Annotated in this window: 47 protein-coding genes and 1 pseudogene (2 of these 48 only partly in view); 22 read left to right on the forward strand and 26 right to left on the reverse strand. The window is 72.5% G+C overall.

Features of this window, described 5'->3' with window-relative positions:
- The 6 genes from ACIG3E_RS16380 to xylB all read right to left on the reverse strand — a co-directional run.
- On the reverse strand, positions 1-290 hold the 5' end (the start) of the coding sequence (locus tag ACIG3E_RS16380; protein ID WP_399616206.1) for an aldehyde dehydrogenase family protein. 1234 nt of this gene lie to the left of the window's left edge; 290 of the gene's 1524 nt are visible here — the first part of the coding sequence; its start codon is at positions 288-290; its stop codon lies off the left edge, out of view.
- A gap of 136 nt (positions 291-426) precedes the next feature.
- On the reverse strand, positions 427-1704 hold the full coding sequence (locus tag ACIG3E_RS16385) for a GAF domain-containing protein (protein WP_399616208.1): 1278 nt from the start codon (positions 1702-1704) through the stop codon (positions 427-429).
- 147 nt (positions 1705-1851) lie between these two features.
- Positions 1852-2436, reverse strand: a complete 585-nt coding sequence (locus ACIG3E_RS16390; RefSeq protein ID WP_399616771.1) for an N-acetylmuramoyl-L-alanine amidase — start codon at positions 2434-2436, stop codon at positions 1852-1854.
- 181 nt (positions 2437-2617) lie between these two features.
- Positions 2618-2974 carry a hypothetical protein gene (locus ACIG3E_RS16395; protein ID WP_399616210.1) on the reverse strand — a complete coding sequence of 119 codons (357 nt, stop codon included), beginning with the start codon at positions 2972-2974 and terminating at the stop codon, positions 2618-2620.
- A 646-nt stretch (positions 2975-3620) separates the two neighbouring features.
- Positions 3621-4820, reverse strand: a complete 1200-nt coding sequence (locus ACIG3E_RS16400; protein ID WP_399616212.1) for an ROK family protein — start codon at positions 4818-4820, stop codon at positions 3621-3623.
- A complete protein-coding gene (gene xylB / locus ACIG3E_RS16405) occupies positions 4817-6268 on the reverse strand; it encodes a xylulokinase (RefSeq protein WP_399616214.1) in 1452 nt (483 codons plus the stop codon). The genes ACIG3E_RS16400 and xylB overlap by 4 nt, the downstream gene beginning before the upstream one ends.
- A gap of 252 nt (positions 6269-6520) precedes the next feature.
- On the opposite strand from xylB, the gene xylA reads away from it, so the two are divergent.
- Both xylA and ACIG3E_RS16415 read left to right on the forward strand, forming a co-directional pair.
- Positions 6521-7687, forward strand: coding sequence for a xylose isomerase (gene xylA / locus ACIG3E_RS16410; protein WP_399616216.1), 1167 nt, complete (start codon positions 6521-6523; stop codon positions 7685-7687).
- A 326-nt stretch (positions 7688-8013) separates the two neighbouring features.
- On the forward strand, positions 8014-8316 hold the full coding sequence (locus tag ACIG3E_RS16415) for a hypothetical protein (protein ID WP_399616218.1): 303 nt from the start codon (positions 8014-8016) through the stop codon (positions 8314-8316).
- 28 nt (positions 8317-8344) lie between these two features.
- Here ACIG3E_RS16415 and ACIG3E_RS16420 read toward each other — a convergent pair whose 3' ends face one another.
- Positions 8345-9703 carry an esterase-like activity of phytase family protein gene (locus tag ACIG3E_RS16420; RefSeq protein ID WP_399616220.1) on the reverse strand — a complete coding sequence of 453 codons (1359 nt, stop codon included), beginning with the start codon at positions 9701-9703 and terminating at the stop codon, positions 8345-8347.
- Between the two features lie 97 nt (positions 9704-9800).
- Here ACIG3E_RS16420 and ACIG3E_RS16425 point away from each other — a divergent pair, with 97 nt between their 5' ends.
- Entirely contained in the window at positions 9801-10088 is a 288-nt protein-coding gene (locus ACIG3E_RS16425; protein WP_399616222.1) for a hypothetical protein, read from the forward strand.
- 111 nt (positions 10089-10199) lie between these two features.
- Here the strand turns inward: ACIG3E_RS16425 and ACIG3E_RS16430 are convergent, their stop codons facing one another.
- The gene (locus ACIG3E_RS16430; protein WP_399616773.1) at positions 10200-11519 is read right to left on the reverse strand and encodes an SWF or SNF family helicase; all 1320 of its coding nucleotides are present in this window, start codon (positions 11517-11519) and stop codon (positions 10200-10202) included.
- A gap of 44 nt (positions 11520-11563) precedes the next feature.
- The gene (locus ACIG3E_RS16435; protein ID WP_399616224.1) at positions 11564-14434 is read right to left on the reverse strand and encodes an SNF2-related protein; all 2871 of its coding nucleotides are present in this window, start codon (positions 14432-14434) and stop codon (positions 11564-11566) included.
- Positions 14435-14684: 250 nt separating this feature from the next.
- On the opposite strand from ACIG3E_RS16435, the gene ACIG3E_RS16440 reads away from it, so the two are divergent.
- Both ACIG3E_RS16440 and ACIG3E_RS16445 read left to right on the forward strand, forming a co-directional pair.
- The gene (locus ACIG3E_RS16440; RefSeq protein ID WP_399616226.1) at positions 14685-15740 is read left to right on the forward strand and encodes a fatty acid desaturase family protein; all 1056 of its coding nucleotides are present in this window, start codon (positions 14685-14687) and stop codon (positions 15738-15740) included.
- Positions 15741-15893: 153 nt separating this feature from the next.
- Positions 15894-16076: a hypothetical protein gene (locus ACIG3E_RS16445; protein WP_399616228.1), complete on the forward strand. Its 183-nt coding sequence runs from the start codon at positions 15894-15896 to the stop codon at positions 16074-16076.
- A gap of 43 nt (positions 16077-16119) precedes the next feature.
- Here ACIG3E_RS16445 and ACIG3E_RS16450 read toward each other — a convergent pair whose 3' ends face one another.
- Both ACIG3E_RS16450 and ACIG3E_RS16455 read right to left on the reverse strand, forming a co-directional pair.
- Complete coding sequence (locus ACIG3E_RS16450; RefSeq protein ID WP_399616230.1) at positions 16120-16974, reverse strand: hypothetical protein; 855 nt, start codon at positions 16972-16974, stop codon at positions 16120-16122.
- A 478-nt stretch (positions 16975-17452) separates the two neighbouring features.
- On the reverse strand, positions 17453-17728 hold the full coding sequence (locus tag ACIG3E_RS16455; protein WP_399616232.1) for a hypothetical protein: 276 nt from the start codon (positions 17726-17728) through the stop codon (positions 17453-17455).
- Between the two features lie 97 nt (positions 17729-17825).
- On the opposite strand from ACIG3E_RS16455, the gene ACIG3E_RS16460 reads away from it, so the two are divergent.
- Positions 17826-18731, forward strand: a complete 906-nt coding sequence (locus ACIG3E_RS16460; protein WP_399616234.1) for an oxygenase MpaB family protein — start codon at positions 17826-17828, stop codon at positions 18729-18731.
- Here the strand turns inward: ACIG3E_RS16460 and ACIG3E_RS16465 are convergent.
- The gene (locus ACIG3E_RS16465) at positions 18720-19241 is read right to left on the reverse strand and encodes a helix-turn-helix transcriptional regulator (protein ID WP_399616236.1); all 522 of its coding nucleotides are present in this window, start codon (positions 19239-19241) and stop codon (positions 18720-18722) included. The two genes, ACIG3E_RS16460 and ACIG3E_RS16465, sit on opposite strands and share 12 nt — an antisense overlap.
- A 160-nt stretch (positions 19242-19401) precedes the next feature.
- On the opposite strand from ACIG3E_RS16465, the gene ACIG3E_RS16470 reads away from it, so the two are divergent.
- Entirely contained in the window at positions 19402-20157 is a 756-nt protein-coding gene (locus tag ACIG3E_RS16470) for an alpha/beta fold hydrolase (protein WP_399616776.1), read from the forward strand.
- A gap of 42 nt (positions 20158-20199) precedes the next feature.
- Here ACIG3E_RS16470 and ACIG3E_RS16475 read toward each other — a convergent pair whose 3' ends face one another.
- A complete protein-coding gene (locus tag ACIG3E_RS16475; protein WP_399616238.1) occupies positions 20200-20799 on the reverse strand; it encodes a class I SAM-dependent methyltransferase in 600 nt (199 codons plus the stop codon).
- A 354-nt stretch (positions 20800-21153) separates the two neighbouring features.
- Between ACIG3E_RS16475 and ACIG3E_RS16480 the strand changes: the two genes are divergently transcribed.
- From ACIG3E_RS16480 to ACIG3E_RS16500, 5 genes are all read left to right on the forward strand, one after another.
- Positions 21154-21927: an MHYT domain-containing protein gene (locus ACIG3E_RS16480; RefSeq protein WP_399616241.1), complete on the forward strand. Its 774-nt coding sequence runs from the start codon at positions 21154-21156 to the stop codon at positions 21925-21927.
- Between the two features lie 63 nt (positions 21928-21990).
- Positions 21991-24495 carry a nitrate- and nitrite sensing domain-containing protein gene (locus ACIG3E_RS16485; RefSeq protein WP_399616243.1) on the forward strand — a complete coding sequence of 835 codons (2505 nt, stop codon included), beginning with the start codon at positions 21991-21993 and terminating at the stop codon, positions 24493-24495.
- Complete coding sequence (locus ACIG3E_RS16490) at positions 24492-24926, forward strand: roadblock/LC7 domain-containing protein (protein WP_399616245.1); 435 nt, start codon at positions 24492-24494, stop codon at positions 24924-24926. The genes ACIG3E_RS16485 and ACIG3E_RS16490 overlap by 4 nt, the downstream gene beginning before the upstream one ends.
- A gap of 18 nt (positions 24927-24944) precedes the next feature.
- Positions 24945-25361 (forward strand): DUF742 domain-containing protein, encoded by a 417-nt coding sequence (locus tag ACIG3E_RS16495; protein WP_399616247.1) that lies wholly within the window; start codon positions 24945-24947, stop codon positions 25359-25361.
- The gene (locus ACIG3E_RS16500) at positions 25342-25956 is read left to right on the forward strand and encodes a GTP-binding protein (RefSeq protein ID WP_399616249.1); all 615 of its coding nucleotides are present in this window, start codon (positions 25342-25344) and stop codon (positions 25954-25956) included. The genes ACIG3E_RS16495 and ACIG3E_RS16500 overlap by 20 nt, the downstream gene beginning before the upstream one ends.
- 109 nt (positions 25957-26065) lie before the next feature.
- Here ACIG3E_RS16500 and ACIG3E_RS16505 read toward each other — a convergent pair whose 3' ends face one another.
- Positions 26066-26494, reverse strand: coding sequence for a PPOX class F420-dependent oxidoreductase (locus ACIG3E_RS16505; RefSeq protein WP_399616251.1), 429 nt, complete (start codon positions 26492-26494; stop codon positions 26066-26068).
- A 93-nt stretch (positions 26495-26587) separates the two neighbouring features.
- On the opposite strand from ACIG3E_RS16505, the gene ACIG3E_RS16510 reads away from it, so the two are divergent.
- Positions 26588-27001 carry a roadblock/LC7 domain-containing protein gene (locus ACIG3E_RS16510; protein WP_399616252.1) on the forward strand — a complete coding sequence of 138 codons (414 nt, stop codon included), beginning with the start codon at positions 26588-26590 and terminating at the stop codon, positions 26999-27001.
- 132 nt (positions 27002-27133) lie between these two features.
- Entirely contained in the window at positions 27134-28207 is a 1074-nt protein-coding gene (locus tag ACIG3E_RS16515) for a DUF6397 family protein (RefSeq protein WP_399616254.1), read from the forward strand.
- A gap of 79 nt (positions 28208-28286) precedes the next feature.
- Here ACIG3E_RS16515 and ACIG3E_RS16520 read toward each other — a convergent pair whose 3' ends face one another.
- From ACIG3E_RS16520 to ACIG3E_RS16530, 3 genes are all read right to left on the reverse strand, one after another.
- Positions 28287-28853 (reverse strand): tetratricopeptide repeat protein, encoded by a 567-nt coding sequence (locus tag ACIG3E_RS16520; RefSeq protein ID WP_399616256.1) that lies wholly within the window; start codon positions 28851-28853, stop codon positions 28287-28289.
- Positions 28854-28957: 104 nt separating this feature from the next.
- The gene (locus tag ACIG3E_RS16525; RefSeq protein WP_399616258.1) at positions 28958-29857 is read right to left on the reverse strand and encodes an acyl-CoA thioesterase; all 900 of its coding nucleotides are present in this window, start codon (positions 29855-29857) and stop codon (positions 28958-28960) included.
- Positions 29858-29894: 37 nt separating this feature from the next.
- The gene (locus ACIG3E_RS16530; protein WP_399616260.1) at positions 29895-32468 is read right to left on the reverse strand and encodes a DEAD/DEAH box helicase; all 2574 of its coding nucleotides are present in this window, start codon (positions 32466-32468) and stop codon (positions 29895-29897) included.
- Between the two features lie 61 nt (positions 32469-32529).
- Between ACIG3E_RS16530 and ACIG3E_RS16535 the strand changes: the two genes are divergently transcribed.
- Complete coding sequence (locus ACIG3E_RS16535) at positions 32530-33324, forward strand: metal-dependent hydrolase (protein WP_172381561.1); 795 nt, start codon at positions 32530-32532, stop codon at positions 33322-33324.
- Positions 33325-33640: 316 nt separating this feature from the next.
- On the opposite strand, the gene ACIG3E_RS16540 is transcribed toward ACIG3E_RS16535, so the two are convergent.
- The 3 genes from ACIG3E_RS16540 to ACIG3E_RS16550 all read right to left on the reverse strand — a co-directional run bounded on the left by ACIG3E_RS16540 (position 33641) and on the right by ACIG3E_RS16550 (position 39964).
- Complete coding sequence (locus ACIG3E_RS16540) at positions 33641-35134, reverse strand: MFS transporter (RefSeq protein ID WP_399616263.1); 1494 nt, start codon at positions 35132-35134, stop codon at positions 33641-33643.
- Between the two features lie 1117 nt (positions 35135-36251).
- Positions 36252-38033 carry an ABC transporter ATP-binding protein gene (locus tag ACIG3E_RS16545; RefSeq protein WP_399616265.1) on the reverse strand — a complete coding sequence of 594 codons (1782 nt, stop codon included), beginning with the start codon at positions 38031-38033 and terminating at the stop codon, positions 36252-36254.
- Positions 38030-39964 (reverse strand): ABC transporter transmembrane domain-containing protein, encoded by a 1935-nt coding sequence (locus ACIG3E_RS16550; RefSeq protein WP_399616267.1) that lies wholly within the window; start codon positions 39962-39964, stop codon positions 38030-38032. Before ACIG3E_RS16550 ends, ACIG3E_RS16545 begins: the two co-directional genes overlap by 4 nt.
- Positions 39965-39990: 26 nt before the next feature.
- Here ACIG3E_RS16550 and ACIG3E_RS16555 point away from each other — a divergent pair, with 26 nt between their 5' ends.
- Both ACIG3E_RS16555 and ACIG3E_RS16560 read left to right on the forward strand, forming a co-directional pair.
- Positions 39991-40137, forward strand: coding sequence for a hypothetical protein (locus ACIG3E_RS16555; RefSeq protein WP_399616269.1), 147 nt, complete (start codon positions 39991-39993; stop codon positions 40135-40137).
- 149 nt (positions 40138-40286) lie between these two features.
- Positions 40287-41021, forward strand: a complete 735-nt coding sequence (locus tag ACIG3E_RS16560) for a L,D-transpeptidase family protein (RefSeq protein ID WP_399616271.1) — start codon at positions 40287-40289, stop codon at positions 41019-41021.
- Positions 41022-41054: 33 nt separating this feature from the next.
- Here ACIG3E_RS16560 and ACIG3E_RS16565 read toward each other — a convergent pair whose 3' ends face one another.
- The 3 genes from ACIG3E_RS16565 to ACIG3E_RS16575 form a co-directional block, all read right to left on the reverse strand.
- The gene (locus ACIG3E_RS16565) at positions 41055-42500 is read right to left on the reverse strand and encodes a Gfo/Idh/MocA family protein (RefSeq protein WP_399616273.1); all 1446 of its coding nucleotides are present in this window, start codon (positions 42498-42500) and stop codon (positions 41055-41057) included.
- 161 nt (positions 42501-42661) lie between these two features.
- Positions 42662-45604, reverse strand: a complete 2943-nt coding sequence (locus tag ACIG3E_RS16570; protein ID WP_399616275.1) for an FAD-binding and (Fe-S)-binding domain-containing protein — start codon at positions 45602-45604, stop codon at positions 42662-42664.
- Positions 45605-45675: 71 nt separating this feature from the next.
- Entirely contained in the window at positions 45676-46119 is a 444-nt protein-coding gene (locus ACIG3E_RS16575; RefSeq protein WP_399616277.1) for a MarR family winged helix-turn-helix transcriptional regulator, read from the reverse strand.
- A 469-nt stretch (positions 46120-46588) separates the two neighbouring features.
- On the opposite strand from ACIG3E_RS16575, the gene ACIG3E_RS16580 reads away from it, so the two are divergent.
- The 4 genes and pseudogenes from ACIG3E_RS16580 (at position 46589) to ACIG3E_RS16595 (ending at position 53515) form a co-directional block, all read left to right on the forward strand.
- Complete coding sequence (locus ACIG3E_RS16580) at positions 46589-48388, forward strand: ABC transporter ATP-binding protein (protein ID WP_399616279.1); 1800 nt, start codon at positions 46589-46591, stop codon at positions 48386-48388.
- 43 nt (positions 48389-48431) lie between these two features.
- Positions 48432-49262 (forward strand): endolytic transglycosylase MltG, encoded by an 831-nt coding sequence (mltG, locus tag ACIG3E_RS16585; RefSeq protein ID WP_399616281.1) that lies wholly within the window; start codon positions 48432-48434, stop codon positions 49260-49262.
- Positions 49263-49426: 164 nt separating this feature from the next.
- Positions 49427-51190 (forward strand): annotated as a pseudogene (locus tag ACIG3E_RS16590) (M4 family metallopeptidase); the annotation flags it as partial.
- A 1047-nt stretch (positions 51191-52237) separates the two neighbouring features.
- Positions 52238-53515: a S8 family peptidase gene (locus ACIG3E_RS16595; protein WP_399616778.1), complete on the forward strand. Its 1278-nt coding sequence runs from the start codon at positions 52238-52240 to the stop codon at positions 53513-53515.
- On the opposite strand, the gene ACIG3E_RS16600 is transcribed toward ACIG3E_RS16595, so the two are convergent.
- Entirely contained in the window at positions 53491-54684 is a 1194-nt protein-coding gene (locus ACIG3E_RS16600) for an FAD-dependent monooxygenase (RefSeq protein ID WP_399616283.1), read from the reverse strand. The genes ACIG3E_RS16595 and ACIG3E_RS16600 overlap by 25 nt on opposite strands.
- 377 nt (positions 54685-55061) lie before the next feature.
- Between ACIG3E_RS16600 and ACIG3E_RS16605 the strand changes: the two genes are divergently transcribed.
- Positions 55062-55460, forward strand: a complete 399-nt coding sequence (locus ACIG3E_RS16605) for an STAS domain-containing protein (RefSeq protein ID WP_399616285.1) — start codon at positions 55062-55064, stop codon at positions 55458-55460.
- Between the two features lie 39 nt (positions 55461-55499).
- On the opposite strand, the gene ACIG3E_RS16610 is transcribed toward ACIG3E_RS16605, so the two are convergent.
- Together ACIG3E_RS16610 and ACIG3E_RS16615 are read right to left on the reverse strand one after the other, a co-directional pair.
- Complete coding sequence (locus ACIG3E_RS16610; RefSeq protein WP_399616287.1) at positions 55500-56603, reverse strand: NAD(P)-binding domain-containing protein; 1104 nt, start codon at positions 56601-56603, stop codon at positions 55500-55502.
- Positions 56604-56652: 49 nt separating this feature from the next.
- Positions 56653-56827 carry the final stretch of an LLM class flavin-dependent oxidoreductase gene (locus tag ACIG3E_RS16615; RefSeq protein WP_399616289.1) on the reverse strand. It continues 1034 nt past the right edge of the window, so only the last 175 of its 1209 coding nucleotides appear in the window; the start codon falls outside the window, past its right edge — the gene reads right to left on this strand; the stop codon is at positions 56653-56655.

Below are 56827 nucleotides of genomic sequence, written 5' to 3' on the forward strand. Positions count from 1 at the left end.
TCGAGGTTGGCCTCCATGCGGTCCGCGATCTGCCGCAGGACGGCCGCGCGCTCACCGGGGGAGGTACGCCCCCACGCGGGCGCGGCGGCGTGCGCCGCGTCCAGTGCCCGCTCCACGTCCTCGGCCGTCCCTCGGGCGATCTCCGTGAACGGCTGCCCGTTGACCGGGCTCGGGTTCTCGAAGTACTGCCCCCGCGCCGGCGACACGTACTCGCCCCCGATGAAGTGGTCGTACCTGGCCTGATAGGACACGACCGCGCCCTCGGTACCGGGCGCCGCGTAACGGGCCATGTGACTGCCTCCCCGGACACGCTGCCCGCCGTTGGGCAGCTCTCGGCGGGAGCGTACGGAGGGCGAGGTTGCAAGTACGTTGCGTGCCGCCCGTAGTGCCCGGGCTCCGGTGGTGGGCGTACGCCGTGCCGTGGACCTACGGTCGCCGCGTGGGGTCGAAGCCGTCCGCCGTGAGCTCCTGGTCGAGCGACCGCACGCGGGCCAGCACCGGCGGCGTCGGGCGCACCGCGGCCAGGGCCCGCCACACCTCCACGTCGTCCTCGCCCCACGGCGCGTGCGCCCAGTCCGACAGCAGGTCCGGATCGCCGCGGACGATCAGCGCCGCCCGCATCTGGTCCGCGAGCCGCCGCCGCAACCGCACCACCGCGGGCGCCTGGGCCCCCGGCAACAGCGGCCCCGCATAGACGGAGAACGCCGCCGTCACCGCCCCGCACCCCAGCCGCCGCTCCACCACGTCCGCATCCGACGTGACCGGCACCGCGAGGCGGTACGGCCGCGACCGCAGCACCTCAGGGCCCAGCACCTGCCGCAGCCGCGTCAGCTCCGCCCGCAACGTCACCGGCGTCACCGCCTCGTCCTCGTACAGCGCGCACAGCAGTTCGTCCCCGGTGAGGCCCTCGGGGTGCCTGGCCAGCACCACCATGATCTCGCTGTGCCGTCGGCTCAGGCGCCGCTTGCGTCCGCCCACGAGAACCAAGGCCTCGTCCCGGCCGAGCGCCGTCAGCTCCAAGGTGTCCGCGGGGTCCACCTCGGGTGCGAGCAAGGCCAGTTGGGACTCCGCGGCCCGCGCCACCGCCTGGACGAACGCCAGGCTGTGCGGATGGGCGAGGCCGTCCCCGCCGGTCACGTCGACGGCCCCGAGCAGCCGCCCGGTGCGCGGGTCGTGCACCGGTGCGGCCGCACACGTCCACGACTGGACCTCCCGGACGAAGTGCTCCGTGGCGAACACCTGCACCGGCCGGTCGACGGCCACAGCCGTCCCCGGTGCGTTGGTCCCCATCGCCGACTCCGCCCAACGCGCGCCCGGCACGAAGTTCATCCGCCCCGCCTGCGCCCGGGTCGTGGTGTGTCCCTCGACCCACAACAGCCTGCCGTGCGCGTCGCACACCGCGAGCAGATGCTCGCCGTCCTTGGCGAAGCCGCCCATCAACTCCCGGAACAGCGGCATCACCCGTGACAGCGGATGCTCCGCCCGATAGGCGCCCAGGTCCCCGGCCGTCAGCTCCACCGACGCCCCGGTGCCCGCGGGACTGACCTGGGCCCGTGCCGAACGACGCCACGAGTCGGCCACCGCGGAGCGCACCGGGCGGGCGACGGTCCCCGCCGCGGTGAACCGCTCATGGGCCCGACGTATCGTGCGAACCCGCTCGGCGGGGTCGGCGCCGGGCTCGAGGGCCACCCATGGATCGGTCAAGTCGGCCTCCCGGACGGTGGTGACGGCGATGACAGCGGCGCGGTGCTGCCATCGTCACCCCGGGATCAGAAGCCGACAAGCGCCCGCGCGCCCCCGGCGGCCGGTCTTTCGCGGCAGTCAGTGGCCGTCAGCGGTCGTCTGTGGCCGTCAGACGGAGTTGACCATGCGGATGTAGCGCGACCAGTCCCAGTAGCGTCCGGGATCCGTGTGGTCGGTGCCGGGGACCTCGACGTGGCCGATGATGTGCTGGCGGTCCTTGGGGATGGCGTACTTGTCGCAGATCGCCGCTGTGAGGAGGGCGGACTGCTCGTACATCGCGTCGGTGAAGTACTCCGGTTGATCCACCCATCCCTCGTGCTCGATGCCGATGCTGCGCGTGTTGTAGGTCCAGTTGCCCGCGTGCCAGGCGACGTTGCGCTCGCTGACGCACTGTGCGATGTGTCCGTCCGCCGAGCGGACCACGTAGTGCGCGGACACCTTCTTCGCCGGGTTCTTGAAGATGGCCAGCGTGTCGGCGTACGTCTCCTGGGTGACGTGTACGACGACGTAGGTGATGGGGTAGCTGCTGGGGCGGTTGGAAGCGGTGTAGTTCGAGGAGCTGGCCGGTGCCCACTCGACGGGCGGGTAGGCGGCCGCGCGTCGTGTCTCCGCCACGGCGTGGGGGGACGTCAGCAGGGCCGAAGGCACGGCGGCGAGTGCCGCGCCCTGGAGGATGCGGCGCCTGCTGGGCAGGAGTCTTGCCCGGCGTGGCGCCGGTGGTCGAGTGCTGTCGCCCGGCGCGTCCGGCGTCTCGTGCGCAGCTCGTTCACTTGCTTGATCCATGGCTGTTCTGCCTCTCGGTGGGGGGAGTGGCTGGACTGCGCGGTGGGCGCGTCTCAGGGTGCGTGGAAGGCCGGATCCTGCAGGCAGAGCTTCATATCTCGTGGCGCGCGGCATGGTCGCGACGGTGCGGCAGCTCCTTGCGGAGCCTCGCCACGCGCGTGTGGTTCGTGTGGGGATCGTTCGCCACGGTCGTTTGCACAGTGTGAGCGGCGGGCTGAAGCACGTCCAGATTGCTGAAGTCGAAATCTTGTGCGGGTTGTTGGGGGAGGTCGAGCTCGGTGAGCGAGGCGGGTTTGGCGCCCGGAGTGAAGGGTGTGTGCGGAGCGACCGCGATGTACGGATCGGGCGAGGTGTCGGGAGTTGTGGCGGCGAGGCGCGGTGCACCGCTGAGCGTCCAGGTGTCACCGTTCAGCCGGGGACGGGTGCCGAGCAGAGGCAGAGGGGTCATGGGGTGGTGCTCCGCTCTGGGCCGTGTGGCTGTAGGTCGTGCGTACGGTCGGTCGATGGCCTGCGGTAGGTCCTGTTCATGCGGTAGATCCGGTTCATGCCGTGGAACTGGGCGTGCGGTGGATCCGGTTCGTGCGGTGGATCCGGTTCGTGAGGCGGACCCGCACGCGCCGTCGCGGGCACGAGGGTGACACTTCCAGCCAGACCTCGGTGGAGCTGACGCGCCGCTCCCGGCTTGATTTCCCCTGACGTGTGAAACCCCGACGCGTGCAACCGCGAGGTGTGAATCCTCGACGTGCGCATCCTCGGCACGCGAATTCCTGGCATGCGAATCCCCCGATCATCGTGGCTTTGCCCCGCCGTCCGCGGAGCGCTCGGCTCACGTGAATCACCGTACGTGCGTTGGCGATTGAGGTGGAAGTGCCCGCAGCGCATCTGTGTACGGCACGGTGGCTGTGGAAAACTTGACCACTCGTGTGGGGGACAGGGAGACCGGAGGATCGCCCCAAGCCTCGGCGGAGCATGCCGGAAGGGCAGGGATAGGTTGCGTCGGGACATTCCGTACCGAGGCGTGCCGAAACGGCCCGGCAGCGGACGCTCGGAGGGCCTGGAGTCAGCCGGGCCTCGCCCGGCCGGATCTGATGGGGCTACGCCACCCCCGCCGGATCGTCGAGCACCGCCCGCACCACAGAGTGCGCCGCCCCCAGCAGCGGCCCCTCCGAGCCGAGGCCAGAGACGGCGACGGCACAACCAGGGCCTGTGATGCGCTGCCCCAACTCGTCTTCCAGACAGGGCAGCAGCCACGGGGCGAGACGGGGCAAGGCGCCGCCGAGCACGATCGTCTGGGGGTCGAGGAGATTGACAGCCCCGGTGAGCGCGATCCCCAGCGCGGTTCCGGCGTCGCGCAGCGCCCCGAGAACCTCTTCTTCGCCAGCGGTGGCGCGTTCGACGAGCAGGCTGACCCTGTCCGGCCCCGGCGGCAGCCCCGCGGCGCGCAGCATTGCTTCCTCGCCCGCGTACTGCTCCAGGCACCCGCGTCCGCCGCACGCGCACGTCGTCCCGTCGGGGCGAACGGGCACGTGCCCCAGCTCGCCCGCGAAGCCCCGGCTGCCGCGCAGCAGCATTCCGTCGACCACGAGCGCCGCGCCGATGCCGATCTCAGCGGAGACGTGCAGAAAGTCGTCCGGCACGCCGTCGCCGAGCCACAGTTCCGCCAGGGCGCCGTAGTTGGCTTCGTTGTCGACGGTCAAGGGCAGCTCCGACGCCAGGAGCGTACCGATGTCGGTGTGGTGCCAGTCGAGGTTGGGGGCATGCACGACGGTGTGGCTGTCGCGGGCGACCAGGCCGGGCACCGCGACGGCCAGACCTGCCGGACGCAGCCCCGCCCGCTCGGCGTTCTGCGTGACCTCGCGGATCAGGGAGGCGAGGTCCGCGAGCACGGGCTCGGGCGCGCGCCCTCGGTTGCCGACCCGTCGCTGCGTACGCGCGCGTACGTCGCCGCGCAGGTCGACCGCGCACACGGCGAGATGGTCGACGCCCACCTCCGCTCCGATGCCGACGGGCCCTCGCGCGCTGACGGCGAGCGCGGAACCGGGGCGGCCCACCCTGCCGGGGCGCTCGGGGCCCAACTCTTCCAGAAGCTCCGAGCGGACCAGTTCGTCCACGAGCGTGGACACGGCTGCCCGCGTCAGGCCGATCCGGGAGGCCACGGAAGCACGCGACAGCGGTCCGTGCGCGGCGACCGTGTGCATCACGCGCGCGAGGTTGCGGCGACGCATGCCCTGCTGGGTGTCGGGCAGCCGGGCGCCGGACGCTCCAGGGCGCGTCGTGTGGGGCGATGTGCTCATGCTGTGGCGTCCCCGTCCAGCAGGGGAGCCGCGTCGCGGAGTGCGTCCGCGATCCTGGAGAGCGCTGCCTCGTCCCGGTCCACGGCGTCGAACACCTGCCCGCGCGCGGTGTTCCAGCGGCGTGCGACCGCCGCCGGATCCTCGCCCGTCAGCAGGCCAGCCGCCTGCGCGGCGGCGCCGAGTGCGACGAGTTCACGTGCCTCGGGAATCTGGACGGGGCGGCCGGACAGGCGCCGTACGGTCTGTTGCCACGCCGTGCCGCGTGCTCCGCCGCCGATGAGGAGCAGTGGCCGCGAACGGTCCGCGTCCGCGTCGAGGACGGCGTCCAGGGCGCCCAGGAGCGCGTGGACCGCCCCGTCGTAGGCCGCCTGCAGGATCTGGCCCGGTGTCGTGTCGTGGCGCAGCCCGTGCAGCAGGCCCGAGGCGTGCGGCAGGTTCGGGGTGCGCTCGCCGTCGAGGTACGGAAGCAGGGTGACGGACCCGCCGGACTCCACAGCGTCGCGTCCCAGGCTCAGGAGGGCGGCCACGCGGTCGACGGCCAGGGTGCAGTTGAGCGTGCAGGCGAGCGGCAGCCAGGCGCCGCGCGCGTCGGCGAACCCGGCGACCGTGCCCGTCGGATCCGTACTGCGGTGCTCGGAGGCCGCGTACACCGTGCCGGACGTGCCGAGGCTGAGCACGGGGGTGCCGGGGCGCAGGCCGAGTCCCAGGGCGGCCGCCGCGTTGTCGCCGGTGCCGGGCGCGACCAGTGTGCCTTGGGAGAAGGGCAGTTCAGCACCGCCGCGTACGGTGCCGACGACCTCTCCGGGGAGTGCCACGCGGGGCAGCGTCGCGGGGTCGAGGCCCACGAGACCAAGGATGTCCTCGTCGTACGACTCGGTGGCGGACGCCCACCAGCCCGTGCCGGAGACGTCGCCCCGGTCCGTGGTGCCGGAGCCGGTGAGGCGCTGCGTGAGGTAGTCGTGGGGGAGCCGTACGGCGGCGGTCGCGCGGGCCGACGTCGGCTCGTGCTCGGCGAGCCAGGCCCACTTGGTGACGGTGAAGGACGGCCCGGGCACGCTGCCGACGCGGTCGGCCCATGCCTTGGCGCCGCCCAGTTCCTCCACGAGCCGCCGGGCCTGCGGCGCGGACCGCACGTCGTTCCAGAGCAGCGCGGGGCGCACTGGCCTGCCACGCTCGTCGAGCGTGACGAGGCCGTGCTGCTGTCCGGCGACCGACACGGCGGCGGCCTCGCGCGCGTAGGTACCGCACTGGCGCAGCGCGTCACCCAGGGCGCTGAACCACTGCTCCGGATCGCTCTCCCTCCGCGAGCCCGAGGTGACCGTGTGCGGTGCCTGACCGCTGGCGACGACCTGCCCCGTGGCCGCGTCGACGACCAGGACCTTGGTGGATTGTGTGGAACTGTCCACACCGACGACAAGGGGGCCCTCGGCTGCTGGCGCTGACGACATCGGCTTCTCCGTTTCCGCTGCTCTGCGCTCCTCGGGAGTGCCGGGCTCTCACCCAGCACACGGTCCGTCCCGCCGGGATGTGCCCACCCCTGGGAGGTGCTTCTGCCCCGGGCGTGCCGCGCAGAGGTACCCGCCCCGGGCGTACCCGCTCAGAAATACCCGATGCGGGCCTCGGCCTTCTCAGCGGCGCGTGAGGATACTAATATGTCAATCGCCATTACGAATAGCCCCGGAGCCGTCGAGGAGCCGCACATGAGCTATCAGCCCACCCCTGAGGACAAGTTCAGCTTCGGTCTGTGGACCGTCGGTTGGCAGGGCCGGGACCCCTTCGGTGAGGCCACCAGGGCGCCGCTCGACCCGGCCGACGCGGTACGCCGCCTCGCGGAAATCGGTGCCTACGGAGTGACGTTCCACGACGACGACCTCATCCCGTTCGGTGCCTCCGAGGCGGATCGCGCCACCCACGTGAAGCGCTTCCGCGCGGCCCTGGACGCCACTGGACTCGTCGTCCCGATGGCGACCACCAACCTGTTCGCGCACCCCGTCTTCAAGGACGGCGCGTTCACGGCCAACGACCGGGACGTCCGCAGATACGCGCTGCGCAAGACGATCCGGAACATCGACCTCGCCGTCGAACTCGGCGCGCACACCTACGTCGCCTGGGGCGGGAGGGAAGGCGCCGAGTCCGGCGCGGCCAAGGACGTGCGGGGCGCGCTGGACCGGCTGAAGGAGGCCTTCGACCTGCTCGGCGCCTATGTGACCGAGCAGGGGTACGACCTGCGCTTCGCGATCGAGCCCAAGCCGAACGAGCCGCGCGGTGACATCCTGCTGCCCACCGTGGGACACGCCCTCGCGTTCATCGAGCGCCTGGAGAGGCCCGAGCTCTACGGCGTCAACCCCGAAGTGGGCCACGAGCAGATGGCGGGCCTGAACTTCCCGCACGGCATCGCGCAGGCCCTGTGGGCGGGCAAGCTCTTCCACATCGACCTCAACGGCCAGAACGGCATCAAGTACGACCAGGACCTGCGGTTCGGCGCGGGAGACCTGCGCAGCGCCTTCTGGCTGGTCGACCTCCTGGAGACCAGCGATTACGACGGGCCGCGCCACTTCGACTTCAAGCCGCCGCGCACCGAGGACGACGCGGGCGTGTGGGAGTCCGCCGCGGGCTGCATGCGCAACTACCTGATCCTGCGCGAGCGCGCGACGGCCTTCCGCGCCGACCCGGAGGTGCACCAGGCACTGCGGGACGCGCGTCTGCACGAACTGGCGCAGCCCACGGCCGACGACGGCCTGGCGGCGCTGCTCGCCGACCGCGGCGCCTATGAGGAGTTCGACGTGGCAGCGGCGGCCGCGCGCGGAATGGCCTTCGAGCGGCTCGACCAGCTGGCCATGGACCACCTACTGGGAGCGCGGGGCTGACGACCGACCCGCCAGGGCGTGGGGTGCCGGAACCATCCGTTCCGTAGCCCGTGTGTGTATCAACTCCCGCGCGGGGGTCGCGTCATGACCGGTTCGAGGTGTCTCTTTACGGTATGACCATGCCGCCGGTACCGCCGCCTCCTCGTCCGCCCGGTGATGTCCCTCCTGGAGGCGGTGGCTTCGGCCCGCCTCCAGGGAGTGGCGGTTTCGGACCTCCGGGCGACGGCTTCGGTACGCCGCCCGGAGGGTACGGGCCGCCTCCCGGAGGCGGCGGGTGGCAGCCGCCGCCCGAGGGGAGACCGCCCGGGCGGCGCAACGGCCTGTTCATGCTGCTCGCCGCCCTCGTGGCGGTCGGGGTGATCGTCGTCGTGGTCCTCGTCGCCACCGCGAGTGACGACTCCCCTGACGACAAACGGCCTTCGGAGAGCACCAAGAGCAGCGAGACCCGCCCCACGCCCTCCCTGAGCATCCCGACGCAGCTCCCCACGCGCCTGCCGAGCGACTTCCCCAGTCAGCTCCCCACAGGGCTGCCCACGGAGCTGCCCAGCGACTTCCCGACGCTGCCCACAGGGCTGCCGAGCGACCTCGAGTCGCTCCTGCAGACACCCGCGGGCAACGAAGTACCGTGAAGGCCCCGCCGTCCTGAGGCCAGGGCGGCTACAGGGCGCGGGGGAGCCGCACGTACGTCACGGAGGTCTCCACCCCGCTGTCGACGAGGCGGCCGTTCTTGTCGAACGCCTCGGGGCCGTCCGTCATCCCGAAGTCGTTGTCATTGATGAGGGCCAGCGTGCGGCGGTCGACCAGGGCCACCCCTTCGACCTTGCCGGGCACCCCCTTGAGGGCGCCGAGGTTCACGACCAGGCGCTTGCGCAGCACCGGTACGCCCGCGGCCCGGGGGTCGTCGAGCTGCTCCAGGGAGGGGCGCGTCGCGGTGTTGTCCCACTTCTTGCCGAGGATGTTCGCGCGCCGGTCCAGGCGCACGAGCTGCAACCGGGCCGCCTTGTCGGTGCGCTCCTCCACGAGCAGGCGATCGCGGCCGACTGCTACGAGGGAGGAGATCTTCAGCTCGGACGTGTCGTCCTGCCCGGGTTCCACGACACCCACCGGGTCGAAGCGGTACGCGTACTCGGCCGTGATCGCCTGCTTGCCCGGGGAGAAGCGGAGGAGCCGGACCGTGCGCGAGCCTTCTCCCGCTTCCTGGTCCGGCAGCGACAGCGGGCTCTGCACGGCCATCACCAGGTCGCCGCCGGGCAGTTGTGCGAGTCCTTCGAAGCCGCGGTTGACCTTCCGGTGCAGCAGCACTTCCGGCAGCGCCTCGGCGACCGGATAGTCCGCGCCGCGCAGTTTCAGCCCCTGGGGGACGTAGCGCTTGATGACCTTCCCGCGCGCGGAGACGTGCACCAGCGACGGTCCGTACTCGTCGACCAGCCAGAAGCTGCCGTCCGCGGCGCGGACGATGCCCTCGGTGTCCAGGCCGTTCGGGTCGTAGGTGAGCGGCTTGGCGGCGTCGTAGGAGTACGGGGCCTCATCGCGCCCCTCCTGGTTGGGCAGCCCGGTGACCGGCTTCCCGGAGCGCGTGGTGATCGGCAGGGCGTCGATGACCTTCACCGAACGGCCGGACACCCGGATCTTCACGATCGCCGGGTCGAAGCCGGGGACGGGGAAGGTCCGGCGCTTCTTGCCGTCGACCTTGATCTGCCCGTTCGGCCCCCGGTCGGTGACCGTCCAGAACTCGCCCTTGCGACCTGCCGGGTAGATGTCGCTGCCTATGCCCCCGAGATCGACACCACGGTCGTCGCGCACCGTGCCGGGCAGCAGACGGTTGCTGAATGTGCCCAGAGGGATGTCGCCCAGAGTGGCCTGGGCGGTGACGCGTGCGGCACCTCCCTGGTGCCCGGAGTCGGCGGGGGTGCCGATGGCGGTGCCGCTGACCGCGAGAGCGGTGAGCAGGGCGAGCGGCACGCCGACAGCGGTGGATCGACGGACACGGCGCTGACCGGCGGCGGGCGCGGACATCGGAGCCTCCTGGGGCACGAGATCGGTAACGGCGCCACCTTCAGTCGCTCTCACGAACGCCAAGTGTCGTGAGAGTGAACTACCAGGAGTCCTGTGGATGAATCGCGTGCTGATCGTGCAGATCGCGTTTCCGTGGCCCGTGTTCCAAGGTCCGCGTTCCGACGCCTGGATCCCGAGGCTCGGCGGCGTGCCCGGTGTGCTGCCCGGGCCGGACATCCGTGACGCGCCGACGGCGCCTCCCGCGAGGGGCAGGAGGCGCCGTCGGACATCACCAGCCGATCAACAGCGGCGGGACACCTACCTCGTCATCCCCTTTCGTCTGGATCCGCTCGGCTGCACCGGCGTCTCCACGGTCCTCGACGTCGTGACCTTGCTCAATCCCTGACCGGGGCGAGTGCGTGTCCCAGTGTTCCCGGCGCACACGGCGCACCCCGTGGATACGCCGGTGTCGCCGTACACGTTTCAGCCAGCCGAGCGGAACCTCGGGCCGAAGGGGTCACTCGCCGACCGTCACCACGGCCAGGGCGGTCGCCGGGTCGTGGGCCGCCGGGCCCGCGGGCACCCAGCGACCGCGCTCCTTGCGGTACGGCCACCAGCGGCCGTCGTGCCCCTGGCGGAGCTGGGCATCGGCGCCGACGACCGTCCAGTGGTTGCGCGCGGCCCGCAGCGTCGGCCGCTCGTCCTCGTCCCACGCCGCGTCGAGCGCGGCACGCGCGCGTGCCAGGGCCTCGCCCTCCGGAGCCCACTCCTCCTCAAGCACGGTGAGCGCGGCCAGCCCGCCGTACTCCCAGGCCCGTACGGCACGCGCGAGCCCGTCACCGTCCCTGCCGGAGCCGTCCGCGAGCCGGGCGCCGATCGTCGCGGGCGCGGCCGTCGCGAGCCGCACGGCGTCCTCGCTGAGCGCCAACTCGGCCTCGACGGGCAGCGTTTCGTGCCCGAGGGAGAGGGCCTCGGCCAGCAGCCGGTGCGCCTCGGCCGCCGCGCGGGCCGCGAGGAAGGCGAGCGCCGGTACGTCGACGCCGGGCGCCGGCTCCGTCTCCGTGTCGAGGGACGGCGGTAGACCCGGCTCTGCGGGCAGCGGAGGCAGTTCGGGCAGCGGAGGCAGGATCAGCCCGTCCGCGTACGCCTGGGCGGCGTCCACGCCCTCCTGGAGGGTGTCGGCGGGCTCCGCCCGAGCAGGCTCTTCGAGGCCCATGTGCGCGACGCTGCGGACCTGTAGCTCGTCGAGGAGCTCACGCTCGCCGCGGCCCCGCATCAGGAGCAGGACGAACGGGTCCTGGTCGAGCAGCCGCGCCACTTGGTAGCAGAGGGCGGCCGTGTGGCCGCAGTGGTCCCACGCCTCGCAGTCGCACTCGGGCTCCAGGTCGCCGATGCCCGGCAGGAGGTCGACGCCCGCTGCCGCCGCGTCCTCTACCAGGTGGGGCGGCATGTCCCGGTCGAGCAGGGCGGCGATGTGCCCGGCCCGCTCGACGGCCATGTCCAGGAAGCGGTCCCATTCCTGTGGGCTCAGCCGCTGTAGGAGGACGTCCGAGCGGCGCGGTGTGCCGTCCTTGTCCTGGACGACGGCCGTGATGCGGCCGGGGCGTACGGAGACCGCGCCCACGGCTCCCGCACGCGCCAGCCTGCGGCCCGTCTTGAGCTGCGCGGTGTCCAGAGCCGTGTCCTCCAGGGCCTGGAGCCAGGCGAGACCCCACCACGTCTGGGCGAAGCCCCGCCCGTGCGCGGGCGGCAGGGCGGCGAAGGTCCGCTCCCCGTCCCCCGTCGCCGACCCGCCGTCGTACTGCGTCAAATGGTCACTCCCGTCGTTGTCGCTCATGCCGCCCCCGTGCGCCCCTGAGGACGCCTCGTCGTACGCGTCGCTCATCGCGCGCCCCCTCGCAGCTCCACCAGGTCGGTCAGCTCGGCGTCGGTCAACTCGGTCAGGGCCGCCTCGCCGGAGCCCAGGACGGCGTCGGCCAACTCGCGCTTGCGCAGCAGCATCTCGGCGATGCGGTCCTCGATGGTGCCCTCCGCGATCAGACGGTGGACCTGGACGGGCTGCGTCTGCCCGATGCGGTAGGCGCGGTCGGTGGCCTGCGCCTCGACGGCCGGGTTCCACCAGCGGTCGTAGTGAACGACGTGCTCGGCCCGCGTGAGGTTCAGGCCGGTGCCTGCCGCCTTCAACGACAGCAAGAAGACCGGTACGTCGCCGTCCTGGAAGCGCTGCACCATCGCCTCGCGTTCGGCGATCGGCGTGCCGCCGTGCAGGAACTGGGTGGGGACGCCGCGCGCCGCCAGGTGCTGTTCGATGAGCCGGGCCATCTGCACGTACTGGGTGAACACGAGCACGCTCGCGTCCTCCGCCAGGATCGTGTCGAGCAGCTCGTCCAGGAGCTCCAGCTTCCCCGAGCGGCCGGTGAGGCGCGGCGCGTCCTCCTTGAGGTACTGCGCGGGGTGGTTGCAGATCTGCTTCAGGCCGGTGAACAGCTTGACGATCAGACCGCGGCGGGCGAAGCCGTCCGCACCGGAGATCTCCGCGAGCGCCTCGCGCACCACCGCTTCGTAGAGGCCGGTCTGTTCGGTGCTGAGCGACACCGCGCGGTCGGTCTCCGTCTTGGGCGGCAGCTCTGGGGCGATGCCCGGGTCGGACTTGCGGCGGCGCAGCAGGAAGGGCCGCACCAGCTTGGCGAGCCGCTCCGCCGCGGCCGGGTCCGTGCCGCCCTCGACGGCCTGGGCGTAGTGGGTGCGGAAGGTGCTGAGCTTGCCGAGCAGCCCCGGGGTGGTCCAGTCGAGGATCGCCCACAGCTCGGAGAGGTTGTTCTCGACCGGCGTGCCGGTGAGCGCCACACGCGCGCGTGCGCCGATGGCCCGCAGCTGCTTGGCCGTCGCGGAGTAGGGGTTCTTGACGTGCTGGGCCTCGTCGGCGACCACCAGACCCCAGTCGACCGCGTTGAGCCGCTCCGCGTCGAGCCGCATCGTCCCGTAGGTGGTCAGGACGAACTCGCCCGCGGCGAGGTCCTCCAGACCGCGCTGAGCCCCGTGGAAACGGCGCACCGCCGTGCCGGGCGCGAACTTCTGGATCTCCCGCTGCCAGTTGCCCATCAAAGACGTCGGGCACACGACCAGGGTGGGGCCCGTCGTGGCCTCGTCGCTCTGGCGGTGGAGATGCAGCGAGATCAGGGTGATGGTCTTGCCGAGGCCCATGTCGTCGGCGAGACAGCCGCCGAGCCCCAAGGAGGTCATCCGGGCCAGCCAGTTGAGGCCGCGCAGCTGGTAGTCGCGCAGGTCGGCGGCCAGCGCGGCGGGCTGTCCGACGGGCTCCATGCCCTCCGGGTCCGCGAGGCGCTCGCGCAGCGTCGCGAGCCATCCGGTCGGCTGCACGTCGACGCGACGGCCGTCCACGTCCGTGGTGCCCGTCAGCGCGGCGCTCAGCGCGTCGATGGGCGTGACCTTGCGGTCCTGCTGGGCGAGGGCCCGGCGCGCCTCCTCGGGGTCGATGAGGACCCACTGGTCGCGCAGCCGGACCACGGGCCGGTTGGACTCCGCGAGCCGGTCGAGTTCCTCACGGCTCAACTCCTGGTCACCCAGGGCGAAGCGCCAGTTGAAAGCGAGCAGCGCGTCCGCGGAGAGGTAGGACGGCGTGTCCGATGTCAGCTTGTCGGGGCCCTGCGGGGCCTCGCCGTCGGACGGGCCGATCACGGCGCGGGCGGTGAGGCTGCGCGCGAGTTCCCTCGGCCAGTGCACGTCGACGCCTGCCACGGCGAGCACGCGCGCGCCCTCGCCGAGCAGAGCGGTGACCTCTTCGTCGGCCAGCTCGATGGCGTCGGGGACCGTCGCCTGAAGCAACGGGCCGAGCGGTGCCCACGCGCGCGTGGCCCGCCGCAGGGCCAAGAGCGCGTCCATGCGCGCACGCGGACCGAAGGCCTCCGCCGCGGCGCCGGAGCCGGACCACACCTCTGCGGCGTCGGCGACGAGCGAGGGGTCGCTGACACTGTGGATCTGCACTACGGCCCGGAACGGCAGCCGGGTCTCCTGGGAGGCCTCGGCAAGGAGACCGGGGACCTCCACCCGCAGCGAGATCCGCACGCCCGCGTCGTGCCCGGCCGCGACGTCCGTGGCCCAGGGGCGCTGCTCCGGCACGTGCTGGGGCTCGGGTGCGGCGAAGGCCCGGTGGCCCGCGGCCGGTACGGCGGCGGGGGAGCGGGGCAGCGTGTCGGCGACCGCGTCCAGGAACTGGCGCAGCAGCCGCTCCGGCGCGGGCAGCCGCGGTGGCACGGCACCGTCGAGTGGGACCGTGTGCGCCGCGGGCGGCATCGCGGCGGCGAGCTCACGCAGCCGCTCCAGATCCCCGGTGCCGAGCGGACCCGCGCGCCAGGCGTCGTGGTCGCTGTCGGTCAGGCCGGGCAGCAGCAGCCCCCGGGCGGCCAGTTGCAGCGCGAGCACGGCGGCCGTGCCCCAGAAGACGGCGGTGGCATGAGCCCCGGAGGTGGCCCGCACCCGGGTCAGAACGGGCAGCGCGACCCGTACCGGGAGCAGCACCGCCGGGACGACGTGCAGACGGACACCGTCGTCGTCCGGCAACGCGACGGTCAGGTCCTGGACTGAGCCCGCGGCCGGGGCGGGCGGAGCGTCGCCGTCCGGGTGCCAGAAGGCGACATGTCCGGTCCGCCCGGGGTCACCGGGCACGAACACGACGGAGCACTGGGAGAGTTCTGAGATCTCGGAGGGAGTGACAGCGGGGAGCCTGTGCACAGCGATGGCGCATTCCTCAAATTTGACTAATGAGACCGGAGCGGCCGAGAGTACAACACGTTTCCGGCCATCCGGGCCTCGTTCAGCCGTGATCCCGATCACTCGCCGTGGCGAGGGTGTATCCAGCACCCCTCCGGCCCCCTGCTGGCACCCCTGTCGATACGGGTGGTGGCGCCATGGTTGCCAACGGTCACTGATTCATAGGTTTTCTCAGGTCAGCCCATCCTCGTGGAAGCCGGAGAACCGACCCATGCCCCAGGCAAGCACAGCCGTCGCGGACCGTCCCGCGCGTGCGCCCCGGCAGTCGCCTGCCGGAAGCGACTTCGCTCCGCTGCTGCGCACCGTCAAGTCCCAGGGGCTCCTGGAGCGGCGCACCGGCTGGTACGCCCGCACCATGATCGTCAACGCGGCGGCACTGACGGCGGTGGCGACGGGCGTGTTCGCCCTGGGGCACACCTGGTGGGTGCTGCTGCTGGCACCCGTTCTGTCCGTGCTGTGCGTGCGCACCGCGTTCATCGGCCACGACGCCGGGCACTCCCAGATAACCGGCAACCGCGCGGCCGCCCGGCTCATCGGCCTCTTCCACGGCAACCTCCTGCTGGGCATGAGCGTGAGCTGGTGGAACGACAAGCACAACCGCCACCACGCCAACCCCAACCACATCGAGAAGGACCCTGACGTCGCAGCCGACGTCCTGGTGTTCACCAGCAAGCAGGCCAGGGTCCGCGTGGGCTTCCGGCGCTGGCTCACCCGCCATCAGGCCTGGCTGTTCTTCCCGCTCACCCTGCTCCAGGGCATCGCCATGAAGGTGTACGGCTTCCGGGACCTACGTCGCCAGAGCCCGCGCGGCCGCGTGGTGGAAGGCGCCCTCCTGGTGGCTCACCTCGTGGGCTACGGGGCCCTGCTCCTGGCCGCGATGCCTTTGGGGCACGCCCTCGCGTTCGCCGCCCTCCACCAGGCCCTGTTCGGCCTGCACCTGGGCATGGCCTTCGCGCCCAACCACAAGGGCATGGAAATGCCCGACCCGGACGGCGAGCGCTGGGGGCACCTCCAGCGGCAGGTGCTCACCTCCCGGAACATCCGCGGTGGTGAGGTCACCGACTGGCTCCTCGGCGGCCTCAACTACCAGATCGAGCACCACCTCTTCCCGAGCATGCCGCGCCCGCATCTGCGGCTCGCCCAGCCGCTTGTCCGCGCGCACTGCCATGCTGTGGGTATGCCTTACGCAGAGACCTGCCTGATCGATTCCTACCGGCAGGTACTCCGCCACATGCACGAGGTGGGAGAGCCGCTCAGGGCCGAGTGACTCCGAGGCCGCCGGGGAGCCCGGGGCATGACTCAGGGTTCCCTCGGGGTCGCACCTCAGGGATCGGTCAGGGGCGCGTCCTGGAACTTGGCGCGGGGCCGATCCCGTTTCTCAGGGCAGAGAGCGGCAACAGCCGCGAAGGAGGCGATGGACATGTCGAAGAATGCGAAGATCGCCGCGGGAGGCGTGGCTGTAGGGCTCTTCCTGCTGATCTGGCTGCCCTGGTGGGCCGCCTTCCTGATCGTGATCGGCGTTCCGGCGGCGGCCTATCTGACACTGGACCCCTCACAGCGGCGCAGGCTGCGCCGGGTCAGCCGCAAGGAGCTCGGCCGCTGAGCGGAGGCGGTCGGGCAGTCGCCGCCCTGGGGAACCACCCCTCCTAGGAGGGGCGTACCGCCATCCTGTCGAGCGCCGCGAGGAGCCCGGGGAGCTCTGGACCGCGCCCCACCGGAAGCACCTCGCCAGGCTCCTCGTCGAGCAGGACGAACGCGATGTCGTCGGTCCTGGCCACCATGGACCAGCCGGGACCGTCGGCTCGCAGGGTGCGGGCCTCCCCTGAGGCGAACGACGACCGGACCCGGCCCAAGGGCGGCGGCGTATCCACGTAGGCGCGTACTTCGGCGAGGACGCGGCGTACGCCCGTCAGCGGCTCGGCGTGCGCGGCCTCGGGGGCGGCCGGCTGAGAGCCGTCCTGGGGCTGCTCGGCCCCGGCCTCGCTGTCCGTCGCGAAGTCGGCATCGTCGATCTGCTCCCGCCAGGCCGCCCACTGCAGAGCGATCTCGTCGGCGCCGAGACGTCGCTGCGCGGGCCCCCACGCATCCGCCCCCGGTGGCGACAAGGGAGCGCGGTGGGGGCGGCCGGGCTCGGGCTCCGGGTCGTGCGGCGCGGGCACGCCCGGCGCGGCCACGGCCACCGCGAGCGGCCAGCCCGGCAGCGCCTCGACCACGGTGCGCTCGCCCGGTGACAGGTCGTACTCCATCCCGCAGTCCCAGGCCGCGATCGCGACGGCGACGAGCGAGACGTCGTCGGTCACGACCGTCCACCGTGCGCCGGAGCCGTCCTGGCCGAGCACCAAGCCGTATCCGGCGGCCACCGGCGGCAGGCCGAGAGCCGCACACGCCTCCGGATAGTCGTCCCCGAGCACGCTGGGGAACTTCGCGGGCGTCAGCAGGACCGCCGTGAGCACGTAGAGCGCGTCGTCATCGGCGGTGACGGCGTCGTCCGTTCCGGCCATGCAGGCCTCCCATCAGTGCCCACTTGTTTCTCCGACGGCGCACCCTAACCACTGGCCCCAGGCGTCGTCGAGGGGCGGTGACCAGGAAAATCCGCTCGTGCGCCGATGAGGGAGACCTCTACGCTGCGTGTCATGTCCCGTTCCAGTTCGCACTTCGTGTGTCTCGCGTGCCGCGTGTCGTTCAAGAAGTCGGCCGACCACGCGCGCGTGCGTCACGACGTCTGCCCGCGGTGCGGCGATCCGCTGATCGACGCGGGCTCGGCGCTCGCCGTGCCCAAGCGCCGGGACATCGCCACCTGGCGTGCCCTGTCAGCGCTCCTGAGGGCGGGCGTGCGCTTCCGCCAGGACTGCTGCGGATGGGGTCCGGGCTACCGGCCCCGCACGCCGCGCGAGGTCCGTGAACGGCTCGCCCACGCCGCCGAGACGGGCGTTCCGCTCGGGACGGCGCTCGGCTGCCCCGACCTCTCCCACACCGACGTCACGCGGCGGGCAGGCCGAGGAGCGTACGCGCCACGGCGCCCGGCGACTCGTCGTGTTCCCGGGCGAGGGCGATGACCGCCCGGCAGGCCAATTCGTTCACTCCGAAGGACAGCGCTTCGGGCGAGACCCAGCCCGCGGCCTCGTCGATCTGCTCCTGGTCGTCCTCGGCGCAGGCCGCCACGTAGACGGCGGCGGCTTCGAAGAGGTTGTGCGCACGCTTGTCGTCCTCCGGCGTCGTGCCCACCCTCCAGAGCTTGCGGATCCTGTCGAACATTCAGGTCACCTTCCCCCGTATGGGCCCGCGACTGGGTGCTCATCCTCCGTACTCCAAAGTAAAGTTGAAGGCTCGGCGGAAGAAGGGGAACCGTGCGGTGAAGCGCTACGAACGGCTCCGGCAGATCCGGCGTCTCGACCCGGAGAAGGACTTCCTGGAGATCTACCGGCTGTCCGCGACCTACGAGTTCCCCTGGGACTACACGCGCGCGCTGGAGCTGGCGCTGTACCGCACCTACGCGGTGCCGAGCATCGGCGCCCTCCTGGCCGAGACGGCGGAGTTCACCACCCGTACGCAGAAGCGGTACGACGACACGGCGTTGCTCCTCGACGCGGTCGTCGAGCACGGCTTCGACGGCGACGAGGGGCGCGCGGCGATCCGCCGCATCAATCAGATGCACCGCAGCTACGACATCAGCAACGACGACATGCGCTACGTGCTGTGCACGTTCGTCGTGATGCCCAAACGGTGGATCGACGCCTACGGATGGCGCCGGTTGTCACAGCACGAGACGGCCGCGTCGGCGGTGTACTACCGCACGCTGGGCCAGCACATGGGCATCAAGGAGATCCCCGGTTCCTACGAAGAGTTCGCCCAGTGCCTCGATGCCTACGAAGAGGCGCACTTCGGATGGGACGAAGGGGCGCGCGGTGTCGCCGACGCGACCTTGGAGCTGATGGTCTCCTGGTACCCGCGCCCGTTGGCGCCCGTCCTGCGCGCGGCGACCCTGGCACTGCTCGACGAGCCGTTGCTGCGGGCCTTCGGCTACGAACGGCCCTCCGTTCTGACGCGCGCCGTGACCCGGCGCGCGGTGCGGCTGCGCGGCCGTGCGGTCCGTCTGCTGCCGCCGCGCACAGCCCCGCACTACGGACGGCAGAACTGGGAAGTGAAGGGCTATCGGGACGGCTATCGGCCCGGCGAGCTCGGCACCTGGCCGGTGCCCGGGGTGCGCGGCTGTCCGGTGCGGCACACCGAAGTGTCCGCGGCGGGCTCAGCCGAGTGACGCGAGGGTCTTGCGCAGCCAGGTGAGCTCGGCGCGGCTCGTGGCCCGCGCGATGGTGAGGATGCCCTGCCGGAACGGGTCGTCCAGTTCCTCCGCGCGCAGCGGCCGGTCGCCGTCGTAGAAGAAGCTGGCGGGCTCCTGGAGGAAGGCGAGGCGCCGCCGCAACACCGCGGCCTGGGCGTCCGGGTCCTCCAGGTGCCGTAGGAAGGCGAGCACCGTGAACCAGCGGTTCTCGTCGGTGATGTCCGTCCGGGCGGGCTCGGCCAGACGACGGCGCAGCTCGCTCCTGCCCTCCGCGGTGAGGCTCAGGACGTGGCGCGGCGCTGCCACGGCGCCGGGCTGGGTCTCGCGGGCCAGCAGCCCCGCCTTCTCGAGCCGTTTGATGGCCGGGTACAGCGTGCTCTCCGCGACCGGGCGGACGTGCCCCGTCAGGGCGGTGATGCGCTTGCGCAGCTCGTAGCCGTGCAGCGGGCGTTCGTACAGGAAACCAAGGATGGCGAGCTCCAGCATGCCCGCATTCTGCCGCACTCGCGGGGTACATCGTTGACGTAGTACTTCGAGACCGATGTATTGTGTGACGGAGCGCCGGACGAAGGCCCAGAACGCGAGACGCGGACGCGGGACACGGCTGGCGGTGGAACGAGCCACTCAGGGGGAGCGGAACATGACGATGCGAAGCGCACGGTTCGACGCGGAGGGCAGCCTGATCCGCTGGACGGAGTGCGAGGGCGAAGGCCCCGCGCGCGTGTACGTGCACGGTCTCGGGGCCGCGTCGGCGCCCTACCACGCGCACCTCGCCGCCCGGCCCGAACTGGCTGGCCGTAGATCGCTGTTCGTGGATCTGCCCGGTCACGGACTGAGCGACCGCCCGAGCGGCTTCGGCTACACCCTGGAAGACCATGCGGACGCCCTGGCGGCGGCCCTGGACGAGGCGGACGTGCGCGACGCGGAGATCGTCGCGCACAGCATGGGCGGCTCCGTGGCCATCGTGCTGGCCCACCGAAGGGCCGACCTGGTGGCACGCCTCGTCCTCACGGAGGCCAACCTCGACCCGTACCCGCCGAAGACCGCGGGAAGCAGCGGAATCGCGGACTACGAAGAAGACGCTTTCGTCACCGAGGGTCACGCGCGCGTACTGGAGAAGGTCGGTCCGGGGTGGGCCGCGACCATGCGCCTCACCGATCCGCGCGCCCTGCACCGCAGTGCCACGGGGCTCGTGCGCGGGACGAGCCCCACGATGCGCGCGATGCTGATGGCCCTCTCCGTAGAGCGCGTCTACGTGCAAGGCGCGCTGAGCGGTGACGTCCCGGGCGGCGGCGACTTGGAGGCCTCCGGCGTCCGGGTCGTCACGGTGCCGGACGCCGGGCACAACGTCATGCTGGACAATCCGGCCGCCTTCGCCGCGGTGCTCACGGGACGCTCCTGAACGACGCCCCCGTGAGCCCCCCGACGAACCCGCGCGGGGCCGTCAGTCCTGGCGCAGGGCCAGGGCGAGGAAGCGCGTGTCCTCGTCGACGTACGACGTCATGCGCCAGCCCGAGCCGCCAAGCAGCGGACGGAGGTTGCCCTCGGCGCGCAGGTCGTCCGGGGTGATCCGGCGGCCCTGGCGAGCCGCCAGAGCCGCGCGCCCGACGGGGTGGAACAGCGCGAGCACCCCTCCGGGACGCACCACCCGTGCCAGCTCCCGCAGGTTCTCGGCCGGGTCGGGCAGATGCGCGATGAGGCCCGCGCCGAACACGGCGTCCAGCGCCCGCGCCCGCACAGGCAGCCGCGCCACGTCCGCGAGCAGGAGCTGGCCGCAGGACTGCCTGCCCGCCCCCACGGCGGCCTCCAGCATGGCCGGAGTGAGATCGGCCCCCAGGACCGTCCCCGAGGGTCCCACCGCGTCCCTCAGGGCGGGCAGGGCGCGGCCCGTGCCGCATCCGGCGTCCAGGACCCGGGCGCCCGGGGCCAGGCCCAGCTCGGCCACGGCGGCGCGGTAGGCGGGGCCGTCGTCGGGGAAGCGGCTGTCCCAGTCGGCGGCGCGCGCTGCGAAGAACTCCTGGACACGTGTGTGGTCGTCGCTCATGACCTCATGACGCCGCAGAAGCGTGGCTCCGTCAAACTCTGGTGGGCCTCCGGAACTTCAGCACGGGGAGACGAGGGCACCCTGTCCGAGGGCCCGGGGCCCGATGGCCCGCAGCGTGAACGCCGGGGGATGCGCATCCGTCGCTCCCACGACTTGCCGGTCCGCGACCTTCCGTTCCACGTCTGACACTCGGGCACCGGCTCGGTTCCGCCGACGGTGCCTCCTCAAGGGGGAACCGGGGCGCGCACGTTCGAGCGTGGCGCGATCGTTCAGGGACATCTCCGCGCCAGATAGCAGTAGCTTTCGAAATGCGCCCCCGCCGCGCGCCCCCCGCGGGTCTAGCGTCCCTGGGCCATGGGACACCTGGACCACGCCACCTTCGGCTGGCTGACGCCCGTGCTGTCGTACGCGATGGCGTGCGTCGGTGCCGCGCTCGGCCTGCAGTGCACCGTGCGTGCCCTGGGCGCCACGGGACGCTCGCGGCGCAACTGGCTCCTCACCGCGGCCTCGGCGATCGGCACCGGCATCTGGACGATGCACTTCGTCGCGATGCTCGGATTCGGAGTCAGCGGTACGCAGATCCGCTACGACGTGCCGCTGACGCTCCTGAGCCTGCTCGTCGCCATGGCCGTCGTCGGCGCCGGGGTCTTCGCCGTCGGCTACGGCAGCGACCGAGGGCGCTCGCTCGCCCTCGGGGGCCTCACCACGGGGCTCGGCGTCGCGAGCATGCACTACCTGGGCATGGCCGCGCTGCGCCTGCATGGCGACGTCGGCTACGACCCGGCCGTCGTCGCCCTCTCCGTGGTGATCGCCGTCGTCGCGGCGACCGCCGCGCTCTGGGCGGCGCTGCACATCAAGTCGACGCTCGCGGTGGCCGTCGCCTCGCTCGTCATGGGCGGCGCGGTGAGCAGCATGCACTACACCGGCATGCTCGCCGTGAGCGTACGTGTCACCCCCTCCGGGGCGGCACTGCCCGGGGCCACGACGATGCAGTTCATCTTCCCCCTCGCCGTGGGCCTGGGCTCCTATCTGTTCCTGACCTCCGCCTTCGTCGCCCTGTCCCCGAGCGCGGGCGAGCGTGCGGCCTCCGCGTCGGCTCAACGCCCCGTCGGACGCACCGCTCCGTAGCGGCGCCCCCGACCCGGCCACGAGCAGGCGGTGCGCGACCCGACCCTTCCGAGCGAGGAGGCCATGAGCAGACCCCGGAACACTCCCGGCCCCGGCACACCGGCCGAGGCCGACCCCACGGCCCGCGGCCGTCGAGCACACGCGGGCCCGCCCGCCGACGAACACCCGCCCGCAGGGGCGTCTCCCACCGGACCAGGGCTCCCGCGCGCGGGCCGCCGGTGGTTCCGCCCCCGCACCGTCCGCGCCAAGGTCGTGTGCCTGCTGATGGTGCCCGTCGTCTCCCTCCTCGCCCTGTGGGCGTACGCGACCGTCAGCACCGCCCAGGACATCGCGTCGCTGCGGCAGACCCAACGCGCCGACGCCGCCGTCCGGGCACCGGTCGCCGCCGCCGTCACCGCCCTCCAGGCCGAACGGGCCGCGGCCGTGCGCCACGCGACGCGACCCACCGCCGACCGCGCCGCCGCCCTCCGGAGGCAGGCGGACCAGACCGACCGAGCCGTGGCGAAGCTGCGCCTGGGCGAGGACCACACCGTCGCCGACGGCGCGGGGCTGCCCGCAGCCGTGGGGAACCGGCTCGAACAGTTCGCCACCGACGCCGAGGGGCTGCGTACCGTGCGCGGCTCCGTCCTCGACCGCCGCACCGGGTGGGACGACGCCTACGGGCAGTACACGAAGACCATCACGGCCGCCTTCGGAGTCGGCGGTGCGCTGTCCGGCCTCCCGGGCGCCGAACCGGGCTCCCACGCGCGCGTGCTGCTCGAATTCTCCCGGGCGGGCGAAATGCTGGCGCGCGAGGACGTGTTGCTGGCGGGTGCCCGTCTCGCGGGCACCCTCGACGGGGAGCGGCTGCGCCGGTTCACCGGGGCCGTGGACACCCGGCAGACCCTCACCGAGGCGGCCGCGGCGGACCTGCGCGGACCCGAACGCCGGGCATGGCAGCGCCTCACACACGAACGCGCGTACGCCGACGTGGGGGCCATCGAGGACAAGGTGCTCGCCGCCCCGCCCGGCAAGAAGGCCCTGGAAGCGGCCGCCGCCCTCACCTGGGACCCCGCCTACGCAACCGTACGGGATACCCAGCGCACCCTCGCGGAGCGCGCGGCACGGGACGCCGCGGACCGCGCCGACCCGCTGACGCGCGGCGTGTTCACCGTCGCGGGCGCCGCCGTGCTCTGCGGGCTCGCCGCCGTCGTGGCCTCCCTCGTGATCTCCGTACGCATCGGCCGCGGCCTGGTCATCGAGCTCGTCGGACTGCGCAACCGCGCCCTGGAGATCGCCCGCCGCCAACTCCCCGACACCATGCGGAAACTGCGCGCGGGCGAGGAGGTCGACATCGCCGCGGAAGCCCCCGAGGAGCCGCCCGCCGAGGACGAGGCGGGACAGGTCGCGGAGGCGCTCGGCACGGTGCACCGCGCCGCGCTGCGGGCCGCCGTGGAACGCGCGGAGCTGGCGAGCGGCATCTCCGGGGTCTTCGTGAACCTCGCCCGGCGCAGCCAAGTGCTCGTCCACCGGCAGCTCAGCCTCCTGGACACGATGGAGCGAAGGGCCCACGACCCGAACGAACTCGGTGACCTCTTCCGGCTCGACCACCTCACGACCCGCATGCGCCGCCACGCCGAGAGTCTGATCATCCTCTCCGGGGCCGCGCCCGGCCGTGCCTGGCGCACGCCGGTGCCCCTGACGAACGTCGTACGCGCCGCGGTCTCCGAAATCGAGGACTACGCGCGCGTGGAGGTACGCCCCCTCCCCGACGCCTCCGTGGTGGGCGGTGCCGTCGCCGACCTCACCCACCTGATGGCCGAACTGGTCGAGAACGCCGCCCAGTTCTCGCCCCCGCACACCAAAGTGCGGATCACCGGTGAGCCCGTGGGCAACGGCTACGCCCTGGAGATCGAGGACAGGGGCCTCGGCATGAACCCCGACACGCTCGCCGAAGCCAACCAGAGAGTCGAGGAGTCCGAGGCGCTCGACCTGTTCGACAGCGACCAACTGGGCCTCTTCGTAGTGAGCAGACTCGCTGCCCGGCACGGCATTCGGGTGCGACTGCTCCCCTCCGCGTACGGCGGCACCACCGCCGTCGTCCTGCTGCCCACTTCGCTCCTCCAGAACGACGACTCCACCCGTACCGCGCGACGCGAACCGGGGGAGCGACAAGAGGGGTTCACGTCACACTCCGTGCCCGATGCGTTGGCTGTGCTCAGCGCGGCCGTCGCCCGGCAGGGCGATCACCGGGCACTGGGCCCGTCCGCCGGACGTCCCGTGCCCGCGCCGTCACCTCCCGGTGTCACGGCACTACGCCAGCGCAGGCCCGCGGACCCGGCGTCTCCTAGGGACGCGCCTGACCTCGCGTCCGCCGCGTCTGCGTCGGACGAACTGCCGCGCCGCGTACGTCAGGCGAGCCTCGCCCCGCAGCTGCGGCAGCGCCCGCCCGCGGCCGAGAGCCCCGACTCCGTCGGCGAACGCAGCCCGGAGCGCGTACGGAGCCAACTGGCCGCCTACCGGGACGGCTGGGCCCAGGGCGGCGGGCGCCCACCCGGCAGCGACAGCAGCGAAGGAGACCCCGCATGATCCAGGAAACCGGCCTCACGGCGCACAGGTCCGGCGAACTCGACTGGCTCCTCGACGACCTGGTGGCCCGCGTCGGCGACGTACGGCACGCGGTCGTGCTGTCCAATGACGGGCTCGCGGTCGGCGCCTCGACGGCCCTCACCCGGGAGGACGCCGAACACCTGGCGGCCGTCGCCTCGGGGTTCCACAGCCTCGCCAAGGGCGCGGGGCGGCACTTCGGAGCGGGCGGCGTGCGCCAGACGATGGTCGAGATGGACGACGCCTTCCTGTTCGTGGCCGCGGCGAGCGACGGCTCCTGCCTCACCGTCCTCAGCACGGTCACCGCTGACATCGGCCTCGTCGCGTACGAGATGGCACGCATGGTCAAGCGCGTGGGGGCGCATCTGACCACCCCCGCACGCTTCTCCGAACCGCCCCCGAGCACCGGATGACCTGGGCGGCGGCAAGCGATGAGCGACAACAACCATGGCGCCGCGCGAGAGCACGGCAGCCAGTGGTACGACAGCGAAGCGGGGCCCCTGGTCCGCCCGTACGCGATGACGGGCGGGCGCACGAGACCGGCCTCCAGTGGTGTGCGGTTCGACCTGATCGCCCTGGTCAGCCTCGCCGAGGGAGCCATGCGGCCGGGCGACGACGTGGCGCTCGGCCCCGAACACCGGGTGCTGCTCGACCTGTGCCGCGCCGCCGAAACCCAGTCCGTCGCCGAACTCGCCGCAGGCGCCGACCTGCCCGTGGGCGTGGTCAGGGTGCTGCTCGGCGACCTCCTGGAGGAGAGCCGCGTTCAGGTGCGACGGCCCGTGCCTCCAGCCCAGCTACCTGACGAGACGATCCTGCGAGAGGTGATCGATGGGCTCCGAGCGCTCTGATGCCACAGCCGACGAGACCGGTGACGACACGGCCCTGGCGTTGAAGATCCTGGTCGCCGGAGGCTTTGGCGTGGGCAAGACCACGCTGGTCGGCGCCGTCAGCGAGATCCGGCCCCTGCGTACGGAGGAACTCCTCAGCGAGGCGGGCCAGTCGGTCGACGACACCGGCGGCGTGGACCGCAAGGTCACCACCACGGTCGCGATGGACTTCGGCCGCATCACCATCAGATCCGGGCTCTCGCTGTACCTCTTCGGCACCCCGGGACAGGACCGCTTCTGGTTCCTGTGGGACGAGCTGTCACAGGGAGCCCTCGGCGCCGTGGTCCTCGCGGACACACGGCGGCTCGAGGACTGCTTCCCCGCCGTGGACTACTTCGAGCACCGCGACATCCCGTTCGTCGTGGCGGTCAACTGCTTTGCGAACGCACGGACGTACGGCGCACACGAGGTGTCACGGGCCCTGGACCTCGACCGCGGCACCCCGGTGGTGCTGTGCGACGCCCGGGACCGGGACTCGGGAAAGGAGGTGCTGATCCGGCTTGTCGAGTACGCCGGGCGGAGGCATACCGCCCGGCTGCTCGACTCGGTCGGCTGACGGGTCCGCCCCACCGCGGCGGCTAGGAACCGGTGTGGTGAGGCGTCGCCCACGTGAGGCGTCGCCCACGTGGGGCGCCGCCCCGGTGAGGGCGGGGCCGCGCGTGCTGTCAGTCGGACACGGCCGCGTACGCGAGCACCTTGTCGATCCTCACCCGAACGAGGAGCTCGCCGGGCACGCCGTTGCGCGCGCCGAACTCCTCGGCCCGGTCCTCGCCCATGTAGCGCCCGCCGATGCGGGCCGCCCAGTGCCGCACCTGCTCCAGATCCTCGGACAGTTCCGCCCTGCCCTGCAGAACCACGAAGGCGAACGGAGGCGTGTCGTCGTCGACGCACAGTGCCACACGCCCGTCGCGTGCGATGTTGCGCCCCTTGACAGTGTCCTTTCCCGTGTTGAACACCAGGTCGTCGCCGTCGAGGAGGAACCAGATCGGCGCCACGTGCGGGCTGCCGTCCGCGCGGACGGTGGACAGTTTGCCCGTGCGGGTGCCCTGCGAGACGAAGGCCCGCCACTGCTCGTCAGTCATCTTCTGTGCCATGTCCCCATCATGCTTGCCGGGACGCCGGAGGTGGTGAAGGCTGGCAGGTCAGATCCTCCAGCCAGGGGGAGGGACACACGGGGAGAAGGGACCATGGCGCAGAACACGGGCCTGGGCTGGCTGCTCGACGACCTGACGCGGCGTGTGGAACACGTACGGCACGCGCTGGTGCTGTCCAGCGACGGTCTGGTGACGGGGGCGAGCTCGGACCTGCCGCGCGAGGACGCCGAGCACTTGGCGGCGGTGTCGTCCGGCCTGCACAGTCTGGCGAAGGGCTCCGGCCGCCACTTCCACGCGGGCAACGTACGCCAAACGATGATCGAGTTCGACGACGCCGTCCTGTTCGTGACCGCGGCGGGCGAGGGCAGCTGTCTGTGCGTCCTCAGCTCGGCGCAGGCCGACATAGGCCAGGTCGCGTACGAGATGACACTGCTGGTGAACCGTGTCGGGGAGCACCTGGGCGTAGACGCGAGGCACCCGGAGCGGACACCGGTCGTAGATCTCTGACCTCTTACTGACTCGCCCCTGACCTGCGTGAACGCGGGCGCGAGCAGAGTTATCCACAGGCCGAGCGGGAGGCGGGCCTCTCGGGCTACGGTTTTTCCCAGAAGCAGTGACCAAGCACGGGGGAGAACCGCCATGACCGGCGACACGCAGACCGTTCCGCACTTCGCGTCCGCCACGCCCAGGAAAGCGGCCGCGCCGCCGCCGACAGGGGCCGCGCCGCCGACGGCGCGGCCCGGGCCGCTGGCGCGCAGCAGCGCCGCGCGGGAACTGGGCCTCAAGCGGGGAGAGTTCGAGCTCGCCGTGATGCTGGGCCGGGTCCGTACCGTCCCCGATCCGGCGGGGGCGCGCCGCCGGGTCAGCCGCGAGGAGATCGACCGCGTCCGCGAGACACCCGGCTTCCCGGAGTCCCTGCGCGACGGTGTCAAAACCGTGGGCACCGCCGAGGGCGCGGCCCTGCTGGACATCACCCAGGCCCGCTTCACCCGGCTCGCCCGCACGGGGGTGCTGACGCCGGTGAAGTTCTACTTGAACCGCTACCGAGCCGTCGTGTGGCTCTATCTGGCGGAGGAGCTGCGCGAGTTCGCGGCGTGCGAGGCCAACGCCCCGCTGCTCACCGGCCGGGCGCCGGACATGATGCGGGCACAGCTGGCGAGCGGCGCGGATCTGCGGGCCCGCAACTGGCGCCGTCGACAGGCGGGCTTTCTCCTGAGGCAGGCGGAGGATCCGTGGGAGCGCGTCGCCGTGACGGCTTCCTTCCTGGATCCGATGAGCCTCGCGCAGCTCGTCAGGGATCCGTACGAGCGGGCGTATCTGCATCGCCTCAGGCCTCATCCGCTCACTCAGGCAGGCCCTGAGTCCCCGACGACCCACATCGTCGAGCGCATCACCACGGCCGACGACCCGGACGAGATCAGCTGGCTGCGGGCCAATCTGAGCCTCGGCCTTGCGGAAGCCCGGAGGCACCGACCCGCACCACGGCCGGGCCGTCCGCCCATCAGTGCCACGGCGCGCCCGTACAGCGCACCGGAGCAGCCACAGGCCCCTGTCATGGGCGACGACTGCGGAGCGGACCGGCCTTCGGAGGCCGCCTCCTCGGCGGTCATCGCTCCGGCGGCCGCGTCCCGGGAGAGGGACACGGGCCGGAGGGAAGAGCCGCGCGGGCTGCTGAGGTGGCTGCGCCGCAGGCGCGGACGGCCGGAGGACTGACACCACAACTGACGGCACGACGCAAGGCACGACGGAAGGCTCGCGACACCTCGGGGCACAGGAGCAGCACCCCGTCGCGCTAGAGGGTCGCGTCGAGGTCCTTGGCGTAGTGCTCGATGGCCGGACGGTACCCCGCGATCTCCGGATCCCGGCTCGTGGAGGCGATCAGGTTCAGCAGGAGCTCCATGGCGTCATGGTGCTGGCCCGTGTTGTACAGCGCCATGGCGAGGAAAGTCCGTAGCGCTCCGTCGTCGGGGTACTCCGCCACCGCGTCCCGAAGGGCGGCGACGGCCTCCGGGTACTTGCCGAGGACGCGGTAGGTACTGCCGAGACCGAGGAGCGCCCCGCGGCGGTCCTCGTCGGAGAGGCCCGGGCGCTGGATCGCGCGCAGGTAGTGCGGCAGGGCCTCGGCCTCCAGGCCGAGCGTGTCGTGCACCCAGGCCGTCTGGTACGCGACCTCGGCGTCATCGGGGTGGCTTTCGCTCAGGGGCAGCAGGAGGGCGCGGGCCTCCTCACGGCGGCCGCTCTCCCGTAGCCGGATGGCCTGGGCGAGTATCTCGTCCCGGCCGCTGCCCGCCCGGGCGTCCGCGTTGCTCTCCCGAGTGTCCGCGCTGCCGGTCCGTGCCGTGCCGTCGGTGTCGTTCATGCCGTGCTCCCGTCCCCGTAGCCGTCCCCCGCGTCAGGAGGCGCCCGTGTCCCGTCACCCGAACCGACCGCGTCACCCTTCGGCGGCAGTTCCCGCCGTGGGACTCAGCCGTCCGACTGACCGCCCAGATGGCGGGGCGAGTGCGGGCGGAACAGACCCTCCTGGACGACCGATACGAGCAGCCGTCCCTCACGATCGTAGATCCGCCCGCGCGCCAGACCGCGGCCCCCCGTGGCGATCGGCGACTCCTGGTCGTACAGGAACCACTCGTCGGCCCGGAACGGACGGTGGAACCACATGGCGTGGTCCAGCGAGGCCATGTCGAAGCCGCGCGGACCCCACAGCGGCTCCACCGGGATGCGGACGGCGTCCAGGAGCGTCATGTCGCTCGCGTAGGTGAGCGCGCAGGTGTGCACGAGCGGGTCGTCGCCCAGTGGGCCGACGGCACGCATCCACACCGCGCTGCGCGGCTCGGCGCCCTGGACCTCCTCCGCGGTCCAGCGCAGCCGGTCCACATAGCGGATGTCGAAGGGCTGGCGCCGGGCCATGCGCTCCAGCTGCTCGGGGAGCGCGCCCAGATGTTCCTTGATCTCTTCGGCGACCGTCGGCAGCGACTCCGGGTCGGGGGCGTCGATGCGCGGCGGCAGCTGGTGTTCGAAGGAGCCCGGTTCGGGCTTGTGGAAGGAGGCGGTCAGATTGAAGATGGTGCGGCCCTGCTGGACGGCCGTGACGCGGCGCGTGGTGAAGGAGCGCCCGTCACGGACCCGCTCGACCTGGTACACGATGGGTACGCCCGGGCGGCCCGGGCGCAGGAAGTACGCGTGCAGCGAGTGCACGGGTCTGTCGCCCTCCGTGGTGCGCCCGGCCGCGACGAGCGCCTGCCCGGCGACCTGCCCGCCGAAGACGCGCTGCAAGGACTCCTGGGGACTGCGACCGCGGAAGATGTTCACCTCGATCTGCTCGAGGTCCAGCAGGTCGACCAGTCGGTCCGCGGGGTTGTTCATGGGAAGTCCTCGACTCCTGTCCGGGAACGTGGGGAGCTCAGAGCTGGCCGACGTCCGTGACCCGGACGACGGCGCGGCCCTCCGCGTCGGAGGCCGCGAGATCGACCTCCGCGCTGATGCCCCAGTCATGGTCGCCGTTCGGGTCGGCGAACGTCTGGCGGACGCGCCACAGACCGTGCTCGGGATCCTCCTCGATGCGCAACAGCTTGGGGCCGCGCGCGTCCGGCCCGGTGCCCAGGTCCTCGTACTCGTCCCAGTACTTGTCCATGGCCTCGCCCCAGGCGTCCGCGTCCCAGCCGGACTCGGCGTCCATCTCGCCCAGCTCGTCCACCTGGTCGAGGGCGGCGAGCTCGACACGGCGGAAGAGCGCGTTGCGCACGAGCACACGGAAGGCGCGGGCGTTGGCCGTCACCGGCTTGACCTCGTCGGCCTTCTCCTGTGCCTCCTCGGCCGTCATCACCTCCGGGTTCGCCAGCTGCTCCCACTCGTCCAGGAGGCTGGAGTCCACCTGGCGGACCATCTCGCCGAGCCAGGCGATCAGATCCTCGAGGTCCTCGGACTTCAGGTCGTCCGGGATGGTGTGCTCCAGGGCCTTGTACGCGTTCGCCAGGTAGCGCAGCACGATGCCCTCGGTGCGGGCGAGCTCGTAGAAGGAGGTGAACTCGGTGAAGGACAGCGCCCGCTCGTACATGTCCCGGATCACGGACTTCGGGGACAGGGGGTGGTCGCCGACCCACGGGTGGCTGGTGCGGTAGGTGTTGTAGGCGTGGAAGAGGAGCTCCTCCAGCGGCTTCGGGTAGGTGATGTCCTGCAGCCGCTCCATGCGCTCCTCGTACTCGACGCCGTCGGCCTTCATCAGCGCCACGGCCTCACCGCGCGCCTTGTTCTGCTGGGCGGCGAGGATCTGGCGCGGGTCGTCGAGCGTGGACTCCACGACGGAGACCATGTCGAGGGCGTACGAGGGCGACTCGGGGTCGAGGAGTTCGAAGGCGGCGAGCGCGAAGGTGGACAGCGGCTGGTTGAGCGCGAAGTCCTGCTGGAGGTCGACGGTCAGGCGCACGATGCGGCCGGTGGCGTCCGGCTCGTCGAGCTTCTCCACGACACCGCCGTCGAGCAGCGAGCGGTAGATGGCGATGGCGCGGCGGATGTGGCGCAGCTGCTGCTTGCGGGGCTCGTGGTTGTCCTCCAGGAGGCGGCGCATCGCCTCGAAGGCGTTGCCCGGCCGGGCGATCACCGCGAGGAGCATGGTGTGGGTGACGCGGAAGCGGGAGGTCAGCGGCTCCGGCTCGGCGGCGATGAGCTTCTCGAAGGTGCCCTCCGTCCAGCCCACGAAGCCCTCGGGCGCCTTCTTGCGCACCACCTTGCGCCGCTTCTTCGCGTCGTCGCCCGCCTTCGCGAGCGCCTTCTCGTTCTCGATGACGTGCTCGGGCGCCTGCGCCACCACGAAGCCCGCCGTGTCGAAGCCCGCGCGCCCGGCGCGGCCAGCGATCTGGTGGAACTCGCGGGCACGCAGGGTGCGCACGCGATTGCCGTCGTACTTGGTGAGCGCGGTGAACAGCACGGTGCGAATGGGCACGTTCACGCCGACGCCGAGGGTGTCGGTGCCGCAGATGACCTTCAGGAGGCCCGCCTGGGCGAGCTTCTCGACGAGGCGCCGGTACTTGGGCAGCATCCCGGCGTGGTGGACGCCGATGCCGTGGCGCACGTAGCGCGAGAGGTTGCGGCCGAACTTGGTGGTGAAGCGGAAGTTGCCGATCAGCTCGGCGATCTGGTCCTTCTCGGCGCGCGTGCACATGTTGATGCTCATCAGCGACTGCGCCCGCTCCACGGCCTGGGCCTGCGTGAAGTGCACGATGTAGACCGGGGCCTGCTTGGTGTCGAGGAGCTCGGTGAGCGTCTCAGTGATGGGCGTGAGGCGGTACTCGTACGAGAGCGGCACCGGGCGCGTCGCGGAGCGGACGACGGAGGTGGGGCGCCCGGTGCGACGGGTGAGGTCCTTCTCGAACATCGAGACGTCACCGAGCGTCGCGGACATCAGGATGAACTGTGCCTGCGGCAGCTCGAGGAGCGGAATCTGCCAGGCCCAGCCCCGGTCGGCCTCGGCATAGAAGTGGAACTCGTCCATGACGACCTGGCCGATGTCGGCGTCCTTGCCGTCACGCAGCGCGATGGAGGCGAGGACCTCGGCGGTGCAGCAGATGACGGGGGCGTCGGCGTTCACGGAGGCGTCGCCGGTGAGCATGCCGACGTTCTCGGTGCCGAAGAGCTTGCACAGCTCGAAGAACTTCTCGGACACCAGTGCCTTGATCGGGGCGGTGTAGAAGGTGACCTCGTCACGGGCGAGCGCCGCGAAGTGCGCCCCGGCCGCGATCATGCTCTTGCCGGAGCCGGTGGGCGTCGACACGATCACGTTCGCGCCGGACACGACCTCGATCAGAGCCTCCTCCTGGTGGGGATAGAGGGTGATGCCGCGCTCCTGGGCCCAGCCTTCAAAGGCTTCGTAGAGGGCATCGGGGTCGGCGTCCTGCGGCAGCTGATCGATAAGGGTCACACCCCCATCTTGCCTTCCCACTGCCCGGATCAGGGAACCGGACGACGGCTCCAAGATCATGAACGTTACGCTGGGTCGCCAACGGGGCATCGCGACAACAGAAATGGGGCGGGCAGCACCGATGATGGGACCGGCACACTCACTGTCAGGGGCGGCGGCCTGGCTGGGGGTCGGCGCGGCGGCCACGGCCGCCGGGCACTCGATGCCCTGGCCGGTCCTCCTGGTCGGTGCGCTGATCTGTGCCGGGGCCGCGCTCGCCCCGGACCTCGACCACAAGTCGGCGACCATCTCGCGCGCCTTCGGCCCGGTGTCCCGCGGCCTGTGCGAGATCGTCGACAAGCTCTCTTACTCCGTGTATCGGGCCACGCGCAAGCAGGGCGATCCGCGCCGCTCCGGCGGGCACCGCACGCTCACCCACACCTGGGTGTGGGCTGTCTTGATCGGCGCGGGCTCGTCCGTGCTCGCGGTGACCGGCGGCCGGTGGGCGGTGCTCGCCCTGCTCTTCGTGCACATGGTGCTCGCCATCGAGGGCCTGCTGTGGCGGGCGGCGCGCGGCTCGAGCAGCGATGTGCTGGTGTGGCTGCTCGCCGCGACCAGCGCCTGGATCCTGGCCGGGGTTCTGGACAAACCGGGCAATGGTGCGGACTGGCTGTTCACCGGAGACGGCCAGGAGTATCTGTGGCTGGGCCTTCCGATCGTGCTCGGCGCGCTGGTGCACGACATCGGGGACGCGCTGACGGTGTCCGGCTGCCCGATCCTGTGGCCCATCCCGATCGGCCGGAAGCGCTGGTACCCGATCGGTCCGCCGCGGGCGCTGCGGTTCCGCGCGGGGAGCTGGATCGAGCTGAAGGTGCTGATGCCGGTGTTCATGCTGCTCGGAGGAGCGGGGGGCGCGGTCGCGCTGAACTTCATCTGAGGCCGGGGCGTTCATCTGAGGCCGGGGCGGCGACGCGACGGCCCGGCCGATGGTGCCCGGGCCCGGCCCCAGGCCCTCGGCGGTGCCTGCTCGGGGCGAGGGCGAGGGGGCGAGGAGGGCGAGGGCCTGTGGGGCCACGCCGCTGCCGCCGCCCTGGCCGGGCCCCCGGCGCACCGGGGCAGGGACCGACCGTGAGGTCACGGCCCAGATCCGGCCTGAGGCTCAGGCCGAGCGCCAGTCTCAGGCCGCGCCCCGGGCCGAGCCCCAGGGCCCTGGGGCCCGTATCCAGGGCCCAGATCCAGGCCCAGCCTCCTCTTCAGCCCCCGTCGCGGCCGCAGGCCGAGCCCCCAGCGCCAGGCCCGGCCCCAGCTCCCGATCGAGCCCCAGGTCCGGCCCCGCCGCCCGCTCCAGCCCTCCACCTCCCAAGCCCCCACCACACTCCAAGGAGCAGGCACACCGCGCCACACCCCGCCGCAGTGCCCCGCAGCACCGCGTCGTGGGTTGCCCCGTGGCTCACTCCGTCGGCCCCGCCGGTGACGGCTCCGGTGAGGCCCACGCCGAGGCCCGCCGCGAGGGTGAGGGCGGTTTTGGTGACCCCGGAGGCTTCACCGGCCCGCTCGGGGGTGATGACAGCCTGCGTGGCGATGAGGGCCAGCGCGTTGCCGATGCCGAGGACCGCGCCGCACCCGGTGGCGGTGGCGAGGTATGCCGTCAGCGAGGAGGCCAGGGGCAGCGAGCCGAGGCCGAGCGCCCCCGCGCCCAGGCAGCCCAGCATGAGCGGCACGGCGGCGCGCGTCGGTACGCGTCCGGCGAGGGGGCCCGCGACCGCCATGGCGAGGGCCGGGCCGAGGAAGGCCAGGCCCGCGGAGGCGACGGGGAGCGCCCACTGCCCCTGGAGCGTGAGGGGGACGACGAGCAGGAACATCACGGTCGCGGTGTTCGCGGCGGCCCCGGCGAGCGTGAGCGCCACGTACGGGCCGTTGCGGAAGAGCGTGAGCCGTACCAGTGGCCGAGGGGCGGCGCGTTCGTACCGTACGAACAGGACCAGCAGGCCCGTCACGGCCAGGGCGCCGCCGAAGAGCGCTGGGCGGGGCAGGGCCGGGGTGTGGTCGATGAGGAAGCCGAGCGTCGCGAGCGCGGCCGTCGCGGTGAGCAGGCCTCGCCAGTCGACGGTGCGGGACGCGCCGACGTCGTAGCTCTCGGCGGTGCGCGACGCGCAGACCGCGCCGAGGGCGGCGAGCGGGACGTTGAGCCAGAAGACGGCCCGCCAGGACACCGCGTCGGTGAGGGCGCCGCCGATGAACGGTCCGCAGGCGGTGGCGATGCCGCCGACGCCGAGGGCCCAGCCGGTGGCGCGGCCACGCAGGTCGCCGGGGTAGACGTTGGTCAGGAGCGACAGGCCCACCGGCATGATCATTGCGGCGCCCGCGCCCTGGGCCACCCGGGCGCCGATGAGGAGGGGCAGCGTAGCGGCGAGCGCGCACACCAGGGATGCCGCGCCGAAGAGGGCGAGCCCGGTGACGAGGAGCCGTCGACGTCCGAAGAGGTCGCCGAGGCGTCCGGCGCCGAGCATCAGGGTGCCGGTGGACAGCAGATACGCGCTGATCACCCACTGCGGTCCGGACCCGCCCGCGTCCAGGTCGCGGCCGATCCGCGCCAGGGCGAGGCTGAGGCCGAACGCGTCGAGCTGGATGCAGAAGACGCCCAGGGACAGGGCGAGGAGAGCGCCTCTGCGTTCGCTGACCGACGCCGTCGCGCTCCCGGCACCCGACGGCACTGTCCTGGGTTCGTTGCTGGTGTGTGTCCGCATGCTCCTGCCTCCTCCGTCACGGGGTGAGCGGGCGGCTGGGCGCTGCTCACCGTGGGCACCGCCGTAAGGGCGCACGGCGGTGGACGTGTTCGTTGGGGGAGGGGAGCTGGCGCAGCCGGAAGGCGCCCCCGCGAGCGGGGCGTCGCTGCTGGAGATCCGGGACCTGGAGACCAGGGGGCCGGTGAACGGAGGACCGGTGAACGGGGACCCGGAGATCTGAGGGGCCGACGAAAAGGTGAATTCAGAAAACTGAGACCCGGAGAACCTGAAACCCGGTGAAAGGGGGCATGGACGCCGAATGCGGGGGCGTCGCCCTCGGGAGTCGCTCGACGAACGACTGAAGCAGCATCACCGTAACTGACACGGATTCACTTGCCAACCCCTTCGCCCGTGCGGTCGCACGCTCGCGGAATCGGCGCAAATCGACGTTCGCCGTGCTGTGCGGGCCATGATTCGGCCATCAAAGCCGGGATCGCGGACATGTGCCCCGGTGGCTGTCCATGCCCTGTGATGCCCCGTCGCCGAGTGTGGCGAGGAGGCATTCGCCGACCGTGGCGGACTGCCGCGTCGTGGCGCCTGGAGCCGGTCGGGCCTGGGACGTTGCCGTGGCAAGCCGGAAAGGTCCGCTTTCTCGAACCGGCGGCCGGAATCAGCCCCGGGGTGTTGGCTGCTGTTCGACCTCCTGTTAGTACTTTCTTGCCGCATAAGAGGGGCGGTTGTCGGGCGTTTCTCACATGTTTGTTGAAGGGTTCCGATAACAACCTTGCGGAATGGTTCCAGGTGGTGCGGCAGCGCTATGGGGCACGAGTGCGATGAATGCGTGACCTGTTCCGGGCCGATCCTCGGCACCTGCAATTTCCGTACTTCTCACCACCGGCTCGGGCGGATGTGACGTCGTTGACCACGCAGGAACCGAACGCGCAGGAACGGAACGCACACGAACGGAACGCACACGAACGGAACGTGCGGGAACCGAACGCGCACGAACTCGTCGAGGCCGTCGGCCCACGGCCTCGTACGGCGGCCCGTGGACGGGGGCCCGACGACCTCAGACCGGTCCGCCCGCTCCTCTACCTCCCCCGGGAGGAGCGGGCGGACCTCTGCCGTCAGGATCCCGTCACCCGTGCCAGGACTTCCACAGCGCCGCGTACGCCCCCTGGGCGCGCACCAGCTCGTCGTGGCTGCCGAGTTCGCTGATGCGGCCGCTCTCCACCACGGCGATGACGTCGGCGTCGTGCGCGGTGTGCAGGCGGTGCGCGATGGCGACCACCGTGCGGCCCTCCAGGACCCGTGAGAGGGAGCGCTCCAGATGCCGGGCCGCGCGCGGGTCCAGGAGCGAGGTCGCCTCGTCGAGCACCAGCGTGTGCGGGTCGGCGAGGACGAGCCGGGCCAGGGCGATCTGCTGCGCCTGCGCGGGCGTCAGGCTCAGACCGCCCGAGCCGACCTCCGTGTCCAGGCCCTCGTCGAGGTCCCGCGCCCAGGTGTGCGCGTCGACCGCCCCGAGGGCGGCCCACAGCTCGGTGTCCTCGGCACCGGCCCTGGCGAGGCGCAGATTGTCGCGCAGGGAGCCCACGAACACGTGGTGCTCCTGGTTGACGAGGGCCACGTGCGCGCGGACGCCCTCCGCGGGCATCCGCGCCAGCTCGGCGCCGCCGAGCGTCACCTGGCCCGTACGCGGTCCGTAGATCCCGGCGAGCAGCCTGCCGAGCGTGGACTTGCCCGCGCCGGACGGGCCGACCAGCGCCACCCGGGAGCCGGGCTCGACGGCGAGGGACACCTCGCGCAGCACGTCGACGCCCTTGCGGTAGCCGAAGTACACGTCGTCGGCGAGGACGTCGCGTCCCTCGGGCACCACGCCCGCGTCACCGGCGTCCGGCTCGATGTCGCGTACGCCCACGAGCCGGGCCAGCGAGACCTGCGCCACCTGGAGCTCGTCGTACCACCGGAGGATGATGCCGATCGGGTCGACGAGCATCTGCGCGATGAGCGTGCCGGTCGTCAGCTGGCCCACGCCGATCCAGCCCTGGAGGACGAAGCAGCCGCCGATCATCAGGACCGCGAAGAGGACGGTGACGTGGGTGGCGTTGATGACGGGGAAGAGGACCGACCGCAGATAGAGCGTGTAGCGCTCCCAGGCGGTCCACTCCTTGATGCGGCGCTCCGACTGCTCGACGCGGCGCGCGCCGAGGCGGTGCGCCTCCACGGTGCGGCCCGCGTCGACGGTCTCGGCGAGCGCGGCGGCCACGGCGGCGTACCCCGCGGCCTCCGAACGGTACGCGGACGGCGCCCGCTTGAAGTACCAGCGGCAGCCGACGACGAGCAGCGGCACGGCGACGAGCAGCGCGGGCGCCAGCGGCGGCGCGACCACGGCGAGCCCGCCGACGAGCAGCACCAGCCAGACCACGCCGATGGCCAGCTGCGGCACGGCCTCGCGCATCGCGTTGGCGAGCCGGTCGATGTCCGTGGTGATGCGGGACAGCAGGTCACCGGTGCCCGCCCGCTCCAGGACGCCCGGCGGAAGCCCGACCGACCGGACGAGGAAGTCCTCCCGCAGGTCCGCGAGCATGCGCTCGCCGAGCATCGCGCCGCGCAGCCGCACCTGGTGCACGAAGGCGGCCTGCACGACGAGCGCGAGCGCGAACAGGCCCACGACGCGCTCCAGATGGACCTCGCGCGCGCCGTCCGACACGTCCTCGACGAGGCCGCCGAGCAGATACGGCCCCACCATCGAGGCGGTCACGGCGAGGGTGTTCACCACGACCAGCAGGACGAAGGCCCTGCGGTGCCGCCGCAGCAGCTCGCGCACATACGTCCGTACGGTCGCGGGGGCGCCGACGGGCAGCGTCTCCGCCGTGGTCGGGGCCGCCGGGTCGTACTTCGGCGGCGCCAGGCCGATCATGCCGTCTCCTCGATGTCGATGGTGTGTACGCGGGCTCTTCGCGGAGCGGAGCCAGGGCCAGGGCTCGGGCTCGGGCCGGAGCCGGAGCCCGCGCCCTCGTCGGCCGGGTCGCGCCCGGCCCCGGCGGCGCCCACGGCCCGCGCCGACCCCGCCGTCTCGGCCGTCTCGGCCGTCTCCTCCGGTGTCTCCCGAGTGACGACCGCGCGGTACCCCGGCTGCGTGACCACGAGTTCGCGGTGCACGCCCACCGCGGCCACCTCGCCGTCGCGCAGGAACACGACGCGGTCGGCGCGGTCGAGGAGCAGCGGTGACGAGGTGAGGACCACCGTCGTACGACCCGCGCGCAGCTCGCGCAGCCCGTCCGCGATCCGGGCCTCCGTGTGGGAGTCGACGGCGGAGGTCGGCTCGTCGAGGACCAGCGCCTCGGGGTCGGTGACCAGCGACCGCGCGAGCGCCAGGCGCTGGCGCTGGCCGCCGGACAGGGACCGGCCGCGCTCGGTGAGGTGCGCGGCCATCGGGTCGTCGGCCATGGAGCCCTGCACCAGCGCGTCGAGGACGTCGGCGCACTGCGCGGCGGCGAGCGCCCGCCGCGGATCCACCGCCCCGGACGCCGGTACGTCGAGCAGCGACCCCAGCGTGCCGGAGAGCAGCACCGGGTCCTTGTCCTGAACGAGGACCGCGGTGCGGGCGGTGTCGAGCGGCAGCCCGTCCAGGGGGACGCCGCCCAGGCGCACCGACGGCAGGTCCGTCTCGAACGCCGGGTGCCCGCCGAGCCGTTCGGCGAGCCGACCGGCAGCGTCCGGGTCGCCGCACACGACGGCGGTGAACCGTCCGGCCGGGGCGAGCAGGCCCGTGGCGGGGTCGTAGAGGTCTCCGGCGGGCGCCACGGACGAGCCCTCTTCCCCGGCCCCGGCTTCCCCGGCCCCGGCCCCGGTCGTGCGCTCCAGCGCCAGCACCCGGGCGGCCCGCTTCGCCGAGGGGCGCGAGAAGGAGTACGCCATGGCGATCTCCTCGAAGTGCCGCAGCGGGTAGTTGAGCAGCATCACCGCGCTGTAGACGGTGACGAGCTCGCCGACCGTGACGCGGCCCTCGCGGGCCAGGTGCACGCCGTGCCAGACGAGCCCGATCAGTAGGAGGCCGGGGAGCAGGACCTGGACGGCGGAGATCACGGCCCACATGCGGGCGCTGCGGACGGCGGCGGTCCGCACCTCCTGCGAGGCGTGCCGGTAGCGGTCGAGGAACAGCTCCTCGCCGCCGATGCCGCGCAGCACCCTGAGGCCCGCGACGGTGTCCGAGGCCAGCTCGGTGGCCCGCCCTGCCTTCTCGCGCTGGTGGTCGGCGCGGCGGGTCGCCCGGGGCAGCAGCGGCAGCACGGCGAGCGCGAGCACCGGAATGCCGACGGCGACGACGACGCCGAGCGCGGGCTCGTAGACGACCAGGCCCACACAGACGACGAGGACGGTCACGGCCGCCGCGGCGAAGCGCGACAGAGCCTCCACGAACCAGCCGATCTTCTCCACGTCACCGGTGGACACCGCGACGACCTCACCGGCGGCCACCCGCCGGGTGAGGGCGGCGCCGAGCCGCGCGGTCTTGCGGGCGAGCAGCTGCTGCACCCGGGCCGCCGCGGTGATCCAGTTGGTGACGGCCGTGCGGTGGAGCATCGTGTCGCCGCCCGCGATGGCGAGCCCCGCGAGCAGGATGACGCCACCGGCGAGGGCGAGCCGCCCGCCCGAGCCGTCGATCACGGCCTGCACGGCGAGGCCGACCATGTAGGGCAGCGCGGCGATGCCGAGGAAGTGCAGCAGCCCCCAGCCCAGCGACTTGAGCTGGCCGCCCAGCTGGTTCCGGCCGAGCCACAGCAGGAAGCGGGGGCCGGAGCGGGTGTCGGGTTCGCCCGGGTCGGCGTACGGAAGATCACGAATGTGCATGGGATCCCAGCTTCGGTGCGATACGCGTGGTGGTGCCGGACGACGACGCGAGGGACACGGCGACGAACGACGTGACGGACACGGACTCGGACAACGACGTGACGGACACGGACTCGAACAACGACGTGGCGGACACGGAATCGAACGGCGTGGCGAACGCGGTGACAACGTGACGAACGCGGTAACAAACCGTGCAAGGTTCGCGCCGCACAGTGGCCCGAAGCAAACGATTTTCCGGCGTCCGGCAAAGAGTCGGCCATTCCTACCCGTGGGACGGGGGCGTCGGCGAGGGGCGCGGGAAGCCGGTGCGAGCATGGAGCGCATGCGTATAGCCGGTGTGGTGCGAACGGCGGCCGCGGCCGCCGCCTGCTCAGTCGTCCTGACCTCCTGCGGCGGCTCGGGCGGCGACGACGAAGGCGAGGCGGCGCACTCCGCGCAGGGCGGCGGCCGCGGCGCGGCGCGGACCGACGCCGACCCCGAGCGCATCCCCGACGTCGGTGACCGGCTCCAGTCCCGCATCCCCAAGAGCGCGCGCCAGGTCGTCGCCGTCTACGGAGAGGGCAAGGACTCGGCGAAGGCCACGGTCGTCCTCTACACGAAGGTGGGGGCCGCCTGGAAGAAGACGCGCGGCTGGCCGGCCCACAACGGCAAGAAGGGCTGGACCCCGGACCACCGCGAGGGCGACAAGCGCAGCCCGGTGGGCGTGTTCACGCTCAGCGACGCGGGTGGCGTCCTCGCCGACCCCGGGGCACGGCTCCCGTACACGCGGACCGCGGCCCTCCAGGCCCCGCACTACTGGCCGAAGACGCACTGGCACGACTTCGACTACGTCGTCGCGATCGACTACAACCGCGTCAAGGGCACCCCGCCGAACGACCCGACGCGCCCGCAGGGCCAGTCCAAGGGCGGCAGCATCTGGCTGCACATGGACCACGGCAGCGGCACCTCGGGCTGTGTGAGCCTGTCGAAGTCCGGCATGGAGTACCTGCTGCGCACGCTCGACCCGAAGCTGCGGCCGGTGGTGGTGATGGGGGACAAGGCGGCCCTCAAGTCCTGAGAGCCGCCCCAGAGCCCTATGCAGGGGCCCCGCTCAGGTCTCCTTCGGCTTCTCCGAGTCCATGCCCGGCCGTGCCTTCCGCCACAGGCCCCGGGTGAAGTCGGGGATCTCCTGCGGCGCGCCCTTCGCCTTGATGGACGCGTGGCTCAGCGGCACCGGCGCGGTCCACGTCGCCCCGTCGTACACGTCGAAGTCCGGGACGAGCCCGAGCCGCATGCACTGCATCAGGCGGAACACCAGGAGGTAGTCCATGCCGCCGTGCCCGCCCGGCGGATTGGAGTGCTCCTTCCACAGCCAGTGGTCGAACTCCGCCGCGTACGTGGAGAAGTCGCCCCACTGGTCGTCGGTGTGGTCCGGCTCGATGTAGATGCGGGCGGGGTAGTCCTCGAAGAGGCCCTTGGTGCCGCCGAGGCTGTTGACGCGGCTGTAGGGGTGCGGGGTCGAGACGTCGTGCTCCAGGCGGATGACCCGGCCCTTGGCCGTCTGCACCAGGCTGATGGTCCGGTCGCTCTCGATGTACGTCTCCTTCCAGCTCGGGTCGCCCGGCGGCATGTGCGCCTCGCGGTACTCGGCGAGGCCGAGGGCGGGCGTGCCGAAGCTGGAGATGTGGGTGGCGCGGTCGCCGCGGTTGACGTCCATGTAGTTGGCGACGGGGCCGAAGCCGTGGTTGGGATACAGGTCGCCGCGCAGCCGCGTGTGCCACAGGCGGCGCCACGGGGTCGCGTAGTACGTGGGGTCGAACATCAGCTGGCGCAGGTCGTGGTTGTAGGCGCCCGCGCCGTGCAGCAGATCGCCGAACTTGCCCGCGTGCGCCATGCGCAGCACGCGCATCTCGTTCTTGCCGTAACAGCAGTTCTCCAGCTGCATGCAGTGTCTGCGGGTGCGTTCGGACAGGTCGACGAGTTCCCACAGGTGGTCGAGGCGCAGCGCCAGCGGACACTCCACGCCGACGTGCTTGCCGTTCAGCATGGCCGTCTTGGCCATCTCAAAGTGCCAGTCCCAGGGCGTCGCCACGTACACGAAGTCGATGTCGCCGCGCGCGCAGAGCTTCTCGAAGTCGTTGTCCCCGTTGGTGTACGTCGCGGGGGCGGGCTGGCCCGCGGCGACGACTTTCTTCGCGGCCGCCGCGGTCTTGTCCTTGACCGGGTCGCACAGCGCGACGACCCGCACGCCCGACTGCGCGAGGAACAGGTCGATCATGCCGCCGCCGCGGTTGCCGAGGCCGATCATGCCGACGCGGACGGTGGAGCGCGCCTCGAAGGGCACGCCGATCATGGTCTTGCCCTTGCGGGCGGGCGCGGCGCCCGCCGGGCCTTCGGCCGTCCCGGCCGCGTCGGGGGTGTCGGCCCGGGCGGTGCCGCCCGCGAACGTGCCGAGGCCGAGCCCGGCCCCGGCGAGTCCGGCCGTGCGCAGGACCGCGCGCCGGGAGTGACCGTCGGTGGATTCGTCAGGGACCGGTGTCGCGTTCTCGTCGTGCATCGGACCTCCGTCGTCACAGTGCCATGTCACTGGGCGGGGCCCACCCTGATGGCGGTGCGCACGGGGCGCAAGAGACCGCGGTGGCCGAGGGCTTGGACTTTTCTCTCCCCCCGGCGCGGGAGGCCCTCCCCTGCTGAGGTCGCGCTTCGGGAGGGCGGTGGTCAGGGGCGCGTGGCCTGCTCGAGGGCGAGCAGGGCGGAGCGGTACTCCCGGCCCGTGGCCTGTTCCATGCCCACCTCGCACATGCGGTTGGCCGAGAGGTACGCGTCGTAGGTCCGGGTCACGACCTCCGCGGCCTCCGCGCGGGTGGCGGCCTCGCTCAGTTCGGGGTGCAGCATCCCCCGGTCTCCGGCGAACGCGCAGCAGCCCGCGTCGTCGGGCACGACCACCTCGTCCGCGCAGGCCGCGGCGACGGCCCGCAGCTGCGGCTCGTCGCCCAAGTGCCGCATGGAGCAGGTGGGGTGGAGCACGGCGGAGCCCACGGTCCGGCGGACGGTCAGGCGGGGGAGCAGCTCCTCGGCGGCCCAGACGACGGAGTCGACGACGGTCAGCTCCTCGTGCAGGGCGCGGTTGTCGGCCGTCAGATACGGCACCACCTCGTGCGCGATGCCGAGCGCGCAGGACGAGGCGTCCACGACGAGCGGCAGCGCGCCGCCCGCCGTCCAGCCCCAGGCGGCCTCGACGACGCGGTTGGCCATCACGCGGTTCCCGGCCTCGTACCCCTTGGAGTGCCAGATCGTCGCGCAGCACGTCCCGGCCACGTCGTCCGGAATCCACACGGGCCTGCCCGCGCGCGCCGACACGGCGACGACGGCCTGCGGCAGGGGCACGTCGCCGGGCCCGGCGAAGATGCGGTTCACGCACGCCGGGTAGTACACGGCGGCGGCGCCCACGCGCGTGGTGCGCGGGAGGCGCCGGGCGGCGGCGCCCGGAAGCCGGGGCAGCCACTCGGGCACCAGGTCCGGGCGCACGGCCTTGCGGGCGGCGCGGGTCACGGCGGTCAGGAGCCGGTCGCCGGTCCGCGCCCCGGCCACCGCGCGGAGCGTCGCGGCGGCGCCGAGCGCCAGCCGTGCGGAGGCCTCGACCTCCTTGAACCGGCGTGCGGTGAGCGCCGCGACGCGCTCCTCGCGGGGCGAGTGCCGGGCGTGCCGGAAGGACTTCATCAGGGCGCCGGTGTCGATGCCGACGGGGCAGGCCAGCTTGCACGTCGAGTCGCCCGCGCAGGTGTCGACCGCAGCGTAGCCGTACGCCGCGACGAGGCCGTCCTCGACGCCGGAGCCCGGGGCCTGGCGCATCATCTCCCGGCGCAGCACGATGCGCTGGCGCGGCGTGGTCGTCAGGTCCCCGCTCGGGCAGGTCGGTTCGCAGAAGCCGCACTCGATGCACGGGTCGGCGATCGGCTCCACCTTGGGGATCGTCTTCAGGCCCCGCAGATGCGCCGTGGGGTCGCGGTCCAGGACGACGCGCGGCGCGAGCACGCCGTCCGGGTCGATGACCTGCTTGGTGCGCCACATCAACTCCGTGGCCTTCGGGCCCCATTCGAGCTCCAGGAACGGCGCGATGTTGCGGCCGGTGGCGTGCTCGGCCTTCAGGGAGCCGTCGAAGCGCTCCACGGTGAGGCGGCAGAAGTCGTCCATGAACGCGGCGTACCGCTCGACGTCCGCGGGCTCGGCGGCGTCGAAGGTGAGCAGGAAGTGCAGATTGCCGTGCGCGGCGTGCCCGGCGACGGCCGCGTCGAATCCGTGCCGCGTCTGGAGGGCGAGCAGCGCCTCGCAGGCCTCCGCGAGCCGGGCGGGCGGCACCGCGAAGTCCTCGGTGATCAGCGTGGTCCCGGCGGGCCGTGAGCCGCCGACGGCCGTCACGAACGCCTTGCGCGCCGTCCAGTAGCCGCCGATCACCCCCGTGTCCCGCGTGAAGGCGTTCGTGATGGACGCGACCGGGGCGACGAGTTCGAGCCCCGCCGTCACCTCGGCGGCCGCCGCCTCGTACGCCTCCCGCGCCGCCTCGTCCGGCGCGCGGAACTCCACCAGGAGCGCCGCCGTGTCCTTGGCCAGACCGGCCCAGTCGGCCGGGACGCCGGGCACGCGCACGGACGCGCGCAGGGTGTTGCCGTCCATCAGCTCCACGGCACGGGCCCCGGCGTCGTTGAACAGCGGCACGGCCGCGGCAGCGGCGGGCAGCGTGGGGAAGAACAGCAGCGCGCTCGACACGCACCGGTCGAGGGGCAGCGTGTCGAAGACGACCTCGGACATGAACCCGAAGGTGCCTTCGGAGCCGACCATGAGGCCGCGCAGGATCTGGACGGGCGTCGTCCCGTCGAGGAACGCGTCCAGGCGGTAGCCGTTGGTGTTCTTGATCTCGTACTTGGCCCGGATGCGGGCCGTGAGCGCGGGGTCCGCCTCGATCTCGCGCTTGATGTCGAGCAGGCCCGCGCACAGGGCCGGTTCGGCGTGCGCGAGCAGCGTGTCGGCGTCCGGATCGGCCGTGTCGACGACCGTGCCGGACGGCAGCACGAAGGTCAGGGACGCCACCGTGCGGTACGCGTTGCGGGTGGTGCCCGCCGTCATGCCGGAGGCGTTGTTCGCGACCACGCCGCCGATGGTGCAGGCGATCGCGCTCGCCGGGTCCGGGCCGAGGACGCGCCCGTGGCGCGCGAGCGTGGCGTTCGCGCGCGCCACCGTCGTGCCGGGGCCGATCCGCGCCCGCTCCCCGCCGTCGAGCACCTCGACGCCGGACCAGTGCCTGCGCACGTCGACGAGGATGTCCTCGCCCTGCGCCTGTCCGTTGAGCGAGGTGCCCGCCGCGCGGAAGACGACCTCGCGGCCCTTGCCGTGGGCGTACGACAGGACGGTCGACACGTCGTCGATGTCCTCGGCGACGACCACGACGCGCGGCACGAAGCGGTAGGGGCTCGCGTCCGACGCGTACCGGACGAGGTCGGAGACGTGCGTGAGGACCTTGTCGGCGCCCAGGAGCGCGACCAGATCGCCGCGCAGCGGCTCGGGGGTGCCGCCCGCCCGCTCGCTCGGGACCCGGTCGGGCGACGGCGTACGGCCGTCAGGGGCGGGGCGCAGCGCTTCGGGATCGGGCTCCAGCAGGGGCATGGCCTCTCCTCGGCGTCGTCGGCGGCTGCCCACCGCCACGGCCTCTCAGTGGCGGCACACCGTCCCGGCGGTCAGCAGTGGCGGCTCTCCGGCGCCTCGAACAGCGCGTCGAGCAGCCCGCCCAGCTGGGTGCGCTGGGCGGTGTCCAGTGGAGCCAGGATGTCCTCGGCGGCGGCCCGGCGCGCGCCGTGCAGCTTCCGCAGGGCCTCGTGCCCGCCGTCGGTGAGCTCGATGCGGATGACCCGGCGGTTGGTCGGGTCGGGGGCGCGGCGCACGCGGCCGCTCGCCTCCAGGGCGTCGACCAGGCTGGTGACGGCGCGCGGCACGACTTCGAGACGCTGGGCGAGATCGGCCATGCGCGGCGGCGTCTCGTAGTGCGCGAGGGTACGCAGCAGCCGGGACTGCGCGGGCGTGATGCCGATGGGCTCCAGATGGTGCTTCTGGATGCGGTGCAGCCGACGGGTCAGCCGCAGCAGCTGCTCGGCGAGGAGTCCGTCGCTGTCCGATGTGCTCATGCCGAAACAGTACAGGACCTGGTGCATTGTGAGTATAGGTAACAGTGAGCTATGCTCCCAAGGTCGCCCTCGTCGGCGCGCCACCCGCGTCCGGCGCTCCCGCCGAAGCGTGATCCGTGCTCGGCGCTCCTGTCGACGCGCCACTGGCGTGCGTGCCACCGACGTCCGCGTCAGTGGCGTGCGCGTCGCCGACGTCCGCGTCACTGGCGTCCGTTCCATGCACCGGTGCTCGTATAGCTGGTGTCCGTACGGCCGGTGGCCGTGTCAGCGGGGCTCGCGCCGCCGGTGTCCACGGCACCGGCGCCCGGGCACCGGTGTCCACGGAATCGGCGTCGGCGCAGCCGCGTTCTCGCGGGCGCGACCCACCCGTGCGGTCCCGGCCGCACAGACGGGGACACCGGTGACGCGGGCGCGACCCGTCCCCGTCGGCGCGCCGCCGCCGACGTCCCACTACGTCCCGTAGGAGCCCATGCCTCACGAAGATCCCTCCCGGACCCCGGTGTCTGGTGAGTCGGAAGAGCCCCGTCAGCTGCGCCGCATCCTGCGCCTCTTCCGTCCGTACCGCGCCCGCCTCGCCCTCGTCGGCCTGCTGGTGTGCGCCGCCTCCCTGGTGTCGGTGGTGACCCCCTTCCTCCTGAAGGAGATCCTCGACACCGCGATCCCGCAGGGCCGCACCGGCCTGCTGAGCCTGCTCGCCCTCGGCATGATCCTGAGCGCGGTCGTCACCAGCGTCTTCGGCGTCCTGCAGACGCTGATCTCCACGACCGTCGGCCAGCAGGTCATGCACGACCTGCGCACCGCCGTGTACGGCCGCCTCCAGCGCATGTCCCTCGCCTTCTTCACCCGCACCCGCACCGGCGAGGTCCAGTCCCGCATCGCCAACGACATCGGCGGCATGCAGGCGACCGTCACCTCCACGGCGACCTCCCTCGTCTCGAACCTGACGAGCGTCATCGCCACGGTCGTCGCCATGCTCGCCCTCGACTGGCGCCTGACCCTCGTCTCCCTGCTGCTGCTCCCGCTGTTCGCGTGGATCAGCCGCCGCGTCGGCCGCGAACGCAAGAAGATCGCCACCGAGCGGCAGAAGCAGATGGCCGCGATGGCCGCCACGGTCACCGAATCCCTCTCGGTCAGCGGCATCCTGCTCGGCCGCACGATGGGCCGCGCCGACTCACTCACGCGCTCCTTCGCCGACGAGTCCGCCGAGCTGGTGAGCCTGGAGGTCCGCTCCAACATGGCCGGGCGCTGGCGCATGGCCGTGATCACCATCGTCATGGCCGCGATGCCCGCCGTCCTCTACTGGAGCGCGGGGCTCGCCTTCCAGATGGGCGGGCCCACCGTCTCCATCGGCACGCTCGTCGCCTTCGTCTCGCTCCAGCAGGGCCTGTTCCGGCCGACGGTCAGCCTGCTGTCGACCGGGGTGCAGATCCAGACCTCGCTCGCGCTCTTCCAGCGCATCTTCGAGTACCTCGACCTGCCCATCGACATCACCGAGCGCGACCGGCCCGTGCGCCTGGACCGCGTCAAGGGCGAGGTCCGCTTCGAAGGCGTGGAGTTCCGCTACGACCCCCAGGGCGCGCCCGTCCTCGAAGGCATCGACATCACCGTGCCCGCGGGCGGCAGTCTCGCCGTCGTCGGCCCGACGGGCTCCGGCAAGTCCACGCTCAGCTATCTGGTGCCGCGCCTGTACGACGTGACGGGCGGCCGCGTCACGCTCGACGGCGTGGACGTGCGCGACCTGGACTTCGACACCCTCGCGCGCGCGATCGGCGTCGTCTCCCAGGAGACGTACCTCTTCCACGCCTCGGTCGCGGACAACCTCCGCTTCGCCAAGCCGGACGCCACCGAGGAGGAGCTGCACGAGGCGGCGCGGGCCGCCCAGATCCACGACCACATCGCGGCCCTGCCCGACGGGTACGACACGGTCGTCGGCGAGCGCGGCCACCGCTTCTCCGGCGGCGAGAAGCAGCGCCTGGCCATCGCCCGCACGATCCTGCGCGACCCGCCCGTGCTGATCCTGGACGAGGCCACCAGCGCCCTCGACACCCGCACGGAACACGCCGTGCAGCAGGCCATCGACGCCCTGTCGGCCAGCAGGACGACGCTCACCATCGCCCACCGCCTGTCCACCGTGCGCGGCGCCGACCAGATCGTGGTGCTCGACGCGGGGCGCGCCGTCGAGCGCGGCACCCACACGGAGCTGCTCGCCCAGGACGGGCGTTACGCCGCCCTCGTCCGCAGGGACGCCCGGCTGGAGCCAGCGACGTAGAGATATGCCGCAAATATGACAAAAGGCGGGTTACCGTGCCCGCATGCACACCACCACCCCGCCACGGGGCACGAAACGAGGAGCGGTCCGGCTGACGCGCCGGGGCCGGATCGCCCTGATCACCATCGGCGCCGTCGCGGCGGTCGCCGCCGTGGCGGTCCCGCTGCTGCTCCCGGACGACCACGAAGAGGTCCGGCCCCGGACGCTGACGATCCCCGAGGGCTGGCGCGCCAGCCAGGTGTACGAGGCCGTCGACGCGGCCCTGCACGTCTCCAAGGGCACCACGAGGAAGGCCGTCGACAGCGCGGGCCTCAAACTGCCCGGCGACGCGGGCGGCAACCCCGAGGGCTATCTCTTCCCGGCCACGTACCCCATCGGATCCCGGTCGACCCCGGCGTCCGTCCTGTCGTACATGGTGGACACCGCGAACAAGAGGTTCAGCGGCGGCCACATCACCGCGGGCGCCGACCGGAACGCGGTGAACGTCTACCAGACCGTCACCATCGCGAGCATGATCGAGGCCGAGGCGGGCTCCAAGGAGGAGATGGGCAAGGTCGCCCGCGTCATCTACAACCGCCTCGACCGGGGCATGCCGCTCCAGATGGACTCCACGATCAACTACGCCCTCAACCGCTCCACCCTCAAGACCACCGCGCGCGACACCAAGCTGAACAGCCCCTACAACACGTACGCCCGCATGGGCCTGCCGCCCACCCCGATCGGCAACCCCGGAGAGGCCGCGATGCGCGCGGCGACGAATCCGACGCCGGGGGACTGGCTGTACTTCGTGACCGTGAAGCCGGGGGACACGCGGTTCACCGCGAACTACGAGGAGCAGCAGCGCAACGTGGCGGAGTTCAACCGGAATCAATGACGGCCCGTCACCAACCCTTGGGAGGAAGTGAGTTCACGTTCAGCTAGGCCGGAACTCGTCCTCGCGCTCCCGCGCCCCATTGATGGCTCGTCGCATCGTCGCTTCCATGGCTCTCCCGGCGGCACCCACGCCGCCGGTCCGGTCGACGAGCGGGAGGGGAAGGGATGCGCCAGCACGGTGCCCGCGCGACGAGAGCCAGGAGATCCAGAGCGCGGCGGGGTGGTTCGTCCGGTGCGGCGGCGCTGATCAGCGCCGCCGCACTCGTCGTTTCGGCGGGTCCCGCGGCGGCGGTGCCCGGGGGGACGCCGCCGCCGAGCCCCGGTGAGGTGATCCCGGGGCAGCGGACGAGGACGCCCGCCCTGGTGGACGGCATCAGGGAGAAGGCGCCCCGGGCGGACAGCGCGGCGGACGCCGCCCGCGCGTACCTGGAGCGGGAGGAGAGCCGCTACCGGATCGCCGACCCCGACCGCGACCTGACGTCCGCGCGGACCACCACGGCGGCGGGCGGCCAGGAGACCGTGCGGCTCCAGCAGAAGCACCGGGGCGTGCCCGTCCTGGGCGGCCAGTACGTCGTCCGCATGGAGAACAAGGGCGGCGCACGCGTCGTCACCGGCACCTCCGGCAAGTACTTCACCGGGCTCACGGCGGGCACCACCCCCGAGGTCGGCGCGGAGGTCGCCGTCGAGCGTGCCGTCGACGGCGTGCTCACGGACCTCACCACGAGGAACTTCACCCGCACGGCCGGGGCCGACGAAGCCGACGACGGCGAGATACCCCTCAAGGGCACCGCCAGCGGCCTCGTCGTGCTGCCCAAGGGGCAGGGCGTCCTCACCCACCACGTCACCGTGCGCGGCACCGACCCGGCCACCGGCGAACCCGTACTGCGTGAGGTCTACGTCGACGCGCGCGCCGGGTACCCCGTCCTCCAGTACAGCGGTATCAAGACGTTCGGCGGTGCGGTTCCGAGCGGGCCGCGCACGGCTCCCGCGCCGCGGCGGGCCGCACCGGCGGAGCCGCGTGAGCAGGGCTCAGGCGTCACGCTGGACGGCAGGTCCGTCGCCCTGGACGTGGAGCGCGACACCGGGCGCCAGCAGTACGTGCTGCGCGACACCACCCGCATCCCGGACGACGAGGGCTGGGGCCGCACCCTGTCCACCTGGGACGCGCGGGACAAGTCCGTCGGCGAGGTCATCGGCCAGTGGCCGCCCGGGATCCAGGAGTTCGGCTCGCCCACCCCTGCCTTCGGCGGCGAGGCGACCGAGGCGGGCGCGGTGGACGCACACTGGGGCGGCGCGCGGGTCTTCGACTACTTCAAGGACAAGCACGGCCGCCTCAGCCTCGACGGACACGGCATGACCGTCAACTCCCTGGTGGGCGTGACGAACGGCGGATCCCCGTACGTCAACGCCTTCTGGGACGGCGAGAAGATGGTGTACGGCAACGGCGACGCCGAGTACCGGCCGCTGGCCGCGGGCCTGGACGTCGTCGGCCACGAGATGACCCACGGCGTCGTGGAGCACACCGCCGCCCTCGTGTACGCGGGCCAGTCCGGCGCCCTGAACGAGGCGATCGCGGACTACTTCGGCAACGCCATCGAGAACGAGGCGTACGGCGTCGCCACCTCCGACCCGGACTCGGGCCTGGTCGGCGAGCGGCTGTGCCGCACGAAGTCCCCGCGCGCGTGCGCCTTCCGCGACCTGGGCGACGGCCGGAACACCGCCAAGCACTTCCTCGGCGTCGGCTTCGGCACCGACAACGGCGGCGTGCACCTCAACTCCACCCTGTTCGCGGGCGCGCTCTGGGACGCCCGCGAGGACCTCGGCGACACCCTCGCCGACAAGATCGTGTACCGGGCGCTCACCCAGTACCTGACCCCGCTCGACGGCTTCACCGAGGGCCGGGCCGCCGTGCTCGCCGCGGCCAGGGACCTGAACGCCGACGCCGGGCAGTTGAAGGCCCTGACGCGCGCCTTCAACGCCCACGGCATCGTGCCCGGCTGGGAGCTGGCCCTCGGCGTGGACTCCGACACGCTGCTCGACCGGGTCAACACCAACGACACCCGCCTCGGCTCCGGCGGCGGCTTGTGGACCGCGTCCCGGTCCGACGAGACGGGCTCCGAGGCGTACTCGGTGTGGGCCGGACGCGCCGACGGCAGCGGCCAGCCCCAGCTGATGAGCCCCAACGACGGCCGCTACCACGTCAATCCAGCCACCGACGGCAAGACCGTGGTGTGGCAGGCGCATGGCCCCACCGGCGTGGACATCCTCGCCCGGCCGCTCGCGGGCGGCCCCGTCAAGAAGCTCTGGCACAACAGCAGGGGCGTCGCCGACGCCGTGGACGTCGACGGCGACGTCGTGACCTTCTCCCACTACAACCACGGCGGCCGGCAGGGCGTGACCTATCTGAGCCTGAAGGACCCGGCGAACAAGGTCAGCCTCGGCGGCGGCACCTACCACCGGGCCTTCTTCCCCTCGGTGAGCAACGGCAGGATCGCCTACCAGGAGCGGCGCCGGGTGCGCGCCGAGTACGCGTACACCACACGGCTCATCGACGTCGCCACCGGCGAGAACAAGGTGGTCGAGCAGGTCCCGGGCAGCACCAGCCTCGGTCCGACGGCCATCACCGGCACGCACGTGTTCTGGCTGCGCGACGCCGTCCGGGGCGAGGGGACGACCTCCTTGCGCCGCGCGGACATCGACGGCTCGCACATCGTCGACCTCAGCCCCGAGTCCGCCCCCGGCGCGCTGAACGCGTACGACCTGACGGCCTCCGACGAGGCGGTGACGGTCGGCGCCCGGCTGCCCGACACGACGTGGCGCAACGAGACGCTGGCCAAGCTCTGGCAGTTCGCGGCGGGCGGCGACCCGAAGGACCCGGCCACGCGCAAGGGGCGCGTCTCCTGCAACCGCGGCGAGCAGCTGTCCGCCGCCGCGGGGCCCGGCGGCCAGGTGGTGTGGATCGACGCGACCACCGGCATCAGCCAGGTCGTGACGCGCGCACGACCGACCGGTACGTGCGCCGCGGCGCTCGCCGCGGGCCTCCAGCTCGGTGCCGCGCCCGCCGCCGGGGCCAGTGCGCCGAAGGACCCGGGCGCGCTGCGCCTCGCCGGGGCCGGGGAGATGGCCGTGCCGGACGGCTGGATCGTGGTCCTGAAGGACACCCGGGCGGGCGCCGTGTCCGGTGTGGCGCGCGACCTCCTCGGGCGCTCCGGCGGGGCGCGGCTCGGGCATGTCTACCGGGCCGCGCTGCACGGCTTCTCCGCGACGATGAGCCGGGCGCGGGCCGCGCGCGTGGCCGCCGACCCGCGCGTCGCGTACGTCCGTCAGGACACCCGGGTGCGCCTCGACGCCGGGGCTCTCGACGAGACGCAGCCGGACGCCCCGTGGGGCCTGGACCGGATCGACCAGCGCACCCTGCCCCTGTCCGGCACGTACACCTACCGCACCACCGCTCCCGACGTCAGCGTGTACGTCATCGACACCGGCCTGCGCACCACGCACCAGGAGTTCGGCGGGCGGGCCTCGGTCGGCGTCGACACCGTGGGCGACGGCCAGAACGGCAACGACTGCAACGGCCACGGCACCCACGTCGGCGGCATCGCCGCCGGACGAACCTACGGCGTCGCCAAGCGGGCGAAGGTGGTGGCCGTGCGGGTCCTGAACTGCCAGGGCTCGGCCACCACGGCGGGCGTCGTCGCGGGCGTCGACTGGGTGACGGCCCAGAAGGCGAGGCCCGCCGTGGCCAACATGAGCCTGGGCGGCCAGGCCAGCGACGTCCTCGACAACGCCGTGCGCGCCTCCGTCCGCTCCGGCGTCACGTACGCGGTGGCGGCGGGCAGCGCGGGCTCGTCCACGGGGGCCTGCTCCACCTCGCCCGCGCGGCTGCCCGAAGTGATCACCGTCGGCGCGAGCGACCGCGCGGACCGCCGTGCCTCCTCGTCCAACCACGGCCCGTGCGTGTCCCTGTTCGCACCCGGCGTGCAGATCCCGTCGGCCTGGAAGGACAGCGACACCGCGACCAACACCATCAGCGGGACGTCGATGGCCACCGCCCACGTGGCGGGAGCGGCGGCCCTGCACCTCGCCTTCCGCCCCGCGGACACCCCGGCGCAGGTGAAGCGCGGCCTGGTCGACAACGCGACCACGGGCGTGCTCCAGGGCACCCCGCCCGTGGTGCCGAACAAGCTGCTCTACACGCTCTACCTCCCGACCAGCCAGCGAGGGGAAGGTCAGCCGCCCGTAGCCGCGCGATAGGCCGTCGTGATGGCATCGATGGCGTTCTCGCCGGAGTGCGCGGACTCGTGCATGCGCCGACTGGCCTCCACGATCCGGGCCGTGGCCGTACGGCGCTCCGTCTCGTACGAGGCGAGGGCCGCGCGCGGGTCGTCGTCGGCGGCCAGGCGGTCGGCGAGGACCCCGGCGTCGATGATGGCCTGCGTCGCGCCGTTCGCGCCCACGGGGTACATGGGGTGCGCGGCGTCCCCGAGCAGCGTCACCCGGCCCTCGCCCCAGTGCGGCAGCGGGTCGCGGTCCACCATGGGGTAGCGCAGGATCACCTCGCTCCCGGCGACCAGGTCGTGGACGGCGCGGTCGCCGATCCGCCAGCCCTCGAAGTGGGGCAGGACGTCCTCGGCGCGCGCGGGGGCGTTCCAGTCGACCGCCGCCGGGTCCAGCGGTCCCGGCTCGGCCACGGTCACCAGGGCCACCCAGTTGAGCAGGGACCTGCCGCGGTCGTCGGCGGGGCGGGAGATGGGATACGCCAGGAACTGCGGGCCCTGACTCCCGTCGGGGCGCGGGGCGTCCGAGGCGAGGACCGCCGAGCGGCCCGTGCCGAAGCGCTCGGTCTCCAGGGTGCCCCGCCACATCGACACCCCCGACCACAGCATCGGACCCTGCTCCGGGTGGAGCGCGGCCCGCACCGCCGAGTGCAGGCCGTCCGCGCCGACCAGAAGCCCGGCGCTCAGGACTGAGGCGCCGCCCGTGGCCCGGTCGGTGACCCGGACGCGGACTTCCTCTTCGCTCTGGATAGAGCGTTCTACTCGGACGCCAGTTCGTACGGCGCCCGGGCCGAGCCGGTCGCGCACGGCGTCGAGCAGGAGCATCTGCAGCTCGCCGCGGTGGACGGAGTACTGCGGCCAGCGGTATCCCCGGGCGAGCCCTCGGGGGTCCGTGAAGACCAACTCGCCCCGCGAATCGGCGTACTGGTGCTCGGCGGTCGGGATCCCGAGGGCGGCGAGGGCGTCCCCCAGGCCGAGTTCGGTGAGAACGCCCACGGCCTGCGGCTGGATGTTGATGCCGACGCCGAGCGGCCGTATCTCGCGGACGCTGTCGACGACGGTGGCGTCGATCCCGGCGGCGTGCAGGGTCAGGGCGGCGGTGAGGCCGCCGATGCCCGCGCCCGCGATGAGGACATGACTGTTCATGGGCTCGACTCCCGTGCGGTGAGGTGCCGCTGAGACTGTGTGCGGCTGATGTCGTGTGCTTCCACGGTCGGCGGCGCCGCGCCGGAAGTCCAACATCTGGATCTGCTGCGAGCGATCACTTCTGCTTATGGCATCCACTGCTCGCGCCCGCCCCTGGGCGGACCCCCTGCTTCCGTCGAGCCCCGGCGCGGACGTCCGCGCCGGGGCTCGACGGTATGGACCAACCCAGGTTTAATGCAGGGGAGTTGCATTATCCTGCGCCTGTCGGGTATGCCATAGGCACCACCGCGTCGCCCGTTCCCTCGGTGGCGCCAGCTCACCGCACAGACCGCAATCACGCCCCGGATCCGCGCTCAAGAGCGCCACGAGGGGGAACGATGCACGACGACAGCCTTCCCTTCGGCCTCCGCTCCCACGTGCGGCGGGAGCGGCTGGTCATCGTGCTCTGGGGAGAGCTGGACATCTACGCCACCGAGCGGCTCACCGGCCGCCTCGCCGAGCTGACCCTCACCTGCTGCCACGACGTGATCCTGGACCTGAGCGGCGTGACGTTCCTGGACTGCGGCGGCCTGTCGCTGCTCTGCCAGGCGCGGGCCGCGACGCGGCGCAGGGAGCTGCGGCTCACCGTCGTCCTGGAAGACCCCTTCGCTCGCAAGGTGCTGCGCCTGGCGGGCGTGGCCGAATCGTTCGACGTCGCCCGCTCGCTGAGCGACGCGCTCGCCGTCCCGCCGGGCGACACGCACGGGCACCGGCCGCCGGCCCCCTCGCACGCCTGAGCACGGCCCCGACGAGCGCCGCGCCGCGGGGAGCTGACGTCAGGTCAGCGCCGGTACGGGCTCCTGTTCCAGCAGCCGCACGATGTCCCGCACCGCCGCGCGCCCCGCGCGGTTCGCGCCGATGGTGCTGGCCGACGGGCCGTACCCGACGAGGTGCACGCGCGGGTCGGCCGCCGCCCGCGTGCCGTCCATGCGGATGCCGCCGCCGGGCTCCCGCAGCCGGAGCGGCGCCAGGTGGTCGACGGCCGCGCGGAAGCCCGTCGCCCACAGGATCACGTCGGCATCGGCGCTGCGCCCGTCGTCCCACTCCACGCCCGTCGGCGTGATCCGGTCGAACATCGGAAGCCGGTCGAGCACCCCGTTCGCGCGCGCCTCGCGCACCGCGTCCGTGACGGCGAGCCCGGTCACCGAGACCACGCTCAGGGGCGGCAGGCCCTGGCGGACCCGCTCCTCGACCATCGCGACCGCCGCGCGCCCGCGCAACTCGTCGAAGGGGCCCTCGGCGAAGACGGGCGGCCGCCGCGTCACCCACCAGGTCCGGGCGGCGTACGGGGCGATCTCCATCAGGTGCTGGGTGCCGGACGCGCCCCCGCCCACGACGACGACGCGCTGCCCGCGGAACGCCTCGGGGCCCGGGTAGTCGGCGGTGTGCACCTGCCGTCCGAGGAAGGTCTCCTGCCCCGGGTAGCGCGGCCAGAAGGGCTTGTCCCAGGTGCCGGTGGCGTTGATGAGCGCACGCGTCGACCAGGCCCCCGCCGAGGTCTCGACGAGGAGCCGCCCGCCCTCGCCCTCGCTGACGCGGCGCACGTCGACGGGGCGCCGCACCCGCAGGCCGAAGCGGTCCTCGTACGCGGTGAAGTACGCGCCGATGACCTCCGACGACGGGCGCGCGGGGTCCGCGCCGGTCAGCTCCATGCCCGGCAGCGCGTGCATGCCGTGCACCTTGCCGTAGGTCAGCGACGGCCACCGGAACTGCCAGGCGCCGCCAGGGCGGGGCGCGTGGTCGAGCACCACGAAGTCCCGCTCCGGCTCGAAGCCCCTGTGCCGCAGGTGGTAGGCGCTGGACAGGCCCGCCTGCCCCGCGCCCACGACCACCACGTCGACGTCCGTCACGTCCGCGTCTCGCACCCCGATGCCGTTCACGCTTCTACTAACTCGGGGCGGGGCCGGGGTCTTCCCGCGCCGCCCGGCGTCAGCGGCCCCCGGCCACCAGGAGCGGGGCCCCGCCCGGAGCCGACGCCGGGCGGCCATTCGCCGCCGGGACGCCGGTCAGGGGCGAGGCGGGGACGCGCGCGAGCAGCCCGCGGGCCGCCAGCTCGGGGGTGACGCCCTCGCCGAACCAGTACGCCTCCTCCAGGTGCGGGTAG

The sequence above is a fragment of the Streptomyces sp. NPDC053474 genome, from assembly GCF_044544845.1.
Taxonomy (GTDB): domain Bacteria; phylum Actinomycetota; class Actinomycetes; order Streptomycetales; family Streptomycetaceae; genus Streptomyces.

Excerpts from the sequence above, each read along its gene's own strand:
- ACIG3E_RS16395 (WP_399616210.1), bottom strand. The coding sequence starts at position 2,974 with ATGACCCCTCTGCCTCTGCTCGGCACCCGTCCCCGGCTGAACGGTGAC.
- ACIG3E_RS16400 (WP_399616212.1), bottom strand. The coding sequence starts at position 4,820 with ATGAGCACATCGCCCCACACGACGCGCCCTGGAGCGTCCGGCGCCCGG.
- xylB (WP_399616214.1), bottom strand. The coding sequence starts at position 6,268 with ATGTCGTCAGCGCCAGCAGCCGAGGGCCCCCTTGTCGTCGGTGTGGAC.
- xylA (WP_399616216.1), top strand. The coding sequence starts at position 6,521 with ATGAGCTATCAGCCCACCCCTGAGGACAAGTTCAGCTTCGGTCTGTGG.
- ACIG3E_RS16415 (WP_399616218.1), top strand. The coding sequence starts at position 8,014 with ATGCTGCTCGCCGCCCTCGTGGCGGTCGGGGTGATCGTCGTCGTGGTC.
- ACIG3E_RS16420 (WP_399616220.1), bottom strand. The coding sequence starts at position 9,703 with ATGTCCGCGCCCGCCGCCGGTCAGCGCCGTGTCCGTCGATCCACCGCT.
- ACIG3E_RS16425 (WP_399616222.1), top strand. The coding sequence starts at position 9,801 with ATGAATCGCGTGCTGATCGTGCAGATCGCGTTTCCGTGGCCCGTGTTC.
- ACIG3E_RS16430 (WP_399616773.1), bottom strand. The coding sequence starts at position 11,519 with ATGAGCGACAACGACGGGAGTGACCATTTGACGCAGTACGACGGCGGG.
- ACIG3E_RS16440 (WP_399616226.1), top strand. The coding sequence starts at position 14,685 with ATGCCCCAGGCAAGCACAGCCGTCGCGGACCGTCCCGCGCGTGCGCCC.
- ACIG3E_RS16445 (WP_399616228.1), top strand. The coding sequence starts at position 15,894 with ATGTCGAAGAATGCGAAGATCGCCGCGGGAGGCGTGGCTGTAGGGCTC.
- ACIG3E_RS16450 (WP_399616230.1), bottom strand. The coding sequence starts at position 16,974 with ATGGCCGGAACGGACGACGCCGTCACCGCCGATGACGACGCGCTCTAC.
- ACIG3E_RS16455 (WP_399616232.1), bottom strand. The coding sequence starts at position 17,728 with ATGTTCGACAGGATCCGCAAGCTCTGGAGGGTGGGCACGACGCCGGAG.
- ACIG3E_RS16465 (WP_399616236.1), bottom strand. The coding sequence starts at position 19,241 with ATGCTGGAGCTCGCCATCCTTGGTTTCCTGTACGAACGCCCGCTGCAC.
- ACIG3E_RS16470 (WP_399616776.1), top strand. The coding sequence starts at position 19,402 with ATGCGAAGCGCACGGTTCGACGCGGAGGGCAGCCTGATCCGCTGGACG.
- ACIG3E_RS16475 (WP_399616238.1), bottom strand. The coding sequence starts at position 20,799 with ATGAGCGACGACCACACACGTGTCCAGGAGTTCTTCGCAGCGCGCGCC.
- ACIG3E_RS16480 (WP_399616241.1), top strand. The coding sequence starts at position 21,154 with ATGGGACACCTGGACCACGCCACCTTCGGCTGGCTGACGCCCGTGCTG.
- ACIG3E_RS16485 (WP_399616243.1), top strand. The coding sequence starts at position 21,991 with ATGAGCAGACCCCGGAACACTCCCGGCCCCGGCACACCGGCCGAGGCC.
- ACIG3E_RS16490 (WP_399616245.1), top strand. The coding sequence starts at position 24,492 with ATGATCCAGGAAACCGGCCTCACGGCGCACAGGTCCGGCGAACTCGAC.
- ACIG3E_RS16495 (WP_399616247.1), top strand. The coding sequence starts at position 24,945 with ATGAGCGACAACAACCATGGCGCCGCGCGAGAGCACGGCAGCCAGTGG.
- ACIG3E_RS16500 (WP_399616249.1), top strand. The coding sequence starts at position 25,342 with ATGGGCTCCGAGCGCTCTGATGCCACAGCCGACGAGACCGGTGACGAC.
- ACIG3E_RS16505 (WP_399616251.1), bottom strand. The coding sequence starts at position 26,494 with ATGGCACAGAAGATGACTGACGAGCAGTGGCGGGCCTTCGTCTCGCAG.
- ACIG3E_RS16510 (WP_399616252.1), top strand. The coding sequence starts at position 26,588 with ATGGCGCAGAACACGGGCCTGGGCTGGCTGCTCGACGACCTGACGCGG.
- ACIG3E_RS16515 (WP_399616254.1), top strand. The coding sequence starts at position 27,134 with ATGACCGGCGACACGCAGACCGTTCCGCACTTCGCGTCCGCCACGCCC.
- ACIG3E_RS16520 (WP_399616256.1), bottom strand. The coding sequence starts at position 28,853 with ATGAACGACACCGACGGCACGGCACGGACCGGCAGCGCGGACACTCGG.
- ACIG3E_RS16525 (WP_399616258.1), bottom strand. The coding sequence starts at position 29,857 with ATGAACAACCCCGCGGACCGACTGGTCGACCTGCTGGACCTCGAGCAG.
- ACIG3E_RS16530 (WP_399616260.1), bottom strand. The coding sequence starts at position 32,468 with ATGATCTTGGAGCCGTCGTCCGGTTCCCTGATCCGGGCAGTGGGAAGG.
- ACIG3E_RS16535 (WP_172381561.1), top strand. The coding sequence starts at position 32,530 with ATGATGGGACCGGCACACTCACTGTCAGGGGCGGCGGCCTGGCTGGGG.
- ACIG3E_RS16540 (WP_399616263.1), bottom strand. The coding sequence starts at position 35,134 with ATGCGGACACACACCAGCAACGAACCCAGGACAGTGCCGTCGGGTGCC.
- ACIG3E_RS16545 (WP_399616265.1), bottom strand. The coding sequence starts at position 38,033 with ATGATCGGCCTGGCGCCGCCGAAGTACGACCCGGCGGCCCCGACCACG.
- ACIG3E_RS16550 (WP_399616267.1), bottom strand. The coding sequence starts at position 39,964 with ATGCACATTCGTGATCTTCCGTACGCCGACCCGGGCGAACCCGACACC.
- ACIG3E_RS16560 (WP_399616271.1), top strand. The coding sequence starts at position 40,287 with ATGCGTATAGCCGGTGTGGTGCGAACGGCGGCCGCGGCCGCCGCCTGC.
- ACIG3E_RS16565 (WP_399616273.1), bottom strand. The coding sequence starts at position 42,500 with ATGCACGACGAGAACGCGACACCGGTCCCTGACGAATCCACCGACGGT.
- ACIG3E_RS16570 (WP_399616275.1), bottom strand. The coding sequence starts at position 45,604 with ATGCCCCTGCTGGAGCCCGATCCCGAAGCGCTGCGCCCCGCCCCTGAC.
- ACIG3E_RS16575 (WP_399616277.1), bottom strand. The coding sequence starts at position 46,119 with ATGAGCACATCGGACAGCGACGGACTCCTCGCCGAGCAGCTGCTGCGG.
- ACIG3E_RS16580 (WP_399616279.1), top strand. The coding sequence starts at position 46,589 with ATGCCTCACGAAGATCCCTCCCGGACCCCGGTGTCTGGTGAGTCGGAA.
- mltG (WP_399616281.1), top strand. The coding sequence starts at position 48,432 with ATGCACACCACCACCCCGCCACGGGGCACGAAACGAGGAGCGGTCCGG.
- ACIG3E_RS16600 (WP_399616283.1), bottom strand. The coding sequence starts at position 54,684 with ATGAACAGTCATGTCCTCATCGCGGGCGCGGGCATCGGCGGCCTCACC.
- ACIG3E_RS16605 (WP_399616285.1), top strand. The coding sequence starts at position 55,062 with ATGCACGACGACAGCCTTCCCTTCGGCCTCCGCTCCCACGTGCGGCGG.